A 57,500-nucleotide genomic window follows, 5' to 3' on the forward strand; every position below is an offset into this window, starting at 1 on the left:
CGTACTCTTTTTTGTTGGTTATTTTGATACCGCTAATGTCAATAGAGAGTATAATATTTTCAATTGCTGTAGCATTTGTGAGTAAATTATAACTTTGAAAAATAACACCAATTTTATTGGAACGGTAGTTATCACGGTCAATTGTTTTTATATTTTTACCGTTATAGAGTATTTCACCCTCTTTACAAAGATCGAGTCCTGAAAGCAAAGCTAAAAGTGTCGTTTTTCCAGAGCCTGACTTACCGACGATGGCATACGTTTTTTTAGGTTCAAATGCAATAGTAATGTTATTAAGTACTTTCTTTTTTGCTCCATCATAAACATAAGAAAGGTTATTGACTGTTATTACACTCATTTTCGTTTCCTCCTTAATCTCTTTCCGTTAGAATTTTTATCGGCTCATATTTTGTGATATACACAAGGGACATTGAACTAGAAATAATTACGAGCAAGCCACCTATAAGGAACATGCCAAAAATAACCCCTGCATTCAACTTCACATTCAATGTATTAACAATTTCGTTCGTATTTGGCAGAGCTGCACCAGAGCCTAAATTACCACCCATATTGTCCATTTGCTCTTGTCTTTGCTCAATTTGGTCAGCAAGTAGTTTGTTCGATACTGGCTGTGCTGCAAAACTTCCAACTCCAAGTCCGAAAGTAACTGCGAGCATTGTTACAATAATGGATTCATATACCAGTGTTTTAATAACCTTGTATTTCTTCATTCCGATAGCTCTTAAAACACCAATTTCATATTTTCGCTCTCGTAAAGCAATAAGATTAAGTAGAATAAGAATAATGCCACCTAAAATAAGTACTACGATTAAAAATACCTTACTTATCTTTTGGACACTTTCAACAGGCCCCGCAATCTGCTTGTACAGGTATGCGTTGTTTGTTAAGGTGTAGGATTCACTTAGTCCTTTGCTTTGGGCTTCCTTGACAAAGGCAGTTAAATCATCAGGAGATTTCAAAAAATACTTAATGCGTGACATTGTTTGTGCTTGTTTGCCTACAAGTTCCGTAGCCGTTTCATAATTGGTCAAGAGTTCATTTCTTCTTGTCATATAAGGATCTTTATAAACTGCATCTGCCGTTATATCCTTGCTTAAATCTTGATAAATACCTGTTACTTTAAGTGCTACATCTTTTTCTACATCTGCAAGCGAGCGTAAAACAATCGTATCGCCAGCCTTTAAATTGTTTAATCTAGCCAAGTCTTCGCTTATAACAATTTCATTGTCTTTTTCAAAAATTTTACCACTTGTAATTTTGCGTTCGCCCTTTTTAAATTCCTCAAAAAGCTGATAGGAAGTGCTACCCATTATTTTAAGGTTAGGTTGTGGCAACTCAGGTCCACCACCAACAGCAGCCCCACTACCTTGCATTCCAGAATTATCGCCTTGGTTTAATGCTGTAATTTTTTTTGAATATGCTGGCGCTTCTAAATAAAAATAGTATTCCTTGATATATTTGGAATCAGCATAGCTTTTAAGTTCATCAATCGTTACTTCTGGAAGCTCATCCATACTTCCACTTTGTGAAAGCTTCGCATAATCCAACTCAACATTTACTTCGCTCCCAAACTGATTTTTATAATCTTTTATAATGCTACTTGTTGCACTATTAATTACTAATGAAATCACACACGCAATCGCAATAATTACCATTACAAAGCCAATCAAAAGGTTTCTACCTTTGTTTCTTTTCATGTTTTTAATCGCGTTTTTTAGAATATACATTTACTTTCCTCCTAAACTTGATAACATCATTGTGTAACAATCGATATTAAATCCTTGTTAAGAGAATTCTATTATTTTAAATTTAATTGCTTAACATAAATTTAATATACACCTAGGTTATAATTTAAAAAGAGGTGATTTACGTATGAGAATTCTTGTTGTAGAAGACGAGGTTGATTTACAAGAAGCGATTGCCGAAGGGCTTCGACTAGACGGTTATGCAGTTGATACATGCGATAATGGGGAAAATGCTTACGAGCTTTTATACGTTGAAAATTATGATTTAGTTATCCTTGATTTAAACCTTCCTCAAATGGATGGATTAGAAGTTTTAGAAAAAATACGAGATGAAAAGCCAGAATTAAAAATACTTATTCTTAGTGCAAGAGGTTGTGTTGCAGACAAGGTTAAAGGCTTAGATATAGGCGCAAATGACTATTTGGTAAAGCCATTTGATTTTGCAGAATTAGAAGCAAGAATACGAAATTTATTGAGGCGAAAATTTGTGCAGGCGGGCAATATGTTATCCTGCGGTGAGATTAAGGTTAATTTAGCAAAGCGTGTTGCCTTTATATGTGAAGATGATCTGACACTTACAAAAAAAGAATTTGCATTGCTTGAATACTTTTTACTTAACCAAGATAGAGTTGTTAGTGGAGAAGAGTTAGTTGAACATGTTTGGGATAAAAATGTCGATAGCTTTAGTAGCGCGATTCGAGTTCATATTGCAACGCTGAGAAAAAAACTAAAGACTGTTTTAAACTATGACCCCATTCGGACGAAAATTGGTGAGGGCTATTTTCTAGTAGAACAAAATGGTGATGACAATGCTTAAAAAAATACCTATACGATTGCGACTTACAGTTATGACCGTCACCATTTTAAGTGTTTGTTGTGTAGGTCTTACCTTAATACTCAACTTTTCTGCGGATCGAATGGCTACGAGGATTGACGCCACTTCCATGTTACCGGCACAGGTGGTTGGCAATGATGGATGGATGGACGGATATTCCCAAGCAGTACCAAACAGCATGGCATTGCCTGTTCCATCAGAAGATTCTCAAAAGGCAAGAACGGAATTTAAAACTCAAAGTATAATCTATATGCTCTTAGTTATTGTTGGCGGTGGATTTTTAACTTATTATGTTTCAGGCAAGGCATTAAAACCACTTGATACGCTAAATGATGAAGTCAAGAATATCAATGTGAACAATCTGTCCGAAACATTAGCTGTGCCAACTACAAAGGATGAAATAGCAGAGCTTACCCAGTCCTTTAATGAAATGACAGACAAACTAAATAACACTTTTATGATGCAACGTCGATTTTCTGCAAGTGCCGCCCATGAGCTTCGAACACCGCTTGCTGTCTTACAAACAAAAGTTGATGTTTTCAAGAAGAAAAATGCTCATACGATCGAAGATTATGACGCTCTTATTTCTATTATTGAAAAGCAAACAACCAGATTGAGGAGGCTTGTTGGTAATCTTTTGGATATGACCAATATGGATGACAAGGACGAACAGAGTAGTATTTTCCTAAAAGAAATTTTTGATGATATTATCTCTGAGCTTTCTTCCATTGCCAATGAAAAAAATGTCCAGTTATCTTTAAATTGCGATGACAGCGTAGTTAAAGGAAACACCAATTTATTATATCTTGCTTTTTACAACATTGTTGAAAATGGGATTAAGTACAATGTTGAAAATGCTACAGTTGATATTGTGGTTGAAAGGTTAAACAAGGAACAGGTTTTAATAGAAATTAAGGATACTGGTATTGGTATTCCTGATGAAATGAAAAAGAACATATTCGAGCCTTTTTATCGTGTTGACAAATCACGCTCTCAAATAGGTGGTGCTGGCTTGGGACTTTCGATTGTAGATAGCATTATCAAAAAACATAATGGCACCATTACCGTTACAAATAATGAAGGCGGCGGTACTTGCTTTAAAATTATTTTAAACAGTTAACTGCACTCACAACAAAAAAATCGCTTCCTTTAATATAATTGAGCTACAATAGATCAATTAAAAAAGAAGCGATTTTTTTTATAAAACATGATCATATATCTTTAGTTAATTATAACCTGAACCAAAGTGTTGAAATTAGGATCTCTTCCTCATCTAACAGGCTTTACCACTTATAAAATAGGTTGTGGCTTTTTTTGGTTTGTAGTTACTAATGATACGGTTCACCGCACCTATTATATTGGCGGTTTACGCTGCCTTCTTTTCAGTCGTGTCCTCATTATACTTTAATTTTTCAATAACACCGCCTATTGTGAAACCAAGCAAACCAGGAATACCCAGCCGAAGCCTTTATTATGCAAAGGAATATTAGATAATAATCCTGAAAATGAACCATTTAAAAATGTAGAATTGATGATTTCCAATAAACTAAATAAACCCACCAAGCTAATTGTCATAACATAAACCGGTCGTTGATTAACAGGTAATCAATCATGTAAAAGACCTAAAATAATCAGAGTAATGGCCAATGGATACACTAATCCCAGCACAGGTACAGATACTTTTAATATTTGCGATAGACCCAGATTGGCTACAAACCCACTGATGATACATAAAAGAATGGTCCATTGAATATACGATATCTTTGGGAACACACTTGAAAAATATTGAGCACATGATGTGATTAATCCAATACAAACACTTAAACAGGCTAATGTAAAAATTAACCCTAAAACAATCGTTCCACCCTGTCCAAACAATTGATTTAGTGCAGCACTTAGTACACTTGCTCCTTTATCCACGTTTCCGGATATCGAAGCTGAAGCACCCTGGTACGCAATAATTAAATAACAAAACGCCAAAAGCAGCCCACAAATAAGTCCTACTATTGCTAGATACTTAACTTGCAAGTCTTACCTTAGTATAATTGAAACGCAATGACGGCTTATTCAGTCATTGCGTTTTACTGTCTTACTACAATTACAGCCAAAAAGGCAGCGGATTTCAAATACAACCCGAATAAATATATAAATAGATGTTCAGCCTATTTTGTATGTTTTACTGCCGCTGAAAATTGTGCTCATATTTATTTACCAGAGCAGGTACATTTCGAATATAGTTTTGTGTCTCAGAGAGATACAAATACTTTGAGTTTAACACCCTTCCAGGACCGGCATTATAAGCAGCCAATGCCAATTCAAGGCTTCCAAAATGGTTAAGCTGAATTGCTAGATATTTTGTGCCGCCTTCAATGTTCTGAGCTGGGTCATAGGGATTTACTCCTAACCCTTTGGCTGTCCTCGGCATTAACTGCATTAAACCAACCGCTCCAACCGGACTTATTGCATCTGGATTACCCCCTGATTCTTGTTCGATAATAGCAGCTATTACAGCAGGGTCAATTCCGTATTTTGAAGAGGCGGCTTGAATTTCCTTTCCCCATCTCATTACATTATCAGATTCATCATATTCAACAAGGACAGGTTGGTCCTTTACAACTTTTACAATCATTGGTTTACCATCTTCAGTCATGATTCTAACAGTCAACATGTCCTTAAGGGCACTAAAACCATCGTAAAGGTTGGTCTTAATGATTTCCCAATCAGATAAGGAAGCCTTTGTAACCGATGCCTGTTCATTCTCTAATGGAATGCCGTTTACTAGCAAGTCCTTGTATTTGCTGGTAGAAAATTCTTTACTGTTGCTAGTTAAGTTAGAATTTGGAACTCTACTTTGAAACCCGACCTTTGAAGCTAACAACTTAAAAGAGTTTTTGATATTTGTCTTAAACATCAAAAGTTTTTCCTTTTTATAGGCTTTTGTATCAGGGATATCCACCTGCAACTTTTCCTGAAAGGGCAGAGTATACTGATTCCCAATCGGTTCATGATGGGCTAATTTGTCAATAACCCAGTTCTCCATTGGTGCCCAGTTGACTTTTCCGGCTACATAAATCAACACAGCCAAAATTCCTATTAGAATGAAAACTTTGCGAAAAAAGGGCCAAATCCAGACCTTCATAACATGCTTAAAATTTTTGGATATTGGCACGAGATATTTCTTCAAGTGGATTCCTCGTTTCACTCATTAACAAACGAGATTTTTTTGGGGGGTTAAATCAAAAAGCCACCCTTTTTTTCAGGGTGAATTATTAATTAGGATTTATTATTACACATTAATGTAATTATACCACTTATACTATACCTTTCTTTTTGACAAATAGAGGAGAAATAATAAAACCGCACCTATTCAGGTACGGTTGATTACTCATGTGTTAAATATGAGGTTAACTCTACTGTACGGGAAAACATGGCGGTTCCTCTCTACCTTATTTTTTGCTTTTTCTATCATAAATAGGCGTGCCAAACAAAACACAGATACTCCCTTTACAACCAAGAGCTTTTATTTGACTAGTATGAAATTGATCTTTAAATCAAATCTGTCATCTGATAATAGTAATTAATAATCACCGCTCTTCATCAATAGAAACGATTACCATTAATCTAATAAATTTCGACAAAATCCTATAAATAGATTAATAAAAGCGCTTGCAAAATAAAATATTTCTGTTAGTATACTTGTATACAAGTATACTCGATTAATAAAGAAGGTGGATTTATGTCCGAATCAAGGGAATTTTTATATCCTGAAAAATGGCTTTCAAAAGCCTCAGCTGGAGATCGCGTGGCATACGAACTTCGAATGCAGATTATTTCAGACATGATTGAAAGCGGTACCATCTTATCTGAAAATAAATTAGCAGCAGATTTTTCTGTAAGTCGTTCACCCGTCCGGGAAGCATTAAAAATACTGGCATCCGAAAACATCATCCGATTGGAAAGAATGGGTGCTGTTGTCATAGGTTTATCCGAAAAAGAAATTGAAGAAATCTATGATGTCCGGTTATTAATAGAAACGTTTGTATTTGAACGGCTTGCACGAATGGAGACGAATGAGTTAGTAAAAGAACTTAGTAAAATCCTTGAAATGATGAAAGTTGCGATTAAGTACTGTGATGCAGATGAGTTTTCCTTCCAGGATGTTTTATTCCATGAAACGATTATTCGGGCCGTTAATCATTCCTATATCCTAATGATTTGGAATAATTTAAAGCCGGTTATGGAAAGCTTCATTCTTTTATCGATGCGCGGCCGATTCAAAGACAAATATGATGACTTCACTCGGATTATCAACAATCATGAGCTTTATATTGAAGCCATCAGAACAAAAGATAGAAACCTTATGATTAAGTCCTTGCACCAAAATTTTGATGACGTGCAAGGTAAAGTAGAGGACCTTTGGAGGTCACAACAAATGCTTTCAAAAGGAGTCGTTCAAGAAAATGACTAGCTACATGTTAGGTGTTGACATCGGTACCACAAGTACCAAAGCTGTATTATTTACTGAAAAAGGCGAAGTCATTCAAACAGAGAATATCGGTTACCCTCTTTACACACCCAATATTTCAATAGCCGAGCAGGATCCTGAAGAAATTTTCCAGGCTGTGTTACAAGCTATTTCGAACATAACGAATAAGCATCCCAATAAGAAGCTATCGTTTATTTCCTTTAGCAGTGCGATGCATAGTGTCATTGCCATAGACGAAAACGACCAGCCGCTCTCGCCTGTTATTACGTGGGCTGATAACCGCAGTGAAGCATGGGCCCATAAAATAAAAGATGAATTGAATGGGCATGAAATCTACAAACGAACAGGAACTCCGATTCATCCTATGTCACCCTTAACGAAAATAGCATGGATCGTAAATGACTGTCCTGAAATCGCTGTCAAGGCTCAAAAGTATATCGGAATTAAAGAATATATATTTAAAAAATTCTTTGATCAATATGTAGTCGATCATTCCTTGGCATCCTGCATGGGGATGATGAATCTGAAAACACTGGATTGGGATGATGAAGCATTAAAAATTGCCGGTGTTACACGGGATCATTTATCGGAACTCGTCCCGACAACTAAACGATTCAACAACTGTAATCCAGTGTTAGCGAAACAGATTGGGATTGATCCAGAAACACCTTTTGTCATTGGGGCAAGCGATGGGGTCCTCTCCAATCTCGGTGTAAATGCGATTAGAAAAGGTGAGATTGCGGTCACGATTGGGACAAGCGGTGCAATTCGAACCATCATTGATCAACCGCAAATCGATGAAAAAGGAAGAATCTTCTGCTATGCGTTAACCGAAAAGCATTGGGTCATTGGCGGACCGGTAAACAATGGTGGAATGGTTCTACGCTGGATCCGGGATGAATTTGCTTCAGCAGAAGTTGAAACGGCGAAAAGATTAGGAATTGATCCGTACGAGGTTTTAACCAAGATTGCTGAACGTGTGAGGCCTGGTGCAGATGGATTATTGTTCCATCCCTACCTCGCAGGGGAACGTGCACCACTATGGAATCCTGACGTCCGCGGCTCCTTTTTTGGATTAACCTTGTCACATAAGAAAGAACACATGATTCGTGCAGCATTAGAAGGAGTTATATATAACTTATATACCGTATATCTAGCCTTAACTGAATGTATGGATGGGCCTGTAACCCGGATTCAAGCAACAGGAGGCTTCGCAAGATCAGAAGTTTGGCGGCAAATGATGTCCGATATTTTCGAATCTGAAGTAGTCGTACCAGAAAGCTACGAAAGCTCATGTCTCGGTGCCTGCATTTTAGGGCTGTATGCGACAGGAAAAATCGACTCCTTTGAAGTTGTTTCTGAAATGGTCGGCAACACCTACAAACACACACCTAAAGAAGAGGCCGCTAAAGAATATAGACAGTTACTGCCGATTTTTATTCATCTTTCCCGAGTATTAACAGACGATTATACTCGGATTGCCAACTATCAAAGAAGTTTATTAAACACAACAATATAAATTTTAGGGGGAAATAAAATGCCATTAGTTATTGTTGCAATTGGAATTTTAGCATTACTAATTTTAATCATGGGCTTCAAATTAAACACCTTTATTTCTTTGATCATCGTATCTTTTGGTGTTGCTTTAGCTCTTGGAATGCCTTTAGAAGAAATTGTCAAAACCATTGAAGCAGGACTAGGCGGAACACTTGGCCACTTAGCGCTAATCTTTGGACTTGGTGCGATGTTAGGTAAGCTGATTGCCGATTCAGGGGGCGCACAGCGAATTGCCATGACACTCGTTAACAAATTTGGTGAAAAGAATATCCAATGGGCTGTCGTTGCTGCCTCTTTCATCATTGGTGTTGCTTTATTCTTTGAAGTAGGACTTGTATTATTAATTCCAATCGTATTTGCCATTTCAAGACAATTAAAGATTTCTATTTTGTATCTCGGTATTCCGATGGCTGCAGCTTTATCCGTCACACACGGATTCCTGCCGCCACATCCAGGACCAACCGTTATTGCTGGTGAATATGGTGCAAACATTGGTGAAGTATTACTTTACGGTTTCATTATTGCGATTCCAACGGTTATTTTAGCGGGACCTGTATTTACGAAGATTGCTAAAAAGCTAGTACCTGCATCTTTTACAAAAACAGGTAATATTGCCTCATTAGGGGAACAGAAAGTATTTAAACTTGAAGAAACGCCTGGTTTTGGAATCAGTGTTTTTACCGCTTTACTTCCTGTAATTTTAATGTCAATTGCTACGATTATTACTTTGCTGCAAAAAACAATGGGATTTGAAGATAATGGTTTCCTAGCAGCAATCCGCTTTATTGGGGATGCTGGTACTTCGATGTTGATCTCTTTATTAGTTGCTGTTTATACTATGGGATTAGCTAGAAAGATTCCTATCAAAAATGTTATGGAATCTTGTACAACTGCAATTTCAAATATTGGGATGTTGCTGTTAATCATCGGGGGCGGCGGAGCCTTCAAACAAGTATTGATTAATGGCGGTGTAGGTGACTACGTTGCTGAATTATTCAAAGGAACAGCCTTATCTCCCATCCTTCTTGCCTGGATTATTGCTGCAATCTTACGTATCTCTTTAGGTTCAGCAACTGTTGCGTCCTTAACAACTGCTGGTTTAGTTATTCCAATGTTAGGACAATCTGACGTTAACTTAGCTTTAGTTGTACTTGCAACTGGTGCGGGTAGCTTGATTGCTTCCCACGTAAACGATGCTGGTTTCTGGATGTTCAAAGAGTATTTTGGTTTAAGCATGAAAGAAACATTTGCAACTTGGACCTTGCTTGAGACGATTATTTCCGTAGCAGGACTAGGATTTATTCTATTACTAAGCTTATTTGTATAAGCCTTCAAGGCAGTAAAACCCTACTTAAAACACAGGGGTTTTACTGCCTATTAATCTTATAAAAAGGAGTATAACTAGATGTTAAATACAATTGGTGTTATTGGTTTAGGGGTAATGGGCAGTAATATAGCTTTAAACATGGCGAATAAAGGTGAGCATGTAGCTGTTTATAATTATACAAGGGATTTAACCGATCAACTCGTCCAAAAACTTGATGGACAAGCAATTACTCCTTACTACCAAATTCAAGATTTTGTCCAGTCAATAGAAACTCCAAGAAAAATCTTTGTGATGGTTACTGCGGGTAAAGCAATCGATTCGGTGATAGGCTCATTAATACCTTTTCTTGAAAAAGGCGATGTGATCATGGACGGAGGTAACTCTCATTACGAGGATACAGCACAAAGATATGATGACCTGAAGTCTAATGGAATCGGTTATTTAGGAATTGGTATATCTGGCGGAGAAGTCGGTGCTTTAACAGGTCCTTCTATCATGCCAGGCGGCGATAAAAACGTCTATGAAAAAGCTGCTCCTATTCTTACGAAAATTGCAGCCCAAGTGGAAGGCGACTCTTGCTGTACGTATATTGGTCCAAAAGGTGCAGGTCACTTTGTCAAAATAGTACATAACGGGATTGAGTATGCTGATATGCAATTGATTGCTGAAGCCTACACATTCTTAAGAGAAAAATTACATTTATCGGTTGAAGAAATTGCTGAGATCTTTGAAACGTGGAATCAAGGTGAGCTAAAAAGCTATTTAATCGAAATCACGGCAGAAATTTTAAGGAAAAAAGATGAACTAACAGGCTTGCCATTGATTGATGTGATTCTCGATAAAACAGGACAAAAAGGCACTGGTAAATGGACAAGTATTCAAGCTATTGATAACGGAATCCCAGCATCGATTATTACAGAATCATTATTTGCCCGTTATCTATCTTCTTTAAAAGAAGAACGGGTTAACGCTGAAAATATCCTGTCAGGACCAGAGATGGATCCGCAGAACTTAGATAAGCATTTGTGGATTGAGTACATTAGACAGGCATTGTATATGGGCAAAGTTTGTGCGTATGCTCAAGGATTTACACAGTATAAAATGACTTCTGAACTTTACGGATGGGACCTGCCTTTAAAGGATATCGCACTCATTTTCCGCGGCGGCTGTATCATTCGTGCAGAATTTTTAAACGTTATCAGTCAAACATATCAAGAGCAGCCAGATTTGGCTAATTTGCTTATCGCCCCATATTTTGCTGAAAAGGTGAAAGAATACCAAATTGGATTGCGGAAAGTTGTCTGTGAAGGCGTCGTTTCCGGCATCTCGTTCCCATGTTTAAGTGCTTCTCTTTCTTATTATGACAGTTATCGAAAAGGCACTTCCTCTGCCAGCTTATTGCAGGCACAACGGGATTACTTCGGCGCTCACACCTATGAACGATGCGATTTAGCAGGAGTCTTCCATACAATTTGGCAGTAAAAATAGAAAGGGGTATTTTTTCTCAGCAATTTTTTATTATACGGGAATCTAAACCTCGAATTTCAGAGCTTTTTTGACTTAAAAAAAGGTGAATCGTTAAAGTTTGTGGATATAATAATAGGCTGTCGATGGTTTTTCGACAGCCTGAAAAGCCTTAACTCAAGTTAAGGCTTTCGTTTGCCGTTACCAGTGAACCTACACTCTCTAATTTCCGCCGTTATTTGTGGTATGGTTCCCCCCGATTAATCCGAAATGCCCGGTAAATTTGCTCGACCAAAATCAATCTCATCAGCTGATGCGGAAAGGTCATTCGTGAAAAAGACAGTTGCTCGTTTGATCTCTTTAATACTTCCTCACTTAAACCCAACGAGCCGCCGATCACGAAGGCTATTTTGCTTTTTCCGTAAGTCGCTAGTTTATCCAATGTATCCGCTAGTTCCTCGGATGATTGCAATTTCCCTTGGATTGCTAAGGCAATCACATATGTATCTTGGCTTATTTTTGCTAAGATTCTTTCGCCTTCTTTTTGCTTCACCTGGACCATTTCTAGCTCGCTTAACACTTCCGGTGCTTTTTCATCTGCGACTTCAAACACTTCTACTTTTGCATAAGCAGACAATCTTTTTAAATACTCCTCAATTCCAAGTCTCAAATATTTCTCTTTTAATTTACCAACCGTCACTATTGAGATATGCACAATCCACAACCCTTTACAACTTGATTACAAACAGTTTACAAACAACTTATCCACAGTGGTTATCCACATGTCCACAATTTTTATCCACATCTTGTATGGAATCACTTGTTCGCCACCATATATACAGCTTCATTTTGACAATATTCACAGCTTGTTGATAAGTTATCCCCAGTTATTTTCATCAAAACTGGAAATGTTTCATATTCATCCACAACTGTATCTAACGCAATTTCCACATGCTCTTCACAGCAATAAATCATCTATCTTCACCTTCCCGATCCATATTGTTATTTTTAACTTCATTATCGTCAATCATACTTTGACCTCATCCATAATACCACAATAAAAAACGAGAAAGTGAGCCAGTCACTTTCTCGTTTCCATTACTGCTTTATTGTAACTTTTCCACTGACAATGTTAAGCTGGTTTCTTTTATCTTTCCATCACGATAAAACTTAATCTTCATGTGCTCGCCAATTTTCTTTTTCTGATACAAATGCTTACGAAGGTCGATGACGTCACTAATTTTTTGCCCATCCATTTCGACGATAACATCCAACTCTTTTAATCCTGCTTGCGATGCTGGCGAATTTGGTTTAACCAGCCGAAGGGCCACACCATAATTCACATCACGAGGCAGCTTCAAAGCCTCTTCCTGATAGTAAGCTGGAATTTCAGATACCGATTTTAAATCGACACCCATATATGGACGTTTGACCGAGCCAAATTGCTCGAGGTCATTAATAATTGGCTTTGCTGAATTAATAGGAATCGATAAGCCAATCCCTTCAACTGCCTGCTGGGCAATTTTCATCGAATTAATCCCAATGACTTGCCCGGCCATATTAATTAAAGCGCCACCACTGTTACCTGGATTAATCGCAGCATCCGTTTGCAATACCTCTGACTGCCAATCTATGACACCATCCTGATCGATATCTATCGGGATCGTTCGTTTTAATCCTGAAATAATCCCTTGTGTTACCGAGCCGGAAAAGGTCGCACCGAGTGGATTTCCGATAGCAATGACCGGTTCACCCATCTTTAAACTATCTGAATCACCGAATTCAGCAACCTTTTTTACCTTGCTGGCATCAATCTCCAGTACCGCTAAATCCGTCCAAATATCGCTGCCAAGGAGTTTGGCAGAAATCTTTGTTCCATCCGTCAGACTGACTTCAAGCTTTTTGGCACCTTCGACAACATGATCGTTTGTAACGACAAAAGCGCGGTTTCCTACCTTTTTATAAATGACGCCTGAGCCTGTTCCAGCTGCCTCATCAGGGCTAGTGCCATTGTCAGACCAAAAGCTTGATGACTGGATGTTATTGATTCCAACAACGGCATCAGCTGTTTTTTCAACGGCATTGGTTGTATCTGTTTTTACATCATAACTAACCTGTTTATGAATCACATTTTTCGGATTCGTATTGGTATTCGTTCCTGTTTGATCAGATTCAATTTTATAAGGAAGAACTCCCTGATTTGACAAGGTTGGAATGGCAATGAGAACTGCACCTGCACCTACTATTGCCCCAACAAAGCTGGCGAGGAAGAATCCGCCCCTATTTCCTTTCCTTTCTCTATTGCGATTTGGTGAATGATCATCATAATAACCCAATTTACACCATTCCTCTCTCTCGAAAAGGTTGCTAACTCCTATTTTGGCTTATAATTACAATTATACTCATTCATCCTTAAATTACTAAAAAATTTCATTTTGTTATCGGAATCTTACGAGTTTGTTCATAATTTAGCCATATTTTGATAATTAGCATGAGTTTCTACTCCCACCCCATGCTTGGAAGCAAATTTAATAGAAGTATTACACCAACACAATGAAGGTGGTGTGAGCAAAGCTGATCTTCACCTATTCAAAATTGTTAATTGCCTCCCAAATGGGATAAAATGATTTATTTTTGCACCGCTTCTCCCTTTTTTACAAAAAACTATCATGAGCCTCAACTCCCAACCCTATCCTGGAAATAAGTTTTGAGAACAAGCCATAGTCACCTAATAAAGGCGGTGAGAGCAAAGCTAGACTTCACATCTTTCGTCTAGTGAAATGGGTATTTCACTTTAACTGGTTCAAGTGATTCATTTTTGCGGCGCTCCGCCCCTTTTCAACAGAAAAAAAATGAAGTACCATCAAAAGGCAACTTCATTCTAAAAAAATCCTATACTGCTGTTAAAATCGTTGGGATTTTCGGGTCTGTATCGTATAGTCCAAATTGTTCGCCAACAATTAAACCGCAACCCTCGAGCGTTTGTGTTACCGCCATCTTTGCTAAATCCTTCATATTATTATCTAGACTTAAATGGGCGAGATAGACCCGTTTCGTTCGGTCCCCAATCACATCACTCATTGCCAGCGCAGCATCCTCATTGGAAACGTGGCCGACATCACTTAGAATTCTGCGTTTGATGTTCCAAGGATATTTCCCCATCCGCAGCATTTGCACGTCATGGTTTGATTCAAAAACATACACATCAGCATTGGAGATCGTACCCTTCATTCGATCACTTACATAGCCTGTATCGGTAATCAGAACGAGCTTTTTCCCTGAATGATGGAAAACGTAAAACATTGGTTCCGCTGCATCATGCGATACCCCGAATGATTCGATATCCACAGCTCCGAAACTCTTTACCGTTTCCATGTTAAAAACAAACTTTTGCTCGGTTGGAATTGCTCCTACTGAACTTTCCATCGCCCGCCAGGTTTTTTCATTCGCAAAAACTGGCAAATGGTATTTACGGGCAAGCACCCCAATCCCCTTAATATGATCGCTGTGCTCATGGGTAACAAAAATCCCGGAAAGCTTGCTAATATCGCGGTCAATCTGCCCGAAAAGAGCCTCCATCTGCTTGCCGCTAAACCCGGCATCAACAAGGAAGGAATGTTCTTCAGATTCTACATAGAGGGCGTTTCCCGTACTCCCGCTTGCAAGGATGCTATATCTTAACGACATACTCTTTCACTCCACTTTACTATTTTCGTCGCTTTTAAAAACAATAATCTGGCCCTCAAACGCATTCACAAATAAGCTTTCCTTATCATCGACCACAATGCGCCAAGTTGGCGCTAATACTTGAGAAGCAGCCAGTTGGATGCGTGTCGAATAGCCAAGCTCTATTTTAGTGATTTTACTTTTTGGCTTCAGCACTCTCTTTTGATGCAGGGTTTCAATTGCCTTTAACGGAGAGAGGATTTCCTCTTTTTCCGTTAGTTTTTCAATCCCCTCAAGATAGGATTGTTGATAGGAAATAATTTGATTATTAGCATTAAGATTGAAAATAATCATCCCATTAATATTTTGATACAAAGAGAAATTCTCATATTGCTGAAAGTAGGTAATGGTCTTTTTTTGGTCATCCTTCTCCCAAAATTGATAATGATCTCCGTAAAGGACATTATCCTTAATAAAGGTCGAAAGCTCCGCTGGTTCAAACTTTGAACTTAACTGAAATGGCTTCTCAAGTGTCACTTGAAGGGTCGTCCCTGGTTCTTTAAGATCCCCTGTCTGACCTTTAAGTTTTGCCAAATCCCCTTTAATAAATGTCTTCGGCTTAGCACTTAAATATTGATCTTTAATCGGAGCCTTAGGCAGGTCAACATACTGAATCTCATCCGCTTTCAGTTTTTCTTCAAACGTAGCCTCGGTAATAACCTCATATTTATTGGCATCGCGAATTTTCATGAATTGAAAAAGGAGATAGACATCTAAAATCAAGAAGGTGATAATAAAAATCGTTTTTATTTTACTCCAATCCATGCTGTAATCCTCCCAGGTCTTCCATTGTAATCTGCCTCCATGTTTTATCATAGCGATAGAACCAGGCAGGTTCTAAGAGGATTAGCCCATTCACATCAGAATCCCTTTCCATCCGATAGCCCAAGATCATTTCCTCGAGAAGCTCTGGCTTAATGTCTTTTTTCTTTTGTAAATATTCTAATGCTACATGTCCAGAAGGACGTTTTACTTTTTGCATTTCTAATGGCAGCTCTAAAGAAATATTTGGCCGCTCATATTTATTAATTTCATCCCGGCTCCATACCTCATTAATTTCAGAAAGTCCATTTCTGTTAAAGACAGGAAAACCATCCATGCTGTATAAACGAAAGGTAACCGATCGATTATATTCACTTTTAGAAACAAAGCGGTAAGAATCCGTCCAACCGCCATGTTCATTAACAAAATCAATGCTGCGTTTGACTAAATCATAAGAGCTGTCCATATAATTGTCTTCTGCTGTTGGATTAATATATTTAAGTATGTTGCTTTGGTTATTAACGCTCATTTTACTAGAACCATTCGTATACTCTTCACCTTGTTTGACAATGCTTTTCTGCACAAAACTTGGATCATTAAATAGTGCCACTTTAAATTCTTCAGAATTAAGGGTCCTAGGCAAATACTTATAAGTGGTCATTTCCGTTTCTTCTTCTGGCAAGAAAATTGTACGCTTTTCAGAAGCTTTATAAGCAAAATATCTTGGTAACTGCGTTGCATCTTTATAAAAATCACGGTTAAACTCGCTTAAATTAGTAGATGAGATATGACTAATAAAGACCTGTTGATTTTCAGTGGAAACGAAATAGACAATTCCATTTTCCTTTTCCGAGCTATCAACATTAATGATAATTCGATCGAAATTGAAAGGGGGTACCTTCTTTCCTTCAATCGTTAAGACGCTGCGATATAACTCAATCGGGACCTCTCCGGGAAAAATAATCTCCGCATTGCCACTGTCATGCGTTAATTCCTCAATATTCTCCACTTTGTCCGAATAATTTTTTATATCAAAAAAGACCCAGCGGCTTAAATCCTTGATTACCTTTTCAAGCTCTGCTGTATTATTGGTCCCGTAATGCCGACCCTTCTCATGAAACAGGATTTGATCAGGTCTAATAATTTTTTGGACCTCTTGTTTTTCACTGACAGTGACCTCTGCTACATAATTACTCTTTTCCATCGTGTCGTAGTTGGGCTGGTACGTCCAAAGATTCCATGTTAACAGAATACTTACCAAGACTAATATCGTTAAGATTCCTGATTTGATTTTTTCGTATCTCATGACCATTCATCCTCTTCAGAACGCTCGTATGGCAATGAAAAGGAAATCTTCGTTCCTTTTCCTTCTTTACTTGTTACCCAAATCGCCCCTCCATGAACATTGACCATTTCCTTTGCAATCGCCAGCCCAAGGCCCGTACCGCCCAATTTCCGGGTTCTCGCTTTATCGACACGATAAAAACGGTCAAAAATCTTGCCAATATTCTCTTTTGGAATCCCCACACCTTGATCGGATACACTGACGATGATTTTATCTTCTTCTTCTTTTATCGAGAACGTGACTTGTCCGCCTTCTGGGGAGTACTTCAAGGCATTGGAAATAATATTGTATAAAACCTGGGTCATTTTATCTTCATCAATTTCCACAAATATCGCATGATCAGGAAGCTTTCTCTTGAAGGTTACATTCTGCTCCTTGGCCATTTCAAAGCGGTCAATAATACGATGATAGAAATTGACAAAGTTCACCCACTCTTTATTCAACAGATAATCCGTACTATCCATTTTCGACAATTGCAGAAGATCATTCACAAGCCGAATCATTCTTTCCGTTTCCGTCCGTGTCACTTCTAAAAAGTTCGGAGCAATTTCCTCGTCTTGCCACGCACCATCTGCAAGGGCTTCTAAATAACTCCGCATTGTTGTTAATGGAGTTCGTAATTCGTGTGAAACATTGGCGACAAACTCTCTTCTTTCGGCATCAATTTTTTCTTGATCCGTTATATCATGAAGAACCGCAATTAAGCCATTGACAAAACCTGTTTCTTTTTGAATCACCGAAAAATTGGCACGGAGAAAATAGCGTTCTGTTTTGGTACTATAGTCTAAGATTAACGAATCTTTTTCTTCAAGGAGATCCTCAAAGGAATTCGTATCCTCTAAGCTCAATAAAGACACAATCGGCTGAGTTAGGACTGTTTCACGTGAAACATTCAGCATCTCTGCAGCAGGATCGTTGATTAAAATAACACGGCCCTTTCTGTCGGTAGCAATCACTCCGTCTGTCATATACGATAACACGGAGGAAAGTTTTCTTCGTTCTCCTTCTGTCATGGCCTGTGCTTCTTGGAGTTTTTTCGTCAAGTTATTGAAGGTAATCGCCAGTGTTCCTATTTCATCATAGCCGTACACTTTAACCTTTCGTGAAAAATTCCCTTTTGCCATTGCTAATGCCTGCTTCTTCATATCTGCGATTGGCCTGGTAATCGTCTGGGCTAACAAAATGCCTAAAATCGCAGTAATGGATAAGGCTATCGCTGTTCCAGTAGCAAAAATCCCATTAATCGTTTTCATTTGTCCAAAAACATTTTCTATTTTTGCGACAAGGTAAATAGCCCCAATAACCTTTTTCCCCGACTTGATTGGGGTAGAAAGGACCCAAATCCTGTGGCCTGTTTGCTTTTCGATTAATATCGCGCTTTGATCCTCTTCCAACACCATTGATTGCTTTACCCTAAGCTCGGTTGTCCTTTGTCCGACTACTTCTTGGTTGCTGGGCTGAGAAGTTCCAAGAATTTTGAGGGACCTGCCCTCAATGACCTGAACTTCAGAAATATCTCCTGCATCAAAGGAGTCTAGAATTTTCTTGATGTCATCTTCGAGCGTTGGGTCTTCAGGCGTTCTTTCCTTTTCCATTTCCTCGCGAACATTATAGGCAAGCAAATTCACACGTTCTTTTAACGATGTTTGAAAATTTGTCCTTAAGGTTTCTTCAAGCTGCCGAACAAAATAGACACCAATTATTTGCATTGCCACTAAAATTAGCAGGACATAGATGATGACAAACTTTACATGTATTGAGCGAAAGAAACCAACCTTTTTCATCTATAAGATTACTCCTGTTCGGGATTGCGCAAGTAATATCCAACCCCGCGCCTGGTGACAATCCAAGTGGGATGGCTCGGGCTATCCTCAATTTTTTCACGCAACCGTCTCACGGTTACATCGACTGTCCTAACATCTCCGTAATAATCGTAACCCCATACGGTCTGTAAGAGGTGCTCTCTGGTCATGACTTGTCCAATATGCTTCGCTAAATAGTAGAGCAGTTCAAACTCCCGATGCGTAAGCTCTATGGTCTCACCGCGCTTCGAAACGACATAGGCATCTGGATGAATCACAAGCGAGCCGATTTCAATTTCATTCGTTTCGGTCTCGTTTTCCGGCTGGGTCAGAATTTGTTGGTGACGGCGCAAATTCGCTTTTACTCGGGCAATTAATTCCCTCGTACTGAATGGCTTTGTCACATAATCATCTGCACCAAGTTCTAGTCCAAGCACTTTATCAATTTCTGAATCCTTTGCTGTCAGCATAATAATCGGCATCTCGTATTTTTTACGGACTTCACGGCAAACTTCCATCCCGTCCCTTAGTGGAAGCATAATATCTAAGAGGATTAGGTCAGGCTGGATTTCTTCAACCAATTGGAGTGCTTCGTTCCCATCATAGGCACAATAGACAACGTATCCTTCTTTTTTTAAGTTAAACTGTAAAATATCTGCAATCGGCTTTTCGTCATCGACAACAAGAATCTTTTTCTCCATACCATTTCTCCTTTTTAATAAAATTAATCTATACAATCAAAAGCAGTTGTTTAATTTCATACCTAGTCTATTTTACTTTACCACTGTTTTCGGTTAAATTCACCTATAACTAGCAATTGGCAGCATTGGAAATAAGAAAAGCGGAAGGCGCCCGCCTATCGGCGTATGGCCTCCTCGGAAAAGCTAACGCTTTTCCTTCGTGCGATGCCCATGCTGCTGAAGCATTCCTTATGGAGCGCTTCGACTGAGATAAAGGAAACACGGAAAGCGTTAGCGATCCGATGTTGACTTATCGTAGGGAGAAGAGCGAAGTCCACTAGCCGATGGGAGCTGGAGCTGGACAATTCTTGAAGTAAAAAATAAAGTCTCTAGTAGTAGTAACAACTAGAGACTTTCCATTCAATATTATCCCACATTAACGGGCAGCGAGCCCTCCACTGATGGAAGTTCCACTTTATCTTAAATATGATAGCGGGTTTACCAAGCTGCCATTTTTGTAAACTTCGAAGTGTAAGTGGACGCCTGTGGCATCACCTGTAGCACCCATAATTCCGATAGCTGAGCCTTTTGAAACGGTTTGGCCAGCCTTTACATTTAACGATGACATATGGCCATATAAAGTGCGGAAGCCATTTTGATGATCAATGACCACTTTATTCCCATAGCCGCCATCCCAGCCAGCAGAGACAACAATGCCATTATCAGCGGCCATTATGGTCTTATTGCTTGGTCTGGCAATATCAATTCCTTTGTGCATTTTGTTCCAGCGATAGCCCATTTGACTAGAAACATAGCCACCGGATGTTGGCCAGGCGAAGCTTCCTTCACCACGGGAAGGGATCGCTTTTGTTCCTTTGATAACAATATGATTGACCGGCTGCTGTAGGATTTGTTCACTTGATTTATCCTTCTTAACGGTTACACCATTTTGTTCTGTCATTGAATAGGTTACGGAGCGAGAGCCATTTTGACCTGTTTGCTTTTCTTTTGTCTCACCCTTTGGCATTGATGATTCTTCAACCACTTCATTTGCAAATGCAATGGTTTCTTTTTGGTTCACTTCTTTGTCAACTACGACCTCAACAAAGGCTTGGGGAACCGTAATATTTAATTCCTGACCAATTTTTAAGAGTGTTTCCTCAGTAAGACCTGGGTTTAATGCCAAGATATTAGCCATCTTCAGCCCGTGATCATGAGCAATCGTTTCGAGAACATCGCCTTCTTGGATTACATATTTCTTTTCTTCTAATGTTCCTTTTTGTAAAAAGGTAATGGCGTCTGCTGCAGACATAATTTTGTCGGGCGTAATATTTTCTTCCTCAATTGAAACATTTTTCGATAAGCGAACGTCTAATATACGAGTTTCATTTTCTTTTAATGGTGGTAATGTTGTATCAGTTGCAGCCTTTCTTGCCACAAGTTCATTTAATTGTTCCTCAGTCACATATTGCAACTTTAAATTCTTGATTACTTGTTCGGCTGTTTCTTTATTATCCAAGTAAACCACTGGTGTACCGTCGATGACGATAGCAGATGCCTCGGCTTGGAGTTGGAATGAGTTCTTAATGTTTTGAACGGCTTCTTGATTATTTGCTGTAGACCGAAAAACCTGTTCAGGTATGTATTGAACCTGCGGACCAATTTTTAAATTGACATCCTTGAAGGTATTCTTAGCTGTATCTACTTTTTCAGTAACTAGTTTATCGATGACCTCTTTATCAGTGACATTTCCTATGTATGTACCATTAAGATAGACATGATAGATGGTCGTTAACTTTGATGAAGTGGCAAGTGCAACTGGTCCATTACTAAAGGCAATAACAGATGCAGCCATGGTAGTAATAACGGCAGTTTTTAAAAATAAAAATCTTTTTGACTTTGACCTTTTATTTGAAAATAACATTGTTTCCTCCTAAACCACGGTAAAACCCTCTTAATTTAGAACTTTTGACTATTAAAGAATTTTCCAGAATTTTAGACCTCCTTTACTTTATCATAATTTTATTTAAAAAGTTTAATAGTCTCTATAATGTAACAAAAATGTATAATTACTGACATTTTCCTACTTTTATTTGAAATATACTAGTAGAAATTTCATATTTTTATTATGTCATTTTTTTAAAAAATAGTGGAGAATCCCTATTAAATCAAGGTTTCTGCTAGGTCTAGAGTAGTAGATTCATATTTTACAAAATAGGACAAAATATCGCGATATTTTGTAAAATAATGGTTCTTTTATTTCATTTCCGTAACAACATTAACTGATAATAAGAAAAAAAAAAAGAAGCATGCGTTTGCATGCTTCTTTTTGGAATGGCTCAGGACGGAATCGAACCGCCGACACAAGGATTTTCAGTCCTTTGCTCTACCGACTGAGCTACTGAGCCAACATATGGCGGTCCGGACGGGACTCGAACCCGCGACCTCCTGCGTGACAGGCAGGCATTCTAACCAACTGAACTACCAGACCAAAACCCAATGACCCCTACGGGATTCGAACCCGTGTTACCGCCGTGAAAGGGCGGTGTCTTAACCGCTTGACCAAGGGGCCATATTATTATAAATGGTGAGCCATGAAGGACTCGAACCTTCGACCCTCTGATTAAAAGTCAGATGCTCTACCAACTGAGCTAATGGCTCGTACATGAATTGTTCCCTAATCTTTGATTTCGCCGGATGCCCACGCCTCAGTAAGCTTATTCAAGCAGCAGCTCGGCGTGTGCCCTGTTGCTGTTTCATGGAAGCTTATTCGATCGTGCTCTACCAACTGAGCTAATGGCTCGTACTAAAATGATTCTTTTATTGTGCTAGATCAGCTGCTCACAATAATTTGTCGTATTGTGACGACGCTTTTTATAATATCATGGATTATCAAAACTAAGCAACACTTTTTTTCAATTTTTTTTAATAAAATTGAAAGCCCTCAAATTGAGGGCTTCATATCATGTCTTATATTTGTCTCCAAGGGCTACGGACTACATTTGTTTGGTTACGATCCGGTCCCACAGAGAAGGTGGTTAAAGGAACCCCAGTAAGTTGGGTTACCCGTTCAACATAGTGGCGCGCATTGACAGGCAATGCATCTAGTGATTTAACTCCTGTAATATCCTCTGTCCAGCCTGGTAGTTCTTCATAGACAGGTTCACACTCCGCTAATACCTTTAAGCTTGCTGGATATTCTGTAATTAATTCACCTTTATAGCGATAAGCTGTACATATTCGCAATGTTTCAATCCCCGTTAATACATCAATCGAATTAAGAGATAGGTCTGTTAAACCGCTGACCCGGCGAGCATGGCGGACGACGACGCTGTCAAACCAGCCAACACGGCGAGGACGTCCTGTGGTTGTACCGTATTCACGTCCGACTTCACGAATTCGATTACCTGTTTCATCATTTAATTCCGTTGGGAAGGGACCATCACCAACGCGGGAAGTATACGCCTTACACACGCCAACGACATGGGTAATTTTCGAAGGACCAACACCGGAACCAATTGTTACTCCCCCAGCGACTGGATTCGACGAGGTGACAAACGGATAGGTGCCTTGGTCGATATCTAACATTACACCCTGAGCCCCTTCAAAGAGAACGCGCTTTCCTTCATCTAACGCATCATTCAGCACAACAGATGTATCACAAACATAGTGCTTAATCTGCTGGCCATACTCAAAATACTCCTCTAAAATGTCTTCTTTTGTGAAGCCAGCGGTCTCATAAATGCGTTCAAACAAGCGATTTTTCTCAGCAAGGTTTCGCTCAAGCTTTTCTTCAAACACGTCACGTTCGAGTAAATCGGCAATTCTAATTCCCACGCGGGCTGCCTTATCCATATAGGCGGGACCTATTCCCTTTTTCGTTGTGCCAATTTTATTAGCACCCTTACTTTCTTCTTCCACCTCATCCAATTTTAAATGGTAGGGAAGAATCACATGGGCACGGTTGCTGATGCGCAGATTATCGGTTGTAATCCCTTTTTCATGTAAATAAGCAAGTTCTGTTACAAGTGCCTTTGGATCGACAACCATTCCATTCCCGATAACACATGCCTTTTCTTTATAAAAAATCCCCGACGGAATTAAGTGTAATTTGTAGGTTTCTCCGTTGAACTTGATGGTGTGGCCTGCATTGTTTCCACCTTGATAACGAGCAATTACCTCTGCATTTTCAGACAAAAAATCGGTTATCTTTCCCTTTCCTTCGTCTCCCCATTGCGTACCAACAACCACTACTGATGACATTTAAGGCACCTCCAAAATTTTTGTTTCAGTTAAATTTATTCTCACCAAGATAGTTTATCAATTCCATCCTTAAAAATCAACAAAACACGAACGATTTATATAAAAATATATTTTTTGTTCGTATAAATAGTAATCTATAAATTTATGAAGAGGCATTATCTAGTAGAAGTGGAAATTTCAAATATAAAACAAAGTGGTTGACCGTGTAGACTTGATTTTAGGAGGATATTGCTATTTTTTTACCTGAATTCTTATTTTAATAAAATTCTCGACCGTGTGACTTTCCTTTTTGAGGATAAATATTCCTTTTTGCCGTCTTAATTTGAAGATTTTTTATGATTAATTATTATTGGCTCATTTTTGGGGGCCATTGGCTCATTTTTGCACGTTATTGGCTCTTTTTTCTGAAGTTTCGGCTTTTTAACCAAATACTACCAAATATAATACCTTTCCATTAAAAAAGAGCTAGCCTCTTAATCTGGCTAACTCTAAAATATCTACGTTATGCTCCCGGTGCATCATTAAAACGTGTCTCTAAGTTTACGAATTTATTATATTCCTTCACAAAAGCCAACTGGACCGTCCCCGTCGGACCATTACGCTGCTTAGCAATGATAATCTCAATGATATTTTTATTCTCTGATTCCTTATCGTAGTAATCATCACGATACAAGAAGGCAACGATATCAGCATCCTGCTCAATACTTCCTGATTCACGAATATCGGACATCATAGGGCGTTTATCTTGACGCTGCTCGACACCACGAGAAAGCTGTGAAAGGGCAATGACAGGCACTTGCAGTTCACGGGCTAATTGCTTAAGAGAACGGGAAATTTCTGATACTTCTTGTTGACGGTTTTCACCGGATCGGCCGCTTCCTAAAATAAGCTGCAAATAATCAATTAAGATCATTCCTAAGCCGTGCTCCTGTTTTAAGCGCCGACATTTTGATCGAATATCACTGATGCGAACACCGGGTGTATCATCAATAAATATCCCTGAATTGGAGAGACTCCCCATTGCCATCGTCAGCTTGCCCCAGTCCTCATCAGTTAGCGAGCCAGTACGCAGCCTTTGAGCATCAATATTCCCTTCAGAACAAAGCATACGCATCACTAGCTGCTCTGCACCCATTTCCAGACTGAATATCGCTACATTTTCACCCGTTTTCGTCGCAACGTTTGAGGCAATATTCAAGGCAAAGGCTGTTTTACCAACGGAAGGACGGGCGCCAACGATGATTAAATCATTGCGCTGGAATCCCGCTGTCATCCGGTCAAGCTCAGCAAAGCCAGTGGCAATCCCAGTAATATCACCGACACGGTTATGCATTAATTCAATATTGTCATACGTCCGAACGAGTACATCTTTAATATTGTGGAAGGCACCGGCATTCTTTCTTTGTGCAACCTCTAAGATACTTTTTTCTGCTTCACTTAAAAGGGCTTCGACTTCATCCTCGCGCGAGTACCCGTCAGTAGCAATCTCTGTTGCGGTACGTATTAACCTTCTCAGTAAAGATTTTTCTTCTACGATTCTAGCATAATACTCAATATTTGCAGCTGTAGGAACCGATCCTGCCAGCTCGCTTAAATAACTAACCCCACCAGTATCTTCAATAAGCTTGGACGCTGCCAATTCCTCTGTTACCGTGATTAAGTCGACCGCTTTCCCGTCATCGTTTAACTTCAACATGACATTGAAGATTTTTTGATGGGAGGCACGATAAAAATCCTCAGGAATTAATATTTCAGAAGCCAAAGTGAGAGCAGAGGGTTCTAAAAATATTGCTCCTAAAACCGCTTGTTCGGCTTCAATATTTTGTGGCGGCATACGATCCGCGTATAAATCACTCATTATATCAATAACCTCCTATTTAGAAGGATGCTTTATTTAAACGTATAAAAATATCATATCCCAAAAAGAAAAAAGTGACCAGCCTTAAACCGATCACATTCCATAGCTTACTTTTAATATTCTATCATGTTTATCCTTAATTTCGCACTGGCAAATTTTATTCTGGATTATTAAACTTCTTTCACTGAGACGGTTAATGTTGCTGTTACTTCATGATGCAGCTTTACCGGGACCTTCGTGTGGCCAAGTGAACGAATCCCATCTGCTAATTCCATTTTCCGCTTATCAATTTTAATACCATGCTTCTTTTGCAGTTCTTCAGCAATTTGCTTGGTTGTAATCGAACCAAACAATCTTCCGCCTTCGCCTGCCTTCGCAGATAATTCCACAGTAATTTGGTCCAATGTTTCTTTCAGCTTTTTCGCTTCAGCTAATTCTTCAGCTGCAGCTCGATCCTGCTTCTTCTTTTGTGCATCTAATGAACTGATACTAGCATTATTTGCTTCAACCGCTAATCCTTGCTTGATTAAGAAGTTATGGGCATAGCCATCTGCAACATTCTTGACTTCACCTTTTTTGCCTTTTCCCTTTACATCCTTAAGAAATATTACTTTCATTCTTTTTTCACTCCTTCAAAATAATCATCAATCGCTATCTTTAATTGGGCATCTGTTTCTTCAATTGACAGGCCCGTCAGCTGTGTGGCTGCATTTGTCAGGTGACCACCGCCTTTTAGACTTTCCATAATCACCTGGACATTGATATTCCCGAGGGAACGTGCACTGATACCAATAACCTCTTCACTCCGTTTTGCAATAACAAAGGACGCAAGCACACCATCCATGGTTAATAGTGTATCAGCTGCTTGAGCAATAATGACCTGATCATTATGCTCATGTTCAGTTCCCTTGGCAATCGCAATTCCATCACGATAAAAGGTTACTGATTCAATCAGCTTGGACCTTCTTATATATGTATCCACGTCCTCTTTTAGAAACTTTTGAACGAGAACCGTATCGGCACCGTGTGCCCTGAGGTAAGAGGCTGCATCAAAGGTTCTTGAGCCGGTTCGTAATGAAAAGCTTTTTGTATCGACGATGATTCCTGCTAAAAGTGCAGTCGCTTCGATCATCTCAATTTTACCTCGTTTCGGTTGATATTCCAAAAACTCTGTTACTAACTCCGAGGTAGAGGAGGCATATGGCTCCATATAAACGAGCAATGGATTGGAAATAAAGTCTTCACCGCGACGATGATGGTCAATAACCACAACATGATCAATTTTATTTAGCAGTCGCTCTTCCATAACCATGGACGGTTTATGGGTATCAACGACAACGAGCAGTGTCTTATCAGATACAATCTCAAGTGCTTCCTCTGGGCCAATAAAGTGAGAAAATAAGTGCTCCTGATGACGAATTTCTTCCATAAGCCGCCTTACACCGTTGTCCATCTCCTGCATGTTCACAACGATATAGGCATCCTTTTGGTTCATTTGTGCTACCTTATTAATACCGATGCTTGAACCAATCGAATCCATATCAGGGTTTTTATGGCCCATTATAATAACTTTATCACTTGCAGTAATTAAATCCCTCAAGGCATGGGAGATGACCCTTGCTCTAACTCTTGTCCGTTTTTCTATTGGATTTGTTTTGCCACCAAAGAACTTCACTTTTCCATTTGGCAGCTTAATGGCTACTTGATCCCCGCCTCTGCCTAAGGCCAAATCGAGACTTGATTGTGCTAGGGCACCTAATTCAGGTAAGGAGGAGACGCCTGTTCCAACCCCAATACTTAAGGTAAACGAGACATTCTCCTTAGAGGTCATTTCTCTTATCTCATCGAGGATGGTAAATTTCCCTCTTTCAAGCATATGGAGAATGCCTTCGCTAAAAACAGCAATAAATCGTTCTGAAGAGACCCGTTTCAAGAAAATACCATTATCAGTTGCCCACTTATTCAGAATGGACGTTACTAAATTATTGATGCTGCCTCGCATTTGGTCGTCCATTCCCTGTGTTAAGTCATCATAATTATCTAAAAAGATAGTAGCAATAACCGTCCGTTCATCATGATACATTTTCTCAATTTCTTTTTGTTCCGTTACATCAAAAAAGTATAAAAGCCGTTCCTCGCGTTTATGGATAACGCGGAATTTTCGGTCATGCAGGGTAATGATTTCCGTCTCTACCTCCTGCTTAATTAACGGAATCAAAGTGTCAGCTAAATCATAAAGTGATCTTCCGACAATCGTGTCCTCATCAAAACAAGAGGATAGAAACGGATTTGTCCATTCAATATAATACTCATCATTAATAAGCATAATCCCGATGGGCATCCCCAAGAGTGCTTCTTCGCCAACTCTTTTTACCCGGTAAGAAAGAGTCGAGATATACTCCTCCATTTCCTCTCTTTGGCGCTGGTCGATGACAAACATATAGTAGATGGGGAAAAACATTAATAACAACCCGGCTACACTTAATATCCAATTATATAAGGACAGGACAATGAGCAGTACCACTGTAACGCCTATTAACCCGTAAAAGGGATAACGTATTGACCGCTTTTCTAAAAATGCAGGCAAAGTTTTCAGCTCCTAGTCACAAGTCTTACTCTTTCTTTTCAAAACGCTTTCGATAATCAAATCCTAAATCCATAATCCCTAATAACAATATTATATAATGAATAATTGATATCATGAAAGCAAGAATTACCAGAAGGAAGGTAAAACCCTTGGAAATAGACCTTTGATGAAAAATGTAAAAGATAAAGGCAAAGCCTTGAAACAGTAAAAACATCTCCAAAATAAACCTTGCATTGATGACAACTGTATATAAATAGGTTCCTTGCTCTGGATGCACCAAAATATCCACTCCAATAGCAATTAAATAGTACCATAAAAGGCTTCTTGGCAGTGAAAGATTCCGAAAACTTCCCCATGGCTCAACCTTTACACCAAATCGCTTTAGGATCGGAAAATTGACCCATTGGATAATAAAAGTACCCATAATTGATAACATAATCAAAAAGTACGGTGCAAGCGTTTCAATCATTTTTACCTTCTTGTTCAAAAGTTCAATTTGGTCTTCTTTCCCCATCGTTTTTAGCATATCCTGGGAATTTATGACCCCCTCATTTAACGCTACCATAAGCTCATGAATGATATTCACCTGCAAAAAGGAAACAGAAACGACATAATAGGTGACCAGACCCGCCATAAAGATAAGTGAGCTTGAAATTAATATTGTTGTCCGACTCTTATTTTTTTGCAGCATAAACCCAATGACAACTCCGATTGCCCCATAAAGCAACACGAATCCGAGCCCTAAAAACGAACCTGCAATGAACGAAAGAATGATTGCAGCTAAGAAAAAGGCCGCAATATTTTTCACGCTGTTTTTTGCCGAGAACAACATGAACGGCAGCGGTAAGACCATATTTAAAAAGGAACCGATAATCGGTATGTATATGGTGATTAATAACATAACAGTAAATGCCGCCAATAGGATTGCACCTTCTGTTAGTTTGCTTACATTCTTCACATTTTCACCTCTATTTTTCTACACCTATCTCCCTATTTTAGCTAGTTATGGGCCTCGATTCAACTTATTTAAAAGAAAAAAGGCAGCAAGAGCGGTGCCCTGCTGCCTTTCTGCTTTATTATTCACCTGCAACGAATGGTAATAATGCCATTTGACGTGCACGTTTGATTGCAACTGTTAGTTTACGTTGATATTTTGCACTTGTACCAGTTACACGACGTGGTAAAATTTTTCCACGCTCAGAGATGAATTTTTTAAGTAAATCCACATCTTTATAATCAATGCGAGAGATGCCATTTGCTGTGAAATAACATACTTTACGGCGCTTTGCGCGACCGCCTTTACGTCCTCCTGCCATGAAAATTCCCTCCTTTATCAAGTTATTATCCGTTCAATAAGGTTTGTTTAAAATGGTAGATCGTCATCAGAGATGTCAATTTGACCATTTCCGGCAAATGGATCTTCATCCATTCGGGTAAACCCTTTGTTTTGGTTTTGGTTTTGATTCTGATTTTGGCGTTGATTCTGATTACCGCCTCCATATGGGTTCCCACCACCTTGTGGTTCCCCTGGAGGAGTTCCGTAATAATCGTTGCTTCTTCCGCCACCACCAGATGATTTTGGTTCTAGAAATTGAACACTTTCTGCCTGAACCTCTGTAACGTATACACGTTTACCATCTTGTCCTTCATAGTTGCGGGTTTGAATCCGACCGTCAACACCTGCTAAGCTGCCTTTTTTCAAGAAGTTTGCAACATTCTCAGCAGGTTTACGCCAAATAACGCAGTTAATAAAATCTGCTTCACGTTCACCTTGCTGATTTGAAAATGTGCGGTTAACTGCTAACGTAAAAGTAGCAACAGGAACCCCATTTGGCGTATAACGCAGTTCAGGGTCTTTTGTTAAACGACCGACAAGCACGACACGATTCATCATCAGAATCAACTCCTCTTCTTTTGGAAAAATGTTTCACGTGAAACATTTATTACCAAAAATACATCTATCTTATTCTTCTTCTTTAATTACGATATGGCGAATGATATCTTCGCTGATTTTTGCAAGACGAGAAAACTCTTGTACTGCATCAGCTGAAGATGTTGTTTTAGCGATTTGGTAGTATCCGTCACGGAAATCGTTGATTTCGTATGCAAGACGGCGCTTACCCCAATCTTTTGTTTCAGCAGTTTCCGCACCATTATCAAGAAGAATTGTGTTAAAACGCTCTACAAGAGCCTTTTTCGCTTCATCTTCAATATTTGGGCGGATGATGTACATGATTTCGTACTTATTCATCACAGTCACCTCCTTTTGGTCTAAACGGCCCGAATGGGCAAGGAGCAATTATTCATTACTCACAAGTTGAAATTATATCATAGGATACGCGGAAAAGCAACGTCTTCGCTGTAATGCTTTTTTAACAAAGAGAAAGAGGCCGACACTAAATGTCAGCCTCCAACGAATTAAACGTTAAATCGGAAATGGATGACATCTCCGTCTTTTACTTCATATTCTTTACCTTCTAAACGAACTTTCCCTGCTTCTTTCGCCGCATTATGACTACCAGCCGCTAGTAAATCAGCAAAAGAAACCGTTTCAGCGCGAATAAAGCCGCGTTCAAAGTCTGAGTGAATGATACCAGCACATTGAGGAGCCTTCATTCCATTTCTGAATGTCCATGCACGAACTTCCTGCACACCAGCAGTGAAGTAGGTCGCTAGGCCAAGTAAGCTGTAGGCTGCCCGAATTAGTTGATCAAGTCCAGACTCCTCAATACCAAGTTCCTCAAGGAACATTTGCTTTTCTTCGCCTTCAAGCTCAGCAATTTCTTCTTCAATTTTTGCACAAATCACGATTACTTCCGCATTATCTGCCTTGGCAAATTCACGAACTTTTTGAACATACTCATTATCTGATGGATTGGCAACATCTTCTTCACTAACGTTTGCCACATATAGGACAGGTTTGATCGTTAAAAGATGGAGTCCTTTTACCAATTTCATTTGCTCTTCGGTAAAATCAACTGTACGAGCAGGTTTTTCTGCTTCAAAAGCATCCCGCAGCATCGCAAGAATTTCAAATTCAGCAGCAGCATCCTTGTCCTTTTGCTTTGCTAATTTTTCAACACGTCCAATTCGCTTTTCAACTGATTCCATATCAGCAAGGATTAATTCTAGGTTGATGGTTTCAATATCATCGATTGGGTCCACTTTCCCGGATACATGGGTAATGTTTTCATCTGCAAAGCAACGGACTACTTGGCAAATGGCATCGACTTGGCGGATATGAGAAAGGAACTTGTTTCCCAACCCTTCACCTTTACTTGCCCCTTTAACAATCCCAGCAATATCGGTAAATTCAAATGCCGTTGGAACTGTTTTCTTCGGCTGCACGAGCTCGGTTAACTTTTGTAGGCGGTAATCCGGTACCTCGACAATCCCTACATTCGGATCAATGGTACAGAAAGGATAATTTGCCGATTCAGCCCCCGCTTGGGTTATTGCATTAAATAACGTAGATTTACCAACGTTCGGCAAACCTACAATACCAGCTGTTAAAGCCATTTACGTTCACTCCTCAATAAAAATATATCTATTTTTAAAATTATCTCCAAAATAAATAGACAAGCCTTTCACAATTATAGGCATTTGTTAGAAAAAAGACAACTGCCGCCCTAAGGCGACAGTTATTAGAACTTTTCAAGATTTACAAGACAATCATATAACGTACTTCCTAGGCCATTATCAGATTCCCGGCTCGATGTCAGGTTATTTACCGACCCGCCAAACCGGCGCCATATTCCCTCATCAATATTAATTGTATTTGGATGGGCAGCCGGTAAAATGGAGAGATAGCCCTTTACTTCACCACGATCATTCCATACTCTGACATAATCGTCCTTTTGTAAGTTGAGCTTATCAGCAATATTTTGTGCGACCTCCACTTTAAGGCGCGGTTCATTGGCTAACAGATGATAATTCTGCGAGTGATTAGAACGTAACGGGTGAATCGTCAGCAGACTATATGGATATTTTTCCTCCAGCTCAGGATTTTTCCATTTGGATTCATCAGGGACTGCTAATGTTAACAAGCCGTTATCACCCTTTTGCTGGCCTAGGAATGAAGTAAATTCAAATTTACCCGATAATGTTTGGAACTGACGATCCTGCCAGGGAATTTTGTCAACGGGTAATTCCAAGGTATGTTTTTCTTTTAATTTTTCAAGCGTCAAGCCTTTTTCTTCCAATGACTTAAGCGTCATCTTAAACCATTCATCTCTTGAAAAATGAAAATCAGCACCAAAACCAAGCCTTTGCGCTAGCTGTGTCCAAATCCATAAATCCGGTTTCGCCTCACCGGGAGGAGAGACCAGTTTAGGACCAAAATTGACATAATGATGGTACATCGAGGAATAATAAAGATCCTCTTCCTCAAAAGCTGTTGTTGTTGGCAAAATATAATCGGCAAGTTGTGCCGTGTCCGTCATGTACTGTTCGATAACCACCAGGGTTGGAACTGACGAGAATGCCTTTTCAACCATCTTTGAATCAGGAACTTGTGTCAGCGGATTGCCGCAAGTCACGATAATCATCTGTATTCCCGGGCTGGCAGCATTCAGAATCTCTTCCGCTTGTTTCATCATCGAGAATTGTCGATGATTGTTCCTGCGACCCGGAAGCGTTAACTCCTCGAGGGCAAAACTTTGACCAACCTGCAGATTGGCATAATTGGCGCCTCCTCCGGCGATGCCGATATTCCCGCTAATCGCTACAAGGGCATCAATAAACCGAATCGTATTACCGCCATTTTTATAACGCTGTAAGCCTAAGCCCATATAGGTCGCAGTCGGGTTATTAGCGTAAACAGAGGCTAATTTTGTTATTACATCACAGGGTACTTCGGTCATTTCACTAATTTTTTCACTTGAAATACTATCCAGTAGTTGTCCTAAATCATTAAATCCATGTGTATATTGTTCAATAAACCCACGATCCTCCAGACCAAGCCGAAGCATTTCCTTAATGATCCCAGCAGCCAAAAGACCGTCCATGCCAGGTTTAATCGAAATATATTGATCGGCAATTTTGGCCGTTGCATTAAATATCGGATCAATGACAAATAGTTTTGCCCCACGCTTTTTTGCTTCCAATAGCTTTTCATAAAAATGCATGTTTGTCCGGGCCACATTTCGTCCCCAAATAATGATGTTCTTACTGTTGTAGATGTCATCAGGTTCATGGCTGCAAGCATTACCAAAATCCCATTTTTGTGCTTCAATTCCCGCCCCCCAGCACAGAGAACCATAAAGCTCTGTTACACCTCCGAAGCAATTAAAAAAGCGTTGGTCTAGATTTTTCAATATCCCGTTATTAGCATAATCATGACTGTGTAATACAGCCGTGGTACCGTACTGTTGTTTAATTTCCGATAATTTAGCTGCAATTTCAGCGAGTGCCTGCTCCCAAGATATTGGTTCGAAGCTGCCGTTTATCTTTTTTAAAGGGGACAAAAGCCGTTCTGAGGAGTTGGTCCTTGTCTCAAGCATCCGGCCTCGTCCGCAAATTTTCCCTTGAGTGATCGGATGAGTGGGATCCCCTTCCACCTTCGTAACCTTGTTATTTTCTACTGTTACATTAAAGCCGCAGCTGTCCCAGCAATTTAACGGACAAGCCGCCTTTCGAACTTCAGCCAAAATCTCCACCCTCTTTACACAATAGTTCTATATCTACTTTTCTTATAAGAATAATATAGGATCAAAAAAAAAAGAAGCAGAAGATTATCCCTCATGCTTCACCAAAATTTTCTTCATCTTTCGGGAAAACTCTTTCCTTGGAATCAGAACACTATGTCCGCAGCCTTCGCATTTAATCCGAACGTCCATCCCCATGCGGATGATTTTCCAACGATTCGTCCCACAAGGATGCTGTTTCTTCATTTCTACGACATCATTTAGGGCAAAATCTTTTTCCTCCATAGCTTACCACCCTCATTTCTATTTTGATTGTTCAGATCCGCTTGGGTACATAACAAGTCTTGGATTTGGAGCTTTAATTCCATTCTCATCTAATAACAGCTTGATATCCTTCCGAATCGCTCGGGAAACCCCCGACTGCTTCATTGGTAATGTTTCAGCAATAACCCGTAAAACAATCTCGGTTGTCCCCATCGTTTGAATCCCTAACAGTTCAGGGGCTTTCGTTAACTCTTCATAGTGACTTGGCATTGTTTTAAGTGCTTCTTCAATCACCTTTTCTGCCTTTTCAATATCCTCTCCATAGGAGATGGCAATGTCAACAATCGCAATACTATTATTTAACGAAAAATTAGTTACCTGGGTGATGCTGCCATTTGGTAAAATATGAACTTCGCCTGTCCAGCTTTTAATTTTTGTCGTTCTTAACCCTATAGTTTCGACGTTTCCTTCAAATAGTCCTATGCGAATATGGTCACCGACGGAAAATTGATCTTCAAAAATAATAAAGAAACCGGAAATAATATCTTTGACAAGGCTCTGTGCACCAAATCCTACTGCTAACCCGACAATTCCAGCACCGGCAATCAATGCCTTTACATCGATCCCTAAGACAGAAAGAACCATCATTACCGCAATAAAATAAACTACATAGCTAAGAACACTATCCAGCAGCTTTGAGAGTGTATCTTCCCGGCGTTCTGAAGTATTAAGCGGTGACATATTTCTAATCTTGAAAATGTTGTGGATTGCCACTTTACCAATGCGAACGATTATATTTGCAATAACTAAAATGGCAACAATTTTTAGCACGCCTTCACCAAGGTTCAGCCATGTACCTTCGTTTTGAAGTTTATCAAAAAATCCACTTGATGTGAGAATCATATTAACACCTTCCTCTTTTTACAACAAATCTATTTTAGCAATTTTTTCGTCTTCATTGTAGCATTATGAATTTTTCATTTTCCAAACACTTTATGTATAGATTTCCTTAATTTTCCGTATACTAGTAAAACTTAGGTTTGAGGAGGGGACTTGATGAATCTAAAAACGCATTTTTTTGACAGGTGGGAGGGGACTCGCATCATTCATGATGATGAGCAAGCAGCTGAAGACCTTGCAGTAGAACTACTTTCAAATATCCCCAAAGTGACAAGTCGGCCAATTGTGTTTGTTTGTATTGGGACAGACCGCTCTACAGGTGATTCATTAGGACCACTTGTTGGGACCCTTTTAGAAGAGAAAGACATGAAATCATTTTATGTGTATGGGACTTTAGATGAACCGATACATGCTGTTAATCTTGCAGAAAAAGTCGCAGAAATCAATACAAAACATGTTAATCCCTATATTGTTGGTATTGATGCCTGTTTAGGGCGAATTAAAAATATCGGTATCATCCAAGTGGGGAATGGCCCCGTCAAGCCAGGAGCAGGAGTAAATAAGGAGCTTCCTGCGGTAGGAGATATACATATCACTGGCATCGTCAATGTTAGCGGATTTATGGAGTTTTTCGTTTTGCAAAACACCCGCTTAAACCTTGTCATGAAAATGGCGAAGACGATAGCAGGCGGAATTTACAAAGCAAGCCTGCTCTATCCAAAGCAACGCTGGAACGACTTAAAATGGTTAGAAGAAGAGAAGACAAACTAAAAAAGAGCAAGGGTTGTTGATAATACCACTTGCTCTTTTTGTTTCCATTTATTGGAATATAATTGGATACCAATAAATAATTGTTACAATAATTCCCGTTACAACTATACTTGGAAGGAGGTTTGCTACCTTAATTTTTGCTATTCCCGTTAGATTTAAGCCTATTGCCAAAATCATAATCCCCCCAGTTGCCGTCATCTCAACCATAAACTGATCCATTAAAGCTTGAGGAACAAACCGATCAATTTGCGTGGCGAATAAGGCAATTAACCCTTCATATAGAACAACAGGAATGGCGGAAAAAATGACCCCGATTCCAAGAGTAGTGGTTAAGATTAACGCTGTAAAGCCGTCGATTAATGATTTTGTGTACAACACGTCATGATCGCCGCGGATGCCGCTGTCAAGGGCACCGATTATGGCCATTGCACCGATTACAAAGATTAACGTAGCGGTCACAAACCCTTCCGAGATGCTTCCATTTCCATGTGAACCAACCTTATTCTCCAGCCATTGGCCCAAGTCATTTAACTTATCCTCTAATTTTAACAATTCCCCAGCAACCGCTCCGACAACGAGGCTAATGATCACAATCAAGAAATTTTCGCTTTTCAAGCCCATCTGCAGCCCCAATACCATCACGGACAAGCCAATCGCATACATGACCGTCACTTTCATACCTTCAGGGATGCGGTTTAGCATTTTCCCAATCAATGTGCCGACAATAATTAACAGTCCATTTACAAGTGTTCCTAATAAAAACATTGTGATTTCACCTGTTTTTCGCCTCTCGAAATAGTAATAGTACTAAACTATCATGTTTTATTTCTATTGAAAAGGGATTTTTCTAAGAAAAGCGTAAGCGCCCGTTTAGCGGCGTATGGACTGGAGCACTTTGACTGAGATAAAGGAAACACGGAGAGCGATAGCGATCCGATGTTGACTTATCGTAGGGAAAAGGGCGAAGTACACTAGCCGCTGGGCGCTGGAGCTGGAGCTGGACAATTCTCAAAGTCGAAAATTTTATACTTTATTATATTACAAAAAAAATAAACCATCGTGAGGATGGTTTATCCTGGATTAACGGGCAGTTAGACCTACGCTTCAAGGCATATAGCAGGCAAAAATTGTAAGCGAGGAACCCGTAAAAGCCTATTGGTTCAACAAACAATCAATGGGTACTGAAAAAAACCACACGGATTGAAGTTTCACTTTATAAAGAATCCTCCTGATCAAGGATTTCTAATATTCGCTCTAGATCATCCTGTGAGAAAAATTCAATTTCAATTTTCCCTTTGTTTTTGTTTTGTTTAATATTCACTGTTGTACCAAACCGTTCACGGAGGGAGTGCTCCCGCTCCTGCAAAAAAACATCCTTTTTCTTTTCCGGTTTTTTTGTTTCACGTGAAACATTTTCATTCAGTTGCTGAATCAGTTTCTCTAACTGCCGAACATTTAGCGTTTCATTAACAATCTTTTCTACTAAAACTGGCAACTTTGCCTTTTGCCTGAGACCCAATAAAGCACGGCCATGGCCCATCGATATTTTTCCCGTTGAAATCAATTCCTGGATTTTTGGAGAGAGGGAAAGCAGCCTGATGTGGTTGGCTACATGTGGCCGGCTTTTGCCTAGACGCTTCGCTACCTCTTCCTGAGTGAGCTTCAACTTCTCCATTAACGTTTGATATGCTAGTCCCTCTTCAATCGGATTTAAATCTTCCCTTTGCAGGTTTTCAAGGACGGCTAATTCCATCATTTGCTGCTCGGTAAGCTCCCGGACTACCGCTGGTACCTTTTCAAGCTTGGCCTCCTTGGCAGCACGAAATCGTCGTTCTCCAACAACAATCTCATAGCCTTTTATACTTTTTCTAACAACAAGAGGCTGTAAGATTCCATGTTCTAAAATTGAATCCTTTAGTTCGTCGATGGCTTCCTGTTGAAAGGTTTTTCGAGGCTGATAGGGGTTAGGTCGCAGATCCTTAAGCTTGATTTCTTGGACAGTTTCTTCCTTCCCTACATCTGTAAAAAATGCATTAAGGCCCTTTCCTAAACCTTTAGCCATTGGCGACCACTTCCTTTGCTAAATCTAAATACACCTCAGCCCCGCGGGATTTGGAATCATAAGAAATGATTGGTTCCCCATGGCTTGGAGCTTCACTTAGACGCACATTTCTTGGAATAATGGTTTTATAAACTTTATCTTGGAAGTATTTCTTTACTTCCTCAATAACTTGGATGCCAAGATTTGTTCTCGCATCAAGCATGGTTAATAAAACGCCTTCAATTTTCAAGTCCTGATTTAAATGCTTTTGAACCAGCCTAACCGTATTTAATAATTGACTTAAGCCTTCAAGCGCATAATATTCACATTGAACAGGAATTAACACCGCATCAGAAGCCGTCAATGCATTAATGGTCAATAAGCCCAGTGATGGCGGACAGTCAATAATAATATAATCAAATTGATCTTTGACTTCTTCAAGAGCACGTTTTAGGCGAACCTCTCTTGAAATAGTGGGAACCAATTCAATTTCAGCTCCTGCTAACTGAATAGTGGCCGGAATGGCATATAAATTCTCAACAGAGGTTGGTTTAATTACATTCTTGGCTTCCACATCGTCTACTAAAACATCATATATGCACTGTTCTACTTCTGCTTTTTCAATGCCAATCCCGCTTGTTGCATTGCCCTGTGGGTCTGTATCTACTAACAAGACCCGGTTCCCTATATATGCTAAGCAAGCGCCTAGGTTGACAGAGGTAGTTGTTTTGCCGACTCCGCCTTTTTGATTCGCAATTGCAAGGATTTTGCCCACGTTGTCACCTACCCTTTAATTCTTTAAAAATATTATTCTCAAATTCTATCAAAAGTGGCGTTAATAATATCAATTATCCACCAAAAATTACGGAAAGTAAAATTCCATTCCCTTATTTTATCATGAAATGAAATGGTTGTTGTTTTTTTTCTAAAAATATTCCCATGATTCATTTAGCCGCTTTTTTCCAAAGGGATGGATGGGAGGAGATAAAAAAATAGGGACCAAACAAAAAGTTGTTTGATCCCAAGGCTATATTTGTATATATATTTTATTTTTTCTTTGGAATCCGAATAGTAAATTGGTAAAATTCGTCAAATTCTTGTTCTTCAGCGTCAAGATTAATCCCGCTGTCCGTGACCATTGTTAACGATTGACGAATGGTATTTACCGCGATTCTCATATCTTTACTAAACGCCTTTCTTTTCGGCTTTGGTTTTTCATTCTTTTGTTCAAGCAGCCTGACGACCCGTTCTTCTGTCTGCTTGACATTCAAATTTCTTTCGATGACTTCTGCTAAAAGCGTCACTTGTTTTTCCGGATTTTTTAACGGAATTAGTGCCCGTGCATGGCGCTCGGTAATAATTTTATTTAATAATGCCTCTTGAATCTGCTGCGGTAATTTAAGTAGCCTCAGCTTATTGGCGACGGTTGACTGCCCTTTACCTAGTCGCTGCGCTAAAGCCTCCTGAGTCAAATTGTGCAGTTCCAGCAGTTTTCCATATGCGTGAGCTTCTTCAATCGGAGATAGCTCTTCACGTTGTAAATTCTCAATAAGGGCAACAGATGCGGTTTCGGTATCGGATAAATTTTTAATAATGGCTGGAGCTTCGGCCCAGCCAAGCTTTTTCATCGCACGCCAGCGACGCTCCCCCGCGATGATTTCATATTTATCGACCGCAAATTCCCTGACAACAATCGGTTGGATGATGCCATGTATGTGGATTGTCCGTGATAATTCTTCAATTTTGTCTTCATCAAATACCGTCCGCGGCTGGAAACGGTTCGGAATAATTTGGTTAATAGGTATTTTTTTTATTTCCTCGTTTCGTTCTATCTCCAGCTCTTTCTCAAGCTCAACCTCTTGTTCTCCCTTTTCGCCGAGGCCAAAAAAGCGTGTAAACGAACTCTTCAATCCCCCAACACCACCTTTACGAAACTCCCTATTACATATTCTCTATGCAATGATAATCTTCCTGCTAAGGATACCATTTTTATATTAAAATTGTTAGTTTTACAAAATGAGTTCATTCTCAATAACGTGCATTAATGTTTAGCCTATTCGATTGGTGCCTTTCCAGGTGTCCCTGGCTTCCTAGGGTATTTCTTAGGCGTTTGTTTTTCCTTTTTTATAAGTAAGATTGTTCGTTCACTGCCTTCTAGCGGCAATGTAAAGGTGAACACTTCTTCCACTTTGCCGCCAAGAGTAGAAATTGCCTTTTGACCCATCTCTAATTCATCCTTGGCATGAGCTGCTTTCATAGCAATAAAATGTCCGCCCACTTTTGAAAGCGGCAGGCAAAGTTCCGTTAACACCGACATTCTTGCCACGGCTCGTGCCGTTACGACATCAAAGCTCTCCCGATAATGTTGGTTCACCCCGAAGGTTTCAGCCCGGTCATGAACAAAATGGACATTTTCTAATTTTAATACGTCAGCAAGATGGTTTAAAAACGAAATTCGTTTATTAAGTGAATCCACAATTGTCACTTCAAGCTGTGGAAAGACAATTTTCAAAGGAATGCTCGGGAACCCGGCACCAGCCCCGACATCACATAGATGAAAGGGCTTGGTAAAATCATAATAAAATGCTGCTGTAATCGAATCATAAAAATGCTTTAAATATACATCTGCTTTTTCAGTTATGGCTGTTAAATTCATTTTTTCATTCCACTCAACCAATGTCGCATAATACTGTTCAAACTGGTCAAGCTGCTTTTCAGTCAGGATAATTCCCTTTTCTTGTAGACTGGATTGGAATTGTTCGCTATTCATTCATTAATCCTCGCTTATTGTCTAGCTACAGCGCCCAGCGGCTAGAGTAAAACCGCAAAACGGGTACTTCCGCTTTTCTTATTATTCATTTGAAATTCTTGCCACCCGACCATGTTCCAAGTAGACAAGTAGAATGGAAATGTCCGATGGGTTTACCCCAGAGATTCTCGATGCTTGTGCAAGCGATAACGGTTTGATTTGTTTTAACTTTTGCTTTGCTTCCGTTGCTATTCCTGAAATGGCATCATAATCGATATTCTCAGGGATTTTCTTATCTTCCATCTTCTTTAAGCGCTCAACCAGTTGCAACGATTTTTCAATATAGCCCTCATATTTAATTTGTATTTCTACTTGTTCCTTTATTTCATCGTCCAAAAGAGTCTCAGACTTCGTAAGAGTTTCAAGCAATTCATAGGTCATCTCCGGCCTTTTTAACAAATCGGAGGCACGGATTCCATCCTTAAGTTCACTGCCGCCAATGCTACGAATCAGTTCTTGAACATCTGGAGAAGGTTTTAAAATCACAGACGATAATCTTTGTTTTTCTGCTTCAATTGCTGACTTTTTCGCTAAAAATGCCTCGTAACGGCCTTCACGGATTAGGCCAATTTCATGTCCTACTTCTGTTAACCGGAGATCGGCATTATCATGACGCAATAAGAGTCGATATTCTGCTCTTGAAGTTAATAATCGATAGGGCTCATTTGTCCCTTTTGTAATCAAATCATCTATTAAAACGCCAATATAGGCATCAGAGCGGCTTAACACTAATTGCTCACGTCCTAAAGCATTTAAACCACCATTTATTCCGGCCATTAATCCCTGACCTGCTGCCTCTTCATATCCGGAAGTACCATTAATTTGCCCTGCTGTATATAGGTTTTTTACCACCTTTGTTTCAAGAGTCGGCCATAGCTGAGTTGGAACCACTGCGTCATACTCGATTGCATAACCAGCTCGCATCATTTGGGCGTTTTCGAGGCCAGGGACCGTTTTGATTAATTGCTGCTGGACATCCTCAGGTAAGCTCGTTGATAATCCTTGCACATATACTTCTTTTGTATTTCTTCCTTCAGGTTCGAGGAAAATCTGATGACGCGGCTTGTCATTAAAACGCACGACTTTATCTTCAATGGATGGACAATATCGTGGTCCTGTTCCTTTGATCATGCCGGAATACATAGGTGATCGATGCAGATTCAAATCGATTAACTGATGTGTCCGTTCATTTGTATAGGTTAACCAGCACGGAAGCTGGTCGGTAATATACTTAGTCGTTTCATAAGAAAAAGCTCTTGGAACTTCATCACCTGGCTGAATTTCCGTTTTGCTGTAATCAATCGTATTCCCATTGACCCGTGGTGGAGTTCCTGTTTTAAAGCGCACCAATTCAAAGCCAAGTTCTTCTAAATGCTCTGAAAGCTTAATGGATGGCTGCTGATTGTTCGGACCGCTTGAATATTTCAATTCACCAAGGATGATTTCTCCACGTAAAAAAGTACCAGTGGTGATAATGACTGTTTTTGAACGGTAAGCCGCACCTGTCTTGGTGATAACCCCCCGACAAATCCCATCCTCGACAATCAATTGCTCAGCCATGCCTTGGATTAGGGTTAAATTAGCTTCTTCTTCCAATGTTTTTTTCATTTCATGCTGATAAGCAAATTTATCGGCCTGTGCCCGTAATGCCCTGACTGCCGGACCTTTACCAGTGTTCAGCATCCGCATTTGGATATAGGTTTTATCAATATTTTTCGCCATCTCACCGCCAAGGGCATCAATTTCACGAACGACGATGCCTTTCGCCGGTCCGCCGACAGAGGGGTTACATGGCATAAAGGCAACCATATCTAGATTTATCGTGATCATTAATGTTTTTGCGCCGAGCCGTGCCGCCGCAAGGCCCGCCTCACAGCCTGCATGGCCGGCACCGATGACAATGACGTCATAGCTCCCTGCTTCGTATTGTTGCATGTTGATCCTCCTTTTCTGTAAAAAACAGAAACGCTGCTTCCTCAATATAAATATTTACTATCCAGTTATTTCCCCAAACAAAACTGTGAAAATAGCTGGTCAATGAGACTTTCATGAACGCTATCACCAATGATTTCGCCAAGCAATTCCCATGTTCTCGTTAAATCAATTTGCACAATATCAATTGGAGTACCCATTTCGACCCCTTCAATTGCTTCCTCGATGACCTGCAAGCTTTGATGTAGCAAAGCAATATGGCGGCTGTTGGATACGTAGGTCATATCACCCGCTTCAAGCGAACCGGCAAAAAATAATGCAGCAATTGCTTCCTCCAGTTCATCCACACCTTGATCTTCTAATAGTGAAGTTGTGACAATTTTATGATCCTTTGCCAATAGCTTTACCCGCTCCATATCAATTTGCTGCGGCAGGTCTGTTTTATTAACAATTACGATTGTATCCATTCCTCGAACAACCTCAAATAAATTTTCATCTTCGACGGTCAGCATGTCTGAGTAATTCAATACAAGCAAAATTAAATCAGCTTCTTTTAAGACCTGCCGAGAACGCTCGACGCCAATCCGTTCGACGATATCCTCTGTTTCCCTGATTCCGGCCGTATCCAAAAGTCTAAGTGGCACACCGCGGACATTCACATACTCTTCAATGACATCACGGGTTGTCCCTGGAATATCAGTAACAATAGCCTTATTTTCCTGTACAAGACTATTTAATAAAGACGATTTCCCGACATTTGGGCGCCCAACAATTACGGTAGACAAACCTTCTCGTAGTATTTTCCCCTGCTGTGATGTTTGTAAAAGCTTATTTATTTCATCGCGGACGAAATGGGCTTTTTCATTGAGCATTTTATGGGTCATTTCCTCGACATCATCATATTCCGGATAATCGATATTTACTTCGACATGGGCAAGGATCTCCAAGATTTCTTGGCGTAATCTGCGGATTAGCTTCGATAATCTTCCATCCATTTGCCCAAGTGCCATATTCATGGCCCTGTCCGTTTTTGCTCTAATTAAGTCCATTACCGCTTCTGCCTGAGATAAATCAATTCGTCCATTTAAAAAAGCCCGTTTCGTAAATTCACCGGGTTCAGCTAATCTAGCGCCATTTTTTAAGACATGTTGCAGTACTCTATTCACTGACACGATTCCACCGTGACAATTAATTTCGACTACATCCTCTTTCGTAAAGGTTTTCGGTCCCTTCATGATAGAAACCATTACCTCTTCGACCACTTGGCCGTTTTTTGTATCAATTAGATGCCCATAATGAATCGTATGCGACGCCATTTTCGTGAGCTTTTTACCGCCAATGCTTTTAAAGAGCTTGTCTGCTATTGGAATAGCATCCTCTCCACTTAAACGAACAATAGCAATGGCACCCTCCCCCATTGGCGTCGATATCGCCGCAATTGTATCAAACTCCATTTATTTCACCTCACATAAAAAAATCCATCTATATATTAAAAATGACTGTTTCACCAAAATACTAGAATACCACATCTTTTTCTGTTTCAACCAAGCAATTTATCCACAACTTAATAATATCCATGTATTATTTTAACTTATCCACATGTGAATAACAATAAAACAAGAAAACCGAACAAAGTTATAAACAGATAACTATTTTGAAAGCAAATTTGGTAACTGGGTAAAAAAAAACACCCTGCCAAAAGGAAGGATGTCTTTGTTATTCAATTTACCTTTTCACTGGTGCAATCACAATAAACCGATGTGGTTCTGATCCATCTGAAAATGTCTTTATACGCTTATCTTCGGATAAAGCGGTATGAATTACTTTACGCTCATAGGAAGGCATCGGTTCTAAGGTGACATCTTTTCCTGACTTAACAGCCTTTTGGGCCAGGCGATGTGCTAATTGAATAAGCGTTTCACTTCTTCGATTTCGGTAATCCTCAGCGTCCAGGATAACAGTTAAATATTGATTCGAAAAGCGATTAATGACTAATTGGGTCAAATACTGCAGCGAATTGAGTGTTTGACCTCGTTTGCCAATCAAAAGAGCAATCTTTTCCCCAGTCATCACAAAGTGCACCTGTTTTCCATCGCGTTTAATTTCTATCTCCGCTGGTGCCCCCATTTGTTCACTTACTTGAGTTAGAAACTTCTTTGCTTCCTCAAGCGGATCAATAATGACTGTTACCTTTACAACAGCTGGACGTGAACCAAAAATACCAAAAATGCCTTTTTTTCCTTCATCAATTATATCTACATCTGTGCGGTCTTTCGTTGTCTGTAATTGAGCTAAAGCTGATTCTACTGCTTCTTCGACAGTTTGTCCTGTAGCAGTTACCTGTTTCACTTCTTTGCTCCTCCCGCATTACCGGTAGCTTGCGCCCTAAGATCCGGTCCTTTTATAAAATAGGTTTGCAAAATCATGAAAATATTTCCCACAACCCAGTACAACGAAAGGGCTGCTGGGAAGCTAAATGCAAAAAAGGCTATCATTATCGGCATCATCCATACCATCATCGCCATTTGCGGATTTTGTTCCTGTCCAGCCATCATCATTTTTTGCTGGATAAAGGTAGTAATACCTGCAATAATCGGCAAAAGATACAATGGATCTTTTGTCCCTAAATCGAACCATAAGAAGCTATCTTGTGCGATTTCCCTTGTCCGTGAGATTGCATGATAAAAACCAATTAAAATAGGCATTTGAACGATTAATGGGAAACAGCCAGCCATTGGATTGACACCATGTTTTGAAAAGAGTGCCATCGTTTCCTGCTGCAGCTTTTGTTGTGTCTTTTGATCTTTTGAGCTGTATTTTTCTTTAAGTGCTTTCATTTCCGGCTGCAGAGCCTGCATTGCCTTGGAGCTTTTTGTCTGCTTGATCATTAGCGGCAAAAGAACTAATCGGATTAAAACCGTAACAACGATAATCGATAATCCAAAGCTTCCGCCAAGCAAATGAGCAACCTCTTTAATTAACCAGGACAATGGATAAACAATGTATTCATTCCAAAAACCCGTACTTTGTGCATTAATCGGCTTCTTAATCTCACTGCATCCTGTTAAAAATAGGAATACAGAAAGCATCCCGAACAAAAGTAAAATTCGTCTTTTCAACCAACTTTTCCTCCTTATAGTCTATATATTGGAAATTTCATGAATCACACTCATTATGTAAAGATTTTCTTTCCAAATATTTCATTGGTATTTTATCATTTTTCTAAATGAATTGTCTTCATTTCACAGCTATATTTTGATTAAATCGTAAACATTTACGCCAACTGCTATTTTTTTAAGACCTTTCCCACCTTTAAGACATGGGTTAAACTCTTTTTCACCTCAAAAAAATCCATTTCAGCAGTGGGCTTCCTCGCAATAATCACGTAATCATTCCCAGAAGCTAATTGATCGTTCAACTCAAAAATAGCTTGTCTTACATACCTTTTGATTCTATTCCTTGTTACAGCATTTCCAATCTTCTTACTGACAGACAGTCCGATACGAAAAAAGTCCTGCCCCTCTTTTTTTAATGAGTAAACAACAAATTGCCGATTGGCAAACGAATAGCCCTTCTGAAAGGCTGCTTGAAAGTCTTTATTTCTTTTTATTCGGAACTCTTTCTTCATATAAACACCTTCAGTCCTGGTTGGCTCCATGTAATGATTCCATTTCTACTATTAACCGTTAGTTGTATTCATAATCTTAAGTTGTAAAAATTTCATGGCCGAAAAGGACTTCACTTTCCTAAAAAAGAGGGTTAACTGCTTAGTTACCCCCTTTGATTAGAAAAAAGACCACTGAGACGTTTCAGTGGTCTAAGCTGATAATACTTTTCTTCCCTTTTGACGACGACGAGCAAGAACCTTACGTCCATTTGCTGAACTCATACGACTGCGGAAACCGTGAACCTTACTATGTTTACGACTATTTGGTTGATATGTTCTTTTCATTATATGACACCTCCCTGAGGAATAGCTATCGAATGTAAATGACAGTCTTAACTATTATAAAGATGAGAGCATAATATTGTCAACCACTCACAAAATATTGTTTTACATTTCCAATTTTTTTCGAACATGTTTTAGCTCAGTTTTAGACATTCTAAACCTATATAAAAAATCGGATCTACAGACAGAAATTATTTTATCTTTGGACTTTGAAAAATGTCCTGCTCGAGCGCTAGCTTCTAGTGACTTCGCACAAAGGAAATTTCCACTTTTTTATCCTGTGGATAAAAAAACGACATATTTTGCATTATCCACACAGGATATTGACAGGTTTTTCACAAAAGAAAAGCTTGTGGACAATTTTCATGCACACAATGTTACAGTTGTGGATAAACTTCGAAAAACCATTGCGCGTCTTGTTATTATTTGATATTATATTTGTGTTTTCACTCTTAATAACTTTATCCCGAATAAATGTTATCCACAATTTGTGGATAACATGTGGACATGTTATCCTGTTACTCTGTAAATACTTGTCCACAAGGGGTGGATATTGTCGAAACTCCACATTATTTCCTTATATATGTTTTCCACAACCACTGTTTCGTATATTAATAAATTAATAGGCTGGATTCTGTTGTTTGACAGCCATTTTCACGGAACTTTAGTTACAAAGGTTACCCGGTTGCGAAGAGAATACTCCGTAAATGATTAAAAACTTTTGGAGTTAGACAGTAAATACTACAAAATGCCATTTAAATAAAGAAAACTCGCTGGGCATGCCGTTTAACGGTTCATGAGGCGTAGTTTGCACTTATGTCCGATAGGAAAGTTATCCTTTCTCGTATCGACAAAACTAATTAGGAAAGAAGGAGGGACATTAGTTGGAAAATATTGCGGATCTTTGGAATGCAGCGCTGGCTAATATTGAAAAAAAAATAAGCAAGCCTAGCTTTGATACTTGGCTCAAGTCGACAAAAGCTCATTCCCTTCAAGGCGATCTGCTTGTCATCACGGCGCCAAATGAATTTGCACGTGATTGGCTGGAGGAGCGTTATTCTCAGTTAATCTCTGGAATTCTCTACGAAATAACCGGAGAAGAACTTTCAGTAAAATTTATCATTCCGCAAAATCAAAAAGAGGAAAATCTTGACCTACCAACGCCCCCAAGAAAGGCAAAAAAAGATGATGATCATGCTGATTTTCCGCCAAACATATTAAATCCAAAGTATACATTTGATACGTTTGTTATTGGCTCTGGCAACCGATTTGCCCATGCAGCCTCACTTGCGGTAGCAGAAGCTCCAGCAAAAGCATACAATCCCCTGTTTATTTACGGTGGAGTAGGATTAGGAAAGACACACTTAATGCATGCGATTGGTCATTATGTCTTAGACCATAATCCTGCTGCAAAAGTGGTTTATTTATCGTCGGAAAAATTCACCAATGAGTTCATTAACTCGATTCGTGACAACAAAGCGGAGAATTTCCGCAATAAATATCGAAACGTGGATATCCTGCTAATTGATGATATTCAGTTTTTAGCTGGAAAAGAATCAACACAAGAGGAATTTTTCCATACATTTAATGCTTTACATGAGGAAAGCAAACAAATTATTATTTCTAGCGACCGGCCGCCAAGAGAAATTCCAACATTGGAAGACCGCCTGCGATCACGGTTTGAATGGGGATTAATTACCGATATTACGCCTCCTGATTTGGAAACAAGAATTGCCATTCTTCGAAAAAAGGCACGGGCAGAAGGCTTAGATATTCCTAATGAAGTAATGCTTTATATTGCCAACCAAATTGATTCAAATATTCGTGAACTTGAAGGTGCGCTCATCCGTGTTGTCGCCTATTCTTCATTAATCAATAAAGACATCAATGCCGATTTAGCTGCAGAGGCATTGAAGGATATTATTCCAAGCTCCAAGCCAAAGGTGATTACGATTCTTGAAATTCAACGGATTGTAGGCGAACACTATAGTATTAAACTTGAGGATTTCAAGGCAAAAAAGCGTACAAAATCAGTCGCCTTTCCAAGGCAGATAGCAATGTATTTATCGCGTGAATTAACAGATTACTCTTTGCCTAAAATAGGAGAAGAGTTTGGTGGACGGGATCATACGACGGTGATTCATGCCCATGAAAAAATTTCAAGGCTTCTGCAAACCGATTCGCAGCTGCAAAAGCAAATGAAGGAACTAAACGAACTGTTGAAAATTTAATCACATTGTGAATAACTGCTTATGATTTACACACAGTCTGTCCACATGTGGATAGGCTGTGTTTCTATTAAAAAAAGCAGTTATCCACATACTAACAGGCCCTACTAGTACTTCTACTATTTTTTTTAATAAATAATATTATATTAACTGCTTTTAAAAATATGCTTAACGGAGGATAAAAAATGAAATTTATAATCCAACGCGACCGCTTGGTACAGAGTGTTCAAGATGTTATGAAGGCTGTCACATCAAGAACAACGATTCCGATCTTAACGGGAATTAAAATTACAGCAACAGCAGAGGGAGTTACCTTAACTGGAAGTGATTCTGATATCTCGATTGAATCCTTTATTCCTAAAGAAGAAGGAGGAGATGAAATTGTTGAAATCAAACAATCTGGTGCCATCGTACTCCAAGCAAAGTTCTTTAGTGAGATAGTAAAAAAACTTCCAACCGATTCAGTAGAAATGGAAGTATTAGGATCACTTCAAACGGTTATCCGTTCCGGGAAATCCGAATTTAATCTAAACGGACTTGACGCAGAGGAATATCCTCACCTTCCGCAAATTGAGGAAAATAATAAATTTCATATTGCAACCGATCTATTAAAAGCAATGATTAGACAAACCCATTTTGCTGTGTCCACCTCTGAAACACGGCCCATCTTGACAGGTGTCAACTGGAAGATTGAAAACGGTGAACTAAACTGTATTGCAACAGATAGCCATCGTCTCGCACTAAGGAAGGCCAAAATCGAAACAGAAAATAATGCAAACTATAATGTTGTCATTCCTGGTAAAAGCTTGAATGAATTAAGTAAAATCATTGATGACTCCAATGAACTAATTGATATTGTCATTACCGAAAATCAAATTTTATTTAAAGCGAAGCACTTATTATTTTTCTCAAGATTGTTAGAAGGTAATTATCCTGATACATCCAGATTAATTCCATCTGAAAGTAAAACAGAGGTTACTGTCAATACGAAGGAATTCTTGCAAGCTATCGATCGTGCATCCCTGCTTGCTCGTGAAGGAAGAAACAATGTTGTTAAGTTTTCAACCATTGAGGACCGAACCATCGAAATTTCCTCGAATACTCCTGAAGTTGGAAAGGTAATCGAAGAGATTCAAAGCCAGTCCATTGATGGCGAAGAATTAAAGATTTCCTTTAGTGCGAAATACATGATGGATGCCCTAAAAGCACTTGAAGGTACAGATATCAAGGTTAGTTTTACGGGGGCAATGCGTCCATTCGTGATCCGCCCACTTCATGATGAAACTATTTTGCAGTTGATTTTACCGGTGAGAACCTACTAAATTTTAGACTCCCACATATGCCGCCAATTAAAAACTGGCGGCTTTCTTACTAATAAAAAAATTTAAAACAATGGACTCTGAGAATTATCCAGAGCTAGCGTTTTTCTAGATATATGCGATAATATTTTTCTTTCGGCTTTCCTTTGTATCCTGCTGATTTTTTTAGTAAAATAAAGTATTGAGACCATTTTAGAAATGAGGGTGACGACTGTGCCTGAAAAAATAAAGCTAGATACGGAATATATTACATTGGGGCAATTTCTAAAATTGGCTGATGTAATTCAAACGGGCGGTATGGCAAAATGGTTTTTAAGTGAACATGAAATATTTATCAATGGTGAGCAAGACCAAAGAAGAGGAAGAAAACTTCGTACAGGTGACAAAGTCCAAATTGCTGGCTTTGGGGAGTTTGTGATTACCGAGTAGCTAAAGGATGCGTTTCCCATGTATATAGAAAAGTTAGCGTTAAGAAATTATCGGAATTACGAAGAGTTATTCGTCGAATTTGAAAATAAAGTAAATGTCATCCTAGGTGAAAACGCCCAAGGGAAAACAAACGTCATGGAATCCATTTATGTGTTAGCGATGGCGAAGTCACACCGAACCTCGAATGATAAAGAACTTATTCGCTGGGACCAAGAGTATGCTAAAATAGAGGGTAGAGTTCAAAAACAGCACAGCTCTTTGCCACTGCAATTAGTTATCTCTAAAAAGGGAAAAAAGGCAAAATGTAACCATATTGAACAGCAACGGTTAAGTCAATATGTCGGAAATATGAACGTGGTTATGTTTGCACCTGAAGATCTTAACATTGTTAAAGGCAGCCCGCAGGTGCGAAGACGGTTTATCGATATGGAAATCGGGCAAGTATCCCCCATTTATTTACATGATATGAGTCAATATCAAAAAATACTTCAGCAGCGCAATCATTATTTAAAAATGATGCAGATAAAAAAGCAAGCGGATCAGACTATGTTGGAAATTCTAACGGAGCAATTTATTCAAGTGGCCGTGAAGATTGTAACCAAAAGGTTTGAATTTCTCCGGTTACTGCAGAATTGGGCGAAACCGATTCATCAAGGAATTTCAAGAGGGTTAGAATCGCTTGAAATTACCTATAAGCCCTCTGTTGAGGTATTAGAAGATCAGGAATTGTCGAAGATGATAGCAAGCTTTGAGGAAAAGTTCGCAAAAGTCAGAGGAAGGGAAATAGAACGTGGCACAACCCTGTTTGGCCCCCATCGTGACGATTTGTTATTTTTTGTCAATGGTAGAGACGTGCAAACATTCGGTTCCCAAGGCCAGCAGCGAACAACTGCCCTATCGTTAAAACTTGCTGAAATTGAATTAATCAATAATGAAATTGGCGAGTATCCAATTTTACTCCTGGACGATGTTTTATCGGAATTAGACGACTTTCGGCAATCCCATTTACTTAATACAATTCAAGGGAAGGTCCAAACCTTTGTGACGACAACAAGTGTCGAAGGAATTGACCATCAAACATTAAAAGAAGCCTCAACCTATATTGTTGAGTCCGGCGTTATAAGAAAAGCGTAAGCGCCTTATCGTCCTTAGGCGGTGAAGCTAGTTAGTAGAAAGCTAATTGAGGTGGAGCATGTATATTCATATCGGGGAAGATCTTAATATAAGGGCGAAGGACATTATTTCCATATTGGATAAAGAGAGTGCCAACCAGTCGGACTTGGTAGAAGAATTCTTAAATTTCCATAAAGAAAGAGTAATCAATTTGTCCAAAAACCCTTTTAAGTCGGTCATTATTACATATGACAAAGTTTATTTATCCCCGATTGCTTCTGGAACCTTAAAAAAACGCTCAAACTAAAAAATTATTACAGCAATTATAAGATCACTATTGACTGAAAGGAAAGTTTAACCTTCCTTTCAGTCATAAGGGCAACTACCTCTCTGTCTTCGCCTTTAGGGCTAGCCAGTCGGTGAGTTTGCTATTTGATTAGGTACGAAAATATAGATGTATTTTTGTCAGAAGGTGCAGGTGAACAAGCATGACTATGGAACAAAAAGCAATCGAACAAGAAACATACGGTGCGGATCAAATTCAGGTGTTAGAAGGATTGGAAGCTGTTCGGAAAAGGCCTGGTATGTATATCGGATCAACCAGCAGCAAGGGTCTCCATCATCTTGTTTGGGAAATTGTGGATAATAGTATTGACGAAGCGCTCGCTGGCTTCTGTAACGAAATTAATGTCATTATTGAAGAAGACAATAGCATTACAGTTAAGGATAACGGCCGTGGTATCCCAGTTGGAATCCAAGAAAAAATGGGCAGACCAGCGGTAGAAGTCATCATGACTGTTCTCCATGCTGGCGGTAAATTTGGCGGTGGCGGTTACAAGGTTTCCGGCGGTCTCCATGGTGTAGGTGCTTCCGTTGTTAATGCCCTCTCCACCGAGCTTGAGGTTTATGTTCACCGTGATAGTCAAATTTACTTAATCAAATTTGAACGAGGAGTGGTCGTTTCAGAATTAGAGGCAATTGGAACTACCGACCAGACGGGGACGATTACCCACTTTAAACCAGATGGTGAAATTTTTACTGAAACATTAGTTTATGAATATGATATTCTTGCAACTCGTCTTCGTGAACTTGCCTTCCTTAATCGAGGAATAAAGATTACCATTGAAGATAAGCGTGTTGAAAATAAAAGGAATGAATATCACTATGAAGGCGGGATAAAGTCATACGTTGAACATTTAAACCGCACGAAGGAAGTCATTCATGATGAGCCTATTTACTTTGAAGGAGAACGCGATGGGATTAGTGTTGAAGTAGCCCTCCAATATAACGAGGGTTACACAGATAGCATTTACTCATTTGCGAACAATATCCACACCTATGAAGGCGGAACACATGAATCAGGTTTTAAAACGGCGCTGACAAGGGTTATTAATGATTACGCTAGAAAAAATGGTTTGATTAAAGAAAGCGATACAAATCTATCTGGTGAGGATGTTCGTGAGGGAATCACAGCAATTGTCTCAATCAAGCACCCTGATCCGCAATTTGAGGGACAAACGAAAACGAAACTGGGAAACTCTGAAGTCAGAGCGATAACAGACACTGTTTTTGCCAGCACGTTTGAAAAGTTCTTGTTAGAAAACCCAACCGTAGCAAGAAAAATTGTCGATAAAGGCTTAATGGCGGCAAGAGCAAGATTAGCTGCCAAGAAAGCAAGGGAACTAACACGCCGGAAAAGTGCATTAGAGGTTTCTAGTTTACCTGGAAAATTAGCTGACTGTTCTTCCAAAGATCCTTCTGAAAGTGAAATATATATTGTTGAGGGTGACTCTGCGGGCGGTTCAGCGAAGCAAGGGCGCGACCGGCATTTCCAAGCAATTTTACCATTGAAGGGAAAAATCCTTAATGTTGAAAAGGCCCGTCTTGATAAAATTCTTTCTAACAATGAAGTTAGAGCAATGATAACTGCGATTGGAACAGGCATTGGCGAGGATTTTGATATTTCTAAAGCACGTTATCATAAAGTAGTCATCATGACGGATGCAGATGTTGATGGCGCACATATCCGAACGCTGATTTTAACGTTCTTTTACCGTTACATGAGACAGCTATTAGAAGCTGGTTATATTTATATTGCACAGCCGCCGTTATATAAAGTTCAACAAGGTAAACGGATTGAATATGCTTATGATGATAAGGAACTCGAGCGGATATTTGCGGAACTGCCAAAAACCCCAAAGCCAAATATTCAGCGTTATAAAGGTTTAGGGGAAATGAATCCTGACCAGTTATGGGAAACAACAATGGATCCTGCGCAAAGAAGCATGCTTCAGGTTAGTCTTGAAGGTGCTATTGAAGCGGATGAAACCTTTGAAATGTTAATGGGTGAAAAAGTAGAACCACGCCGGAATTTCATTGAAGCAAATGCCCAATATGTGAAAAACTTAGATATATAGAAAAGTGGAAGGAGGTACCAAAATGGTTGAAACACCAAATTCTCAAATAAAAGATATAAATATCAGTCAGGAAATGAAAACCTCCTTTCTTGACTATGCAATGAGTGTTATTGTGTCACGTGCCCTTCCAGATGTTCGAGATGGGTTAAAACCAGTTCATCGCCGGATTCTTTATGCTATGCATGATCTTGGAATCCATGCGGACAAACCATATAAAAAATCAGCCAGGATTGTTGGCGATGTAATCGGTAAATATCATCCCCATGGTGATGTAGCAGTTTATGAAACGATGGTCCGGATGGCACAGGACTTCAACTATCGCTATATGCTCGTTGATGGACATGGAAACTTCGGCTCTGTCGATGGCGACGGAGCCGCAGCGATGCGTTATACAGAGTCGAGAATGTCAAAAATCTCGATGGAATTACTGCGCGACATCAATAAAGATACGATAGATTATCAAGATAACTATGATGGTGAAGAGCGGGAGCCTGTTGTATTACCGGCGAGATTTCCAAACCTGTTAGTTAACGGGACGACTGGGATTGCGGTTGGGATGGCGACAAATATTCCGCCGCATCAGCTCGGTGAGGTTATTGATGGCGTTTTGGCTGTTAGCCAGGACCCTGAAATAACTACGCAAGAGCTAATGGAAATTATCCCGGGACCGGATTTTCCAACCGGAGGGATTATTCTTGGCCGTAGCGGTATTCGCAAGGCTTACGAAACCGGCAGAGGATCCATCACCATCCGAGCAAAGGTAGAAATTGAACAAAAATCAAACGGTAAAGAAGTTATCATCGTAAATGAATTGCCATACCAGGTAAATAAGGCAAGATTAGTAGAAAAGATTGCTGAATTAGCTCGTGATAAAAAAATTGAAGGCATTACCGACCTAAGGGATGAATCCGACCGTAAAGGCATGCGGATTGTCATTGAGGTCCGTAAAGATGCCAATGCCAATGTCCTGTTAAATAATTTATATAAACATACGGCGCTGCAAACTAGCTTTGGAATCAACACACTTGCCCTTGTTCAAGGGCATCCAAAGGTATTAAATCTGAAGCAATGTTTAGTCCATTATTTAGATCACCAAATAGTGGTTATTCGTCGGAGAACGGAGTTTGAATTACGCAAAGCGGAGGCGCGTGCCCATATTTTAGAAGGCCTAAGAATCGCCTTGGATCACCTTGATGAAGTGATTAGTTTAATTCGCAGCTCGCAGACAACAGATATTGCCCGTGAAGGCTTGATGACTACCTTTAACCTTTCTGAAAAGCAGGCACAAGCCATCCTTGATATGCGTTTGCAACGATTAACTGGGTTGGAACGAGAGAAAATTGAGGAAGAGTTTCAAAACCTTATGATGCTTATTGCTGAATTAAAGGGGATTTTAGCCGACGAGGAAAAGATTCTTGAAATTATCCGAGAAGAATTACTTGAAATTAAAGAACGTTTCAATGACAAACGCCGCACTGAAATTGTGGCAGGTGGAATTGAAAATATCGAGGATGAAGACCTAATTCCACGCGAAAATATTGTTATTTCCTTGACCCACAACGGTTATATAAAACGTCTTCCGGTTTCCACCTATCGTGCCCAAAGACGTGGTGGCCGTGGTATACAGGGTATGGGAACAAATGAAGATGACTTTGTCGAGCAACTCATAACGACTTCGACACATGACACGATTCTATTTTTCACTAATAAGGGTAAGGTTTATCGCACAAAAGGCTATGAAATACCGGAATTTAGCCGCACTGCAAAAGGGATTCCAATTATTAACCTTCTCGGCATTGAAAAGGGAGAATGGGTGAACGCAATCATTCCAGTTGAAGAATTTGTCGATGATTGGTCCTTATTCTTCACCACAAAAGAAGGTATCTCTAAACGATCACCGTTAACATCGTTTGCAAATATTAGGAACAATGGTCTAATCGCCTTGAGTTTACGTGAGGGGGATGAATTAATCTCCGTCCGACTAACCGATGGCAGCAAGCACATGATTATAGGGACGAAAAATGGAATGTTGATTCGCTTCCCTGAAACAGATGTAAGATCAATGGGACGAACTGCAACGGGCGTAAAAGGGATAACGCTTGATAGTGACGATGAAGTTGTCGGGATGGAAGTATTAGAAGAAAACAATGATGTACTTATTGTAACCAAAAATGGATACGGCAAACGTACACCTGCCTCAGAATACCGGATCCAAGGACGTGGTGGTAAAGGTATTAAGACCTGCCATGTAACAGAGAAAAACGGAGCCCTTGTTTCAATGAGAGCTGTTACAGGTGAAGAAGATCTCATGCTTATTACGACGGGCGGTGTCCTCATTCGGATTGATGTAGCTGGAATTTCGAAAATGGGCCGAAACACTCAAGGTGTCAAACTTATTAGTATAAAGGAAAGTGAAAACCAATTTGTAGCAACAGTCGCTAAGGTTGAAAAAGAGGAAGAAGAAGAAGATCAAGAAAATAATCTCATTGATGAAAATGAAGCCATTCTTGATGAAAATCAAGATGGTAGCACACCTAAGAGCGAAGAATAATGAGTAGAAAGGAGCACATAATCTGTGCTCCTCAGGCTGTCGAAAAACCTTCGACAGCCTTTATTTTTTTATGTCACTTTAATATTTTACCGCGTTAATTAATAATAATATTATTAATGCGACATGTCTGTTGATTTGCGCTCCAGGCGCTTCGCTTTCCGCGGGCGTGCCGGGGAGCCTCCTCGGCGCTAATGCGCCTGTGGGGTCTCCCCTGCCCCGTACTCCCGCAGGAGTCTTCGCGCCTTCCGCTCCAATCAACAGGTGCAAATTCAATAATGTCCTCACACAACCAAAAAAAATAAAAAAATAAGTGGTGAAATCTATGTTTAAACCAAAAGAATCTTCCCAAAGTGAATATGAATTTGTTTCTATTGATGAATTAGTTCCAGACGAGCTCCTCCTTCGTTTGATTGATAAATATATTGATTTTTCGTTTCTTCTTGAAAAAGTTCTCCCTTATTATAGTGATGATAACGGCCGCACATCTGATCCCCAAATTTTGTTTAAAATGATCTTTATTGGTTATCTTTACGGTAATCGTTCTGAGCGATAACTAGAAAGAGAAATACGAATGAATGTTGCCTATCGTTGGTTTTTAGGTTTGAAATTCAAGGATCACTTAGCCAGGTTAGAAAAAGTGTGTTGCCATTCTTTAGGTTGATTTGCCACCCTGTTGA

The 57,500-nt window shown here is 39.5% G+C and carries 49 protein-coding genes, 4 tRNA genes and 2 pseudogenes (1 of these 55 only partly in view); 15 read left to right on the forward strand and 40 right to left on the reverse strand.

Annotation, left to right across the window (positions count from 1 at the left end; translation table 11 throughout):
- Both RTR43_RS07080 and RTR43_RS07085 read right to left on the reverse strand, forming a co-directional pair.
- Positions 1–355, reverse strand: the 5' portion of a protein-coding gene (locus RTR43_RS07080; RefSeq protein WP_312470689.1) for an ABC transporter ATP-binding protein. Its footprint begins 323 nt before the window's first position; only the first 355 of its 678 coding nucleotides appear in the window; it begins with the start codon at positions 353–355; its stop codon lies off the left edge, out of view.
- Positions 356–368: 13 nt separating this feature from the next.
- The gene (locus RTR43_RS07085) at positions 369–1,745 is read right to left on the reverse strand and encodes an ABC transporter permease (protein WP_312470690.1); all 1,377 of its coding nucleotides are present in this window, start codon (positions 1,743–1,745) and stop codon (positions 369–371) included.
- A gap of 145 nt (positions 1,746–1,890) precedes the next feature.
- On the opposite strand from RTR43_RS07085, the gene RTR43_RS07090 reads away from it, so the two are divergent.
- Both RTR43_RS07090 and RTR43_RS07095 read left to right on the forward strand, forming a co-directional pair.
- A complete protein-coding gene (locus RTR43_RS07090; protein WP_312470692.1) occupies positions 1,891–2,580 on the forward strand; it encodes a response regulator transcription factor in 690 nt (229 codons plus the stop codon).
- Positions 2,573–3,718, forward strand: a complete 1,146-nt coding sequence (locus tag RTR43_RS07095) for a HAMP domain-containing sensor histidine kinase (protein ID WP_312470693.1) — start codon at positions 2,573–2,575, stop codon at positions 3,716–3,718. The genes RTR43_RS07090 and RTR43_RS07095 overlap by 8 nt, the downstream gene beginning before the upstream one ends.
- Positions 3,719–4,023: 305 nt before the next feature.
- Here the strand turns inward: RTR43_RS07095 and RTR43_RS07100 are convergent.
- Positions 4,024–4,626, reverse strand: a pseudogene (locus RTR43_RS07100) (branched-chain amino acid transport system II carrier protein).
- Between the two features lie 148 nt (positions 4,627–4,774).
- The gene (locus RTR43_RS25630) at positions 4,775–5,677 is read right to left on the reverse strand and encodes a lytic transglycosylase domain-containing protein (protein ID WP_396954543.1); all 903 of its coding nucleotides are present in this window, start codon (positions 5,675–5,677) and stop codon (positions 4,775–4,777) included.
- Between the two features lie 657 nt (positions 5,678–6,334).
- Between RTR43_RS25630 and RTR43_RS07110 the strand changes: the two genes are divergently transcribed.
- The 4 genes from RTR43_RS07110 to gnd all read left to right on the forward strand — a co-directional run bounded on the left by RTR43_RS07110 (position 6,335) and on the right by gnd (position 11,450).
- Entirely contained in the window at positions 6,335–7,066 is a 732-nt protein-coding gene (locus RTR43_RS07110) for a GntR family transcriptional regulator (protein ID WP_312470694.1), read from the forward strand.
- Positions 7,059–8,603, forward strand: coding sequence for a gluconokinase (gene gntK, locus RTR43_RS07115; RefSeq protein ID WP_312470696.1), 1,545 nt, complete (start codon positions 7,059–7,061; stop codon positions 8,601–8,603). Before RTR43_RS07110 ends, gntK begins: the two co-directional genes overlap by 8 nt.
- Positions 8,604–8,621: 18 nt before the next feature.
- Entirely contained in the window at positions 8,622–9,968 is a 1,347-nt protein-coding gene (locus RTR43_RS07120) for a GntP family permease (protein WP_248734992.1), read from the forward strand.
- 78 nt (positions 9,969–10,046) lie between these two features.
- Positions 10,047–11,450 carry a decarboxylating NADP(+)-dependent phosphogluconate dehydrogenase gene (gene gnd, locus RTR43_RS07125; RefSeq protein WP_312470699.1) on the forward strand — a complete coding sequence of 468 codons (1,404 nt, stop codon included), beginning with the start codon at positions 10,047–10,049 and terminating at the stop codon, positions 11,448–11,450.
- Positions 11,451–11,667: 217 nt separating this feature from the next.
- On the opposite strand, the gene rlmH is transcribed toward gnd, so the two are convergent.
- The 25 genes from rlmH to RTR43_RS07250 all read right to left on the reverse strand — a co-directional run bounded on the left by rlmH (position 11,668) and on the right by RTR43_RS07250 (position 35,267).
- Positions 11,668–12,147, reverse strand: a complete 480-nt coding sequence (rlmH, locus tag RTR43_RS07130; protein WP_312470700.1) for a 23S rRNA (pseudouridine(1915)-N(3))-methyltransferase RlmH — start codon at positions 12,145–12,147, stop codon at positions 11,668–11,670.
- Between the two features lie 101 nt (positions 12,148–12,248).
- A complete protein-coding gene (locus tag RTR43_RS07135) occupies positions 12,249–12,407 on the reverse strand; it encodes a CxxH/CxxC protein (RefSeq protein ID WP_312470701.1) in 159 nt (52 codons plus the stop codon).
- A 131-nt stretch (positions 12,408–12,538) separates the two neighbouring features.
- Entirely contained in the window at positions 12,539–13,768 is a 1,230-nt protein-coding gene (locus tag RTR43_RS07140) for a S1C family serine protease (RefSeq protein WP_312470702.1), read from the reverse strand.
- A 556-nt stretch (positions 13,769–14,324) separates the two neighbouring features.
- Positions 14,325–15,119, reverse strand: a complete 795-nt coding sequence (locus RTR43_RS07145; RefSeq protein ID WP_312470703.1) for an MBL fold metallo-hydrolase — start codon at positions 15,117–15,119, stop codon at positions 14,325–14,327.
- A 6-nt stretch (positions 15,120–15,125) separates the two neighbouring features.
- Positions 15,126–15,923: a two-component system regulatory protein YycI gene (locus RTR43_RS07150; protein WP_312470704.1), complete on the reverse strand. Its 798-nt coding sequence runs from the start codon at positions 15,921–15,923 to the stop codon at positions 15,126–15,128.
- The gene (locus RTR43_RS07155) at positions 15,910–17,226 is read right to left on the reverse strand and encodes a YycH family regulatory protein (RefSeq protein ID WP_312470706.1); all 1,317 of its coding nucleotides are present in this window, start codon (positions 17,224–17,226) and stop codon (positions 15,910–15,912) included. The genes RTR43_RS07150 and RTR43_RS07155 overlap by 14 nt, the downstream gene beginning before the upstream one ends.
- Entirely contained in the window at positions 17,223–19,049 is a 1,827-nt protein-coding gene (walK, locus tag RTR43_RS07160) for a cell wall metabolism sensor histidine kinase WalK (RefSeq protein WP_312470707.1), read from the reverse strand. Before walK ends, RTR43_RS07155 begins: the two co-directional genes overlap by 4 nt.
- Before the next feature lie 8 nt (positions 19,050–19,057).
- Positions 19,058–19,768 carry a response regulator YycF gene (gene yycF / locus RTR43_RS07165; protein WP_312470708.1) on the reverse strand — a complete coding sequence of 237 codons (711 nt, stop codon included), beginning with the start codon at positions 19,766–19,768 and terminating at the stop codon, positions 19,058–19,060.
- A 454-nt stretch (positions 19,769–20,222) separates the two neighbouring features.
- Positions 20,223–21,671, reverse strand: a complete 1,449-nt coding sequence (locus RTR43_RS07170; protein ID WP_312470709.1) for a M23 family metallopeptidase — start codon at positions 21,669–21,671, stop codon at positions 20,223–20,225.
- Between the two features lie 411 nt (positions 21,672–22,082).
- A tRNA-Phe gene (locus RTR43_RS07175) sits at positions 22,083–22,155 on the reverse strand.
- A gap of 6 nt (positions 22,156–22,161) precedes the next feature.
- Positions 22,162–22,238: transfer RNA gene (locus RTR43_RS07180), tRNA-Asp, on the reverse strand.
- Between the two features lie 9 nt (positions 22,239–22,247).
- Positions 22,248–22,319, reverse strand: a tRNA-Glu gene (locus tag RTR43_RS07185).
- Between the two features lie 13 nt (positions 22,320–22,332).
- A tRNA-Lys gene (locus RTR43_RS07190) sits at positions 22,333–22,408 on the reverse strand.
- A gap of 309 nt (positions 22,409–22,717) precedes the next feature.
- Positions 22,718–24,010, reverse strand: a complete 1,293-nt coding sequence (locus RTR43_RS07195) for an adenylosuccinate synthase (protein WP_312470710.1) — start codon at positions 24,008–24,010, stop codon at positions 22,718–22,720.
- Between the two features lie 502 nt (positions 24,011–24,512).
- The gene (gene dnaB, locus RTR43_RS07200; RefSeq protein ID WP_312470711.1) at positions 24,513–25,868 is read right to left on the reverse strand and encodes a replicative DNA helicase; all 1,356 of its coding nucleotides are present in this window, start codon (positions 25,866–25,868) and stop codon (positions 24,513–24,515) included.
- 170 nt (positions 25,869–26,038) lie between these two features.
- Positions 26,039–26,485 carry a 50S ribosomal protein L9 gene (gene rplI, locus RTR43_RS07205; RefSeq protein WP_312470714.1) on the reverse strand — a complete coding sequence of 149 codons (447 nt, stop codon included), beginning with the start codon at positions 26,483–26,485 and terminating at the stop codon, positions 26,039–26,041.
- Positions 26,482–28,455 carry a DHH family phosphoesterase gene (locus RTR43_RS07210; RefSeq protein ID WP_312470715.1) on the reverse strand — a complete coding sequence of 658 codons (1,974 nt, stop codon included), beginning with the start codon at positions 28,453–28,455 and terminating at the stop codon, positions 26,482–26,484. The genes rplI and RTR43_RS07210 overlap by 4 nt, the downstream gene beginning before the upstream one ends.
- Before the next feature lie 25 nt (positions 28,456–28,480).
- A complete protein-coding gene (locus RTR43_RS07215) occupies positions 28,481–29,413 on the reverse strand; it encodes a YybS family protein (RefSeq protein ID WP_312470716.1) in 933 nt (310 codons plus the stop codon).
- 118 nt (positions 29,414–29,531) lie between these two features.
- Positions 29,532–29,771 (reverse strand): 30S ribosomal protein S18, encoded by a 240-nt coding sequence (gene rpsR / locus RTR43_RS07220; protein WP_024030263.1) that lies wholly within the window; start codon positions 29,769–29,771, stop codon positions 29,532–29,534.
- A 47-nt stretch (positions 29,772–29,818) separates the two neighbouring features.
- Complete coding sequence (gene ssb, locus RTR43_RS07225; RefSeq protein ID WP_312470717.1) at positions 29,819–30,349, reverse strand: single-stranded DNA-binding protein; 531 nt, start codon at positions 30,347–30,349, stop codon at positions 29,819–29,821.
- A gap of 69 nt (positions 30,350–30,418) precedes the next feature.
- Positions 30,419–30,706 carry a 30S ribosomal protein S6 gene (gene rpsF, locus RTR43_RS07230; protein ID WP_248734971.1) on the reverse strand — a complete coding sequence of 96 codons (288 nt, stop codon included), beginning with the start codon at positions 30,704–30,706 and terminating at the stop codon, positions 30,419–30,421.
- A gap of 167 nt (positions 30,707–30,873) precedes the next feature.
- Positions 30,874–31,974 (reverse strand): redox-regulated ATPase YchF, encoded by a 1,101-nt coding sequence (ychF, locus tag RTR43_RS07235; protein WP_312470719.1) that lies wholly within the window; start codon positions 31,972–31,974, stop codon positions 30,874–30,876.
- A gap of 125 nt (positions 31,975–32,099) precedes the next feature.
- Positions 32,100–34,103 (reverse strand): molybdopterin-dependent oxidoreductase, encoded by a 2,004-nt coding sequence (locus RTR43_RS07240; protein WP_312470721.1) that lies wholly within the window; start codon positions 34,101–34,103, stop codon positions 32,100–32,102.
- Positions 34,104–34,187: 84 nt separating this feature from the next.
- The gene (locus RTR43_RS07245; RefSeq protein ID WP_312470723.1) at positions 34,188–34,385 is read right to left on the reverse strand and encodes a DUF951 domain-containing protein; all 198 of its coding nucleotides are present in this window, start codon (positions 34,383–34,385) and stop codon (positions 34,188–34,190) included.
- An 18-nt stretch (positions 34,386–34,403) separates the two neighbouring features.
- On the reverse strand, positions 34,404–35,267 hold the full coding sequence (locus tag RTR43_RS07250; protein ID WP_312470725.1) for a mechanosensitive ion channel family protein: 864 nt from the start codon (positions 35,265–35,267) through the stop codon (positions 34,404–34,406).
- A gap of 153 nt (positions 35,268–35,420) precedes the next feature.
- On the opposite strand from RTR43_RS07250, the gene yyaC reads away from it, so the two are divergent.
- Complete coding sequence (gene yyaC / locus RTR43_RS07255; protein WP_248734966.1) at positions 35,421–36,035, forward strand: spore protease YyaC; 615 nt, start codon at positions 35,421–35,423, stop codon at positions 36,033–36,035.
- Positions 36,036–36,083: 48 nt separating this feature from the next.
- Here the strand turns inward: yyaC and RTR43_RS07260 are convergent, their stop codons facing one another.
- The 11 genes from RTR43_RS07260 to rpmH all read right to left on the reverse strand — a co-directional run bounded on the left by RTR43_RS07260 (position 36,084) and on the right by rpmH (position 46,769).
- Positions 36,084–36,800: a DUF554 domain-containing protein gene (locus RTR43_RS07260; RefSeq protein WP_312470728.1), complete on the reverse strand. Its 717-nt coding sequence runs from the start codon at positions 36,798–36,800 to the stop codon at positions 36,084–36,086.
- Positions 36,801–37,248: 448 nt separating this feature from the next.
- Positions 37,249–38,097, reverse strand: coding sequence for a ParB/RepB/Spo0J family partition protein (locus RTR43_RS07265; protein WP_312470729.1), 849 nt, complete (start codon positions 38,095–38,097; stop codon positions 37,249–37,251).
- Positions 38,090–38,851 (reverse strand): ParA family protein, encoded by a 762-nt coding sequence (locus RTR43_RS07270; protein WP_312470731.1) that lies wholly within the window; start codon positions 38,849–38,851, stop codon positions 38,090–38,092. Before RTR43_RS07270 ends, RTR43_RS07265 begins: the two co-directional genes overlap by 8 nt.
- 271 nt (positions 38,852–39,122) lie before the next feature.
- Positions 39,123–39,986, reverse strand: a complete 864-nt coding sequence (gene noc, locus RTR43_RS07275; protein ID WP_248734962.1) for a nucleoid occlusion protein — start codon at positions 39,984–39,986, stop codon at positions 39,123–39,125.
- A 143-nt stretch (positions 39,987–40,129) separates the two neighbouring features.
- Positions 40,130–40,846 (reverse strand): 16S rRNA (guanine(527)-N(7))-methyltransferase RsmG, encoded by a 717-nt coding sequence (gene rsmG / locus RTR43_RS07280; RefSeq protein ID WP_312470733.1) that lies wholly within the window; start codon positions 40,844–40,846, stop codon positions 40,130–40,132.
- An 81-nt stretch (positions 40,847–40,927) separates the two neighbouring features.
- Positions 40,928–42,820: a tRNA uridine-5-carboxymethylaminomethyl(34) synthesis enzyme MnmG gene (gene mnmG, locus RTR43_RS07285; protein WP_312470734.1), complete on the reverse strand. Its 1,893-nt coding sequence runs from the start codon at positions 42,818–42,820 to the stop codon at positions 40,928–40,930.
- Between the two features lie 65 nt (positions 42,821–42,885).
- A complete protein-coding gene (gene mnmE, locus RTR43_RS07290; RefSeq protein ID WP_312470736.1) occupies positions 42,886–44,271 on the reverse strand; it encodes a tRNA uridine-5-carboxymethylaminomethyl(34) synthesis GTPase MnmE in 1,386 nt (461 codons plus the stop codon).
- A gap of 271 nt (positions 44,272–44,542) precedes the next feature.
- Complete coding sequence (jag, locus tag RTR43_RS07295; RefSeq protein WP_312470738.1) at positions 44,543–45,166, reverse strand: RNA-binding cell elongation regulator Jag/EloR; 624 nt, start codon at positions 45,164–45,166, stop codon at positions 44,543–44,545.
- Positions 45,163–45,936: a YidC family membrane integrase SpoIIIJ gene (spoIIIJ, locus tag RTR43_RS07300; protein ID WP_312470739.1), complete on the reverse strand. Its 774-nt coding sequence runs from the start codon at positions 45,934–45,936 to the stop codon at positions 45,163–45,165. The genes jag and spoIIIJ overlap by 4 nt, the downstream gene beginning before the upstream one ends.
- 167 nt (positions 45,937–46,103) lie before the next feature.
- Positions 46,104–46,445: a ribonuclease P protein component gene (gene rnpA, locus RTR43_RS07305; protein WP_248734956.1), complete on the reverse strand. Its 342-nt coding sequence runs from the start codon at positions 46,443–46,445 to the stop codon at positions 46,104–46,106.
- A gap of 189 nt (positions 46,446–46,634) precedes the next feature.
- On the reverse strand, positions 46,635–46,769 hold the full coding sequence (rpmH, locus tag RTR43_RS07310) for a 50S ribosomal protein L34 (protein ID WP_024031040.1): 135 nt from the start codon (positions 46,767–46,769) through the stop codon (positions 46,635–46,637).
- 881 nt (positions 46,770–47,650) lie between these two features.
- On the opposite strand from rpmH, the gene dnaA reads away from it, so the two are divergent.
- The 8 genes and pseudogenes from dnaA to RTR43_RS07350 all read left to right on the forward strand — a co-directional run.
- On the forward strand, positions 47,651–48,997 hold the full coding sequence (dnaA, locus tag RTR43_RS07315; protein WP_312470743.1) for a chromosomal replication initiator protein DnaA: 1,347 nt from the start codon (positions 47,651–47,653) through the stop codon (positions 48,995–48,997).
- Positions 48,998–49,179: 182 nt separating this feature from the next.
- Entirely contained in the window at positions 49,180–50,316 is a 1,137-nt protein-coding gene (gene dnaN, locus RTR43_RS07320) for a DNA polymerase III subunit beta (protein ID WP_312470745.1), read from the forward strand.
- A gap of 210 nt (positions 50,317–50,526) precedes the next feature.
- A complete protein-coding gene (yaaA, locus tag RTR43_RS07325; protein ID WP_312470747.1) occupies positions 50,527–50,742 on the forward strand; it encodes a S4 domain-containing protein YaaA in 216 nt (71 codons plus the stop codon).
- A gap of 18 nt (positions 50,743–50,760) precedes the next feature.
- Positions 50,761–51,876 carry a DNA replication/repair protein RecF gene (gene recF, locus RTR43_RS07330; RefSeq protein ID WP_312470748.1) on the forward strand — a complete coding sequence of 372 codons (1,116 nt, stop codon included), beginning with the start codon at positions 50,761–50,763 and terminating at the stop codon, positions 51,874–51,876.
- A 58-nt stretch (positions 51,877–51,934) separates the two neighbouring features.
- A complete protein-coding gene (gene remB / locus RTR43_RS07335) occupies positions 51,935–52,162 on the forward strand; it encodes an extracellular matrix regulator RemB (RefSeq protein ID WP_248734951.1) in 228 nt (75 codons plus the stop codon).
- Between the two features lie 187 nt (positions 52,163–52,349).
- The gene (gene gyrB, locus RTR43_RS07340) at positions 52,350–54,272 is read left to right on the forward strand and encodes a DNA topoisomerase (ATP-hydrolyzing) subunit B (protein ID WP_312470752.1); all 1,923 of its coding nucleotides are present in this window, start codon (positions 52,350–52,352) and stop codon (positions 54,270–54,272) included.
- Positions 54,273–54,294: 22 nt separating this feature from the next.
- Complete coding sequence (gene gyrA, locus RTR43_RS07345) at positions 54,295–56,823, forward strand: DNA gyrase subunit A (RefSeq protein ID WP_312470749.1); 2,529 nt, start codon at positions 54,295–54,297, stop codon at positions 56,821–56,823.
- Between the two features lie 322 nt (positions 56,824–57,145).
- Positions 57,146–57,439 (forward strand): annotated as a pseudogene (locus tag RTR43_RS07350) (transposase); the annotation flags it as partial.
- Between the last annotated feature and the right edge of the window lie 61 nt (positions 57,440–57,500).

The sequence above is a fragment of the Neobacillus sp. genome (assembly GCF_031988165.1).
Lineage (GTDB): Bacteria > Bacillota > Bacilli > Bacillales > Cytobacillaceae > Neobacillus > Neobacillus rhizosphaerae.

Bases quoted from the DNA above. Each gene is read 5' to 3' on its own strand.
- RTR43_RS07085 (WP_312470690.1), bottom strand. From the start codon at position 1,745: ATGTATATTCTAAAAAACGCGATTAAAAACATGAAAAGAAACAAAGGT.
- RTR43_RS07090 (WP_312470692.1), top strand. From the start codon at position 1,891: ATGAGAATTCTTGTTGTAGAAGACGAGGTTGATTTACAAGAAGCGATT.
- RTR43_RS07095 (WP_312470693.1), top strand. From the start codon at position 2,573: ATGCTTAAAAAAATACCTATACGATTGCGACTTACAGTTATGACCGTC.
- RTR43_RS07110 (WP_312470694.1), top strand. From the start codon at position 6,335: ATGTCCGAATCAAGGGAATTTTTATATCCTGAAAAATGGCTTTCAAAA.
- gntK (WP_312470696.1), top strand. From the start codon at position 7,059: ATGACTAGCTACATGTTAGGTGTTGACATCGGTACCACAAGTACCAAA.
- RTR43_RS07120 (WP_248734992.1), top strand. From the start codon at position 8,622: ATGCCATTAGTTATTGTTGCAATTGGAATTTTAGCATTACTAATTTTA.
- gnd (WP_312470699.1), top strand. From the start codon at position 10,047: ATGTTAAATACAATTGGTGTTATTGGTTTAGGGGTAATGGGCAGTAAT.
- RTR43_RS07135 (WP_312470701.1), bottom strand. From the start codon at position 12,407: ATGATTTATTGCTGTGAAGAGCATGTGGAAATTGCGTTAGATACAGTT.
- RTR43_RS07145 (WP_312470703.1), bottom strand. From the start codon at position 15,119: ATGTCGTTAAGATATAGCATCCTTGCAAGCGGGAGTACGGGAAACGCC.
- RTR43_RS07150 (WP_312470704.1), bottom strand. From the start codon at position 15,923: ATGGATTGGAGTAAAATAAAAACGATTTTTATTATCACCTTCTTGATT.
- RTR43_RS07155 (WP_312470706.1), bottom strand. From the start codon at position 17,226: ATGAGATACGAAAAAATCAAATCAGGAATCTTAACGATATTAGTCTTG.
- walK (WP_312470707.1), bottom strand. From the start codon at position 19,049: ATGAAAAAGGTTGGTTTCTTTCGCTCAATACATGTAAAGTTTGTCATC.
- yycF (WP_312470708.1), bottom strand. From the start codon at position 19,768: ATGGAGAAAAAGATTCTTGTTGTCGATGACGAAAAGCCGATTGCAGAT.
- RTR43_RS07170 (WP_312470709.1), bottom strand. From the start codon at position 21,671: ATGTTATTTTCAAATAAAAGGTCAAAGTCAAAAAGATTTTTATTTTTA.
- RTR43_RS07195 (WP_312470710.1), bottom strand. From the start codon at position 24,010: ATGTCATCAGTAGTGGTTGTTGGTACGCAATGGGGAGACGAAGGAAAG.
- dnaB (WP_312470711.1), bottom strand. From the start codon at position 25,868: ATGAGTGATTTATACGCGGATCGTATGCCGCCACAAAATATTGAAGCC.
- rplI (WP_312470714.1), bottom strand. From the start codon at position 26,485: ATGAAAGTAATATTTCTTAAGGATGTAAAGGGAAAAGGCAAAAAAGGT.
- rpsR (WP_024030263.1), bottom strand. From the start codon at position 29,771: ATGGCAGGAGGACGTAAAGGCGGTCGCGCAAAGCGCCGTAAAGTATGT.
- ssb (WP_312470717.1), bottom strand. From the start codon at position 30,349: ATGATGAATCGTGTCGTGCTTGTCGGTCGTTTAACAAAAGACCCTGAA.
- rpsF (WP_248734971.1), bottom strand. From the start codon at position 30,706: ATGAATAAGTACGAAATCATGTACATCATCCGCCCAAATATTGAAGAT.
- ychF (WP_312470719.1), bottom strand. From the start codon at position 31,974: ATGGCTTTAACAGCTGGTATTGTAGGTTTGCCGAACGTTGGTAAATCT.
- RTR43_RS07245 (WP_312470723.1), bottom strand. From the start codon at position 34,385: ATGGAGGAAAAAGATTTTGCCCTAAATGATGTCGTAGAAATGAAGAAA.
- RTR43_RS07250 (WP_312470725.1), bottom strand. From the start codon at position 35,267: ATGATTCTCACATCAAGTGGATTTTTTGATAAACTTCAAAACGAAGGT.
- yyaC (WP_248734966.1), top strand. From the start codon at position 35,421: ATGAATCTAAAAACGCATTTTTTTGACAGGTGGGAGGGGACTCGCATC.
- RTR43_RS07260 (WP_312470728.1), bottom strand. From the start codon at position 36,800: ATGTTTTTATTAGGAACACTTGTAAATGGACTGTTAATTATTGTCGGC.
- RTR43_RS07265 (WP_312470729.1), bottom strand. From the start codon at position 38,097: ATGGCTAAAGGTTTAGGAAAGGGCCTTAATGCATTTTTTACAGATGTA.
- rsmG (WP_312470733.1), bottom strand. From the start codon at position 40,846: ATGAATAGCGAACAATTCCAATCCAGTCTACAAGAAAAGGGAATTATC.
- mnmG (WP_312470734.1), bottom strand. From the start codon at position 42,820: ATGCAACAATACGAAGCAGGGAGCTATGACGTCATTGTCATCGGTGCC.
- mnmE (WP_312470736.1), bottom strand. From the start codon at position 44,271: ATGGAGTTTGATACAATTGCGGCGATATCGACGCCAATGGGGGAGGGT.
- rnpA (WP_248734956.1), bottom strand. From the start codon at position 46,445: ATGAAGAAAGAGTTCCGAATAAAAAGAAATAAAGACTTTCAAGCAGCC.
- rpmH (WP_024031040.1), bottom strand. From the start codon at position 46,769: ATGAAAAGAACATATCAACCAAATAGTCGTAAACATAGTAAGGTTCAC.
- dnaN (WP_312470745.1), top strand. From the start codon at position 49,180: ATGAAATTTATAATCCAACGCGACCGCTTGGTACAGAGTGTTCAAGAT.
- recF (WP_312470748.1), top strand. From the start codon at position 50,761: ATGTATATAGAAAAGTTAGCGTTAAGAAATTATCGGAATTACGAAGAG.
- remB (WP_248734951.1), top strand. From the start codon at position 51,935: ATGTATATTCATATCGGGGAAGATCTTAATATAAGGGCGAAGGACATT.
- gyrB (WP_312470752.1), top strand. From the start codon at position 52,350: ATGGAACAAAAAGCAATCGAACAAGAAACATACGGTGCGGATCAAATT.
- gyrA (WP_312470749.1), top strand. From the start codon at position 54,295: ATGGTTGAAACACCAAATTCTCAAATAAAAGATATAAATATCAGTCAG.